The following is a 57,671-nucleotide window of genomic DNA, read 5'->3' as shown; positions in this document are numbered from 1 at the left end:
ACGTGGTCATGGACGAGGTGCACTACCTCTCCGACCGCTTCCGCGGGGCCGTGTGGGAAGAAGTGATCATTCACCTCCCGGAGTCGGTCACGCTCGTGTCGCTGTCGGCGACCGTGTCGAACGCCGAGGAGTTCGGCGACTGGCTCGACACCGTGCGCGGCGACACCGAGGTGATCGTCTCCGAGCACCGGCCCGTGCCGCTGTTCCAGCACGTGCTCGCCGGGCGGCGGATGTACGACCTGTTCGAGGAGGGGGAGGGCCACAAGAAGGCCGTCAATCCCGACCTCTCGCGGCTGGCCCGGATGGAGGCCAGCCGGCCGTCGTACCAGGACCGCAAACGCGGCCGCGCGATGCGTGAAGCCGACCGCGAGCGGGAGCGCCGGCAGCGCTCCCGCATCTGGACACCGAGCCGGCCCGAGGTCATCGAACGGCTGGACTCCGAGGGCCTGCTGCCCGCCATCACCTTCATCTTCAGCCGTGCCGCCTGCGAGGCCGCCGTCCAGCAGTGCCTGCACGCGGGCCTGCGGCTCAACGACGACGAGGCGCGGGAGAGAGTGCGCGCCCTGGTCGCGGAGCGCACGGCCTCCATCCCGACGGAGGATCTGCACGTCCTCGGCTACTACGAGTGGCTGGAGGGCCTGGAGCGTGGCATCGCGGCCCACCACGCGGGCATGCTGCCGACGTTCAAGGAGGTCGTCGAGGACCTGTTCGTACGCGGCCTGGTCAAGGCGGTGTTCGCGACCGAGACGCTGGCACTGGGCATCAACATGCCCGCGCGGTCCGTGGTGCTGGAGAAGCTCGTCAAGTGGAACGGCGAGCAGCATGCCGACATCACGCCCGGCGAGTACACCCAGCTGACCGGCCGTGCCGGCCGGCGCGGCATCGACGTCGAGGGCCACGCTGTCGTGCTGTGGCAGCGTGCCATGAGCCCCGAACACCTCGCGGGACTGGCCGGCACGCGCACGTATCCGCTGCGCTCCAGCTTCAAGCCGTCGTACAACATGGCGGTCAACCTGGTGGAGCAGTTCGGGCGGCATCGTTCGCGGGAGCTGCTGGAGACGTCCTTCGCGCAGTTCCAGGCCGACAAGTCGGTGGTCGGGATCTCGCGGCAGGTGCAGCGCAACGAGGAGGGGCTGGAGGGCTACAAGGACTCCATGACCTGTCACCTCGGCGACTTCGAGGAGTACGCGCAGCTGCGCCGCGAACTCAAGGACCGGGAGACCGAGCTGGCCCGGCAGGGTGTCAGCCAGCGGCGTGCCGAGGCCGCCGTCGCGCTGGAGAAGCTCAAGCCGGGGGATGTCATCCACGTCCCGACCGGCAAGTACGCGGGCCTGGCGCTGGTGCTGGACCCGGGGCTGCCGGCCGGACGGTCGAACGGCCATCGGGGGTTCGAGCAGCACGACGGACCGCGTCCGCTGGTGCTGACCTCCGAGCGGCAGGTCAAGCGGCTCGCGTCGATGGACTTCCCGGTGCCCGTCGAGGCGTTGGAGCGGATGCGGATCCCGAAGTCCTTCAACCCGCGCTCCCCGCAGTCCCGTCGGGACCTCGCCTCCGCGCTGCGCACCAAGGCCGGGCACATTCCGCCGGAGCGGGCCCGCAGGAAGCGGTCCCAGGCCGCCGACGACCGGGAGATCGCCCGGCTGCGCACGGCCCTCCGCGCGCACCCCTGCCATGGCTGCAACGACCGGGAAGACCATGCGCGTTGGGCCGAGCGCTACCACCGGCTGCTGCGGGACACCTCGCAGCTGGAGCGGCGTATCGAGGGGCGTACGAACACCATCGCGCGGACGTTCGACCGGATCGTCGCGCTGCTGACCGAGCTGGACTACCTGCGCGCCGACGAGGTCACCGAGCACGGCAAGCGGCTGGCCCGGCTGTACGGCGAGCTGGATCTGCTGGCGAGTGAGTGCCTGCGGGCCGGTGTGTGGGAGGGGCTGGCCCCTGCCGAACTGGCCGCCTGCGTCTCGGCGTTGGTGTACGAGTCCCGGGTCTCCGACGACGCCATGGCGCCCAAGGTGCCCTCGGGCAGGGCGAAGGCCGCGCTCGGCGAGATGGTCCGCATCTGGGGGCGTCTGGACGCGCTGGAGGAGGACTTCCGGATCACCCAGACGGAGGGCGTGGGCCAGCGCGAGCCGGACCTCGGCTTCGCCTGGGCCGCGTACATGTGGGCTTCCGGGAAGGGCCTCGACGAAGTCCTGCGCGAGGTGGAGATGCCGGCGGGTGACTTCGTGCGGTGGTGCAAGCAGGTGATCGATGTGCTGGGGCAGATCTCGGCCGCCGCGCATGCCGAGGGGTCTACGGTCGCGAAGAACGCGCGTAAGGCGGTTGACGAGCTGCTGCGGGGGGTTGTCGCTTACTCGTCGGTGGGGTGAGTTGCCTTCTCCTTGCGCTTTGCGCCTTGCGTGGTGGGGTGGTCGGGGCCGTGTCGGGGGGTGTCCGTCCTCGGAACGGCGCGGAATCGGTTGCCCATCGAGGTGCTCGTGTTGACGCGCCAACCGCTGCGGGCGGACACCCCCGACACGGCCCCTTGCCGCCGTACGCGGGTGCGGGCGGGTGGGGGCTGGTGTCAGTCAGCGGTTCAGGTACGGTCGCCAGCCGCCGTACGACGTGATGTCCTCGGCGTCCGTGAGGGCGTCCGGTTCGCACAGGAAGCCGGGGAGCCGGCTGCCGTCCGCCAGTTCCACGCTGCCCAGTGTCATCGGGCGGGGGAGGGCGGTCAGGAGTCTGCCCAGGGCTTCCGCGGGGAGGCGCCATACCTCTGTCTCGATCGCTGCTCCCCCTGTGCCTACGTGGACGAGGCCCGGCTTCGGCGGTTGTGTGGCCAGCGCGTGCAGGCGGTACGCGGGTGCGGTCGTGGTCGTACGGTCCAGGCGGGCGCCCAGGGCGAGGAGTTGCGGGTTGAGAGGCTGGCCGGAGAGGTGGGCGCCCAGCACCGCCAGACGCGTCTCCGGCTGGAGCAGGGCGGCGATCCGGGCCAGGCGTTCGTCCGTGAACGCCGGGCCGATCAGCATCACGCCGAAGGGGAGGCCGTTGACCTCTCCGGCCGGGGCGGCGACCGCCGCCAGGTCGAAGAGGTTGGTGGAGTTGGTGAAGCGGCCCAGGCGGGCGTTGGCGCCCAGCGGGTCGGCGGCCACCTCGGCGAGGGTGGGGTGGCCGGGGGCGGTGGGGAGGAGGAGGGCGTCCGCGTCGGCGAGTTCCGTGCGGGCGCGGGTGCGCAGGGCCGCCAGGCGGTCGGTGTCGGCGAAGAGCTGGTGGGCCGGGATGTCGCGGGCGCGGGTGATGATGCCGGCGACCGTGGGGTCGAGGGAGGTGTCTTGCTCGGCCATCGCCTTGTCGACAAAGGTGCCGACTGCTGTGTAGCGCTCGGCTACGAACGCGCCCTGGTAGAGCATCGCGGCGGCCTCGGTGAAGGGGCCGAGGTCGATCTCTTGCACCGACGCGCCCGCCTGGATGAGTTGGGTCACCGTGGCCTCGTACGCCTGTGCCCAGCCCTCGTCCAGTTCGCCGAGCTGGTGGCGTGGTGGGACGGCGATCCGCCATGGGCCCGGCGTGCGCTGGGGGAGTGGTGGGAGGTCGCGGCCGGCCGGGGAGGCCATGTGGGCGAGGGCCTGCTCGGCCTCCGGGAGGGTGCGGGCGAAGACCGTCACGCAGTCGAGGGAGGCGCAGGCCGGGACCACGCCCGTGGTCGGGACCAGGCCGCGGGTCGGCTTCAGGCCGACGATCCCGTTGAAGGCGGCCGGGACGCGGCCCGAGCCCGCGGTGTCCGTGCCGAGGGAGAGGTCGACGATGCCCAGGGCCACCGCCACGGCCGAGCCGGAGCTGGAGCCGCCGCTGATCCTCGTCGGGTCGTGGGCGCCTCGGACGGCTCCGTACGGGGAGCGGGTGCCGACCAGGCCCGTCGCGAACTGGTCCAGGTTCGTGGTGCCCAGCACGATCGCGCCCGCCGCGCGTAGGCGGGCGACGACCGGGGCGTCGGCCTCGGGGTGGTAGGCGTACGACGGGCAGCCGGCGGTGGTGGGCAGGCCGGCCACGTCGATGTTGCCCTTGGCGGCGAGCAGGCGTCCGGCGAGGGGGAGTGGTTCGCCGGAGGCGACCCGTTCGTCGATCGTGCGGGCCTCCGCCTCGACCTCCGGCTGTGGGCGCAGGTCGATCCAGATCTCGGGGCGGTCGACCGCTTCGATGCGGGCGTAGGCGGCGCGGACGCGGGAGAGGGTGGTGGACATTTCTGGTTCCTCTTTCACTGTGTGGCAGGGGCCAGGACCAGAAGTGCCGTCCCCGCCTCCACCTGGTCCCCGGGCCTGGCCAGGATCTCCGCGACCACGCCGTCCATCGGCGCGTGCACCCTGGACTCCATCTTCATCGCCTCCAGGGCGAGCAGCGGCTGCCCGGCCGTCACCTCGTCACCCGGCTGGACGTTCAACTGCCAGACCGAGGCGGCGAATTCGGCCTCGATCAGGCGGCCGCCCGGCGGGACGGTCACCTCCGCCGGCGGAGCGGCCGGAGCGGCCGCCGCCTCCGCCCTGGTGAACTCGCCCGCCGCCTCCCACGCGTCCCGCTCCGCCGAGAACGCCGTCTGCTGGCGGGACCTGAACTCCTCGATCGACTCGGCGTTCCTCGCCAGGAAGGCCTGGTACTCGGCCAGCGAGAAGGTGCCCTCCTCGATGCGCGGTACGAAACGGCCGGACGTGATGTCGGCGCGCAGGTCGATCAGTTCGCCCGCGTCGACCGGGTACCACTTGATCCGGTCGAAGAAGCGCAGGAGCCAGGGGGAGCCGGGCTCGAAGGCACCGCGTTGCTGCCAGCCCGACCAGACCTGGGTCGTCCGGCCCACGAACTGGTAGCCGCCGGGGCCCTCCATGCCGTAGATGCACAGGTACGCGCCGCCGATGCCGACCGAGTTCTCGGCCGTCCAGGTGCGGGCCGGGTTGTACTTGGTGGTCACCAGGCGGTGGCGGGGGTCGAGGGGGGTGGCGACCGGGGCGCCCAGGTAGACGTCGCCGAGGCCGAGGACGAGGTACTCCGCGTCGAAGACCGTGTCGTACACGTCCGCCACCGACTCCAGGCCGTTGACGCGGCGGATGAACTCGATGTTCCACGGGCACCAGGGCGCGTCGTCGCGGACGCCCGCCATGTAGCGGGCGATCGCCTCGCGGGTCGCCGGGTCGTCCCAGGAGAGGGGGAGGTGGACCGTGCGGGAGGGGACCACCAGTTCGTCGCTCGGGGGGAGGCTGGTGGTGATCTCCCGTACGGCGGTGAGGAGTTCGTGCTGGGGCAGGCGGTGCGGGTCCGTCTGGATCTGGAGGGAGCGGATGCCCGGCGTCAGGTCGGTGATGCCCTCCGGGCCCTGCTCGGCCACCGCCTCCATCAGGGCGTGGACGCGCATGCGCTGGGCGAGGTCCAGCTCCATCGGGCCGAACTCGACCAGGAGGTTGTCGTCGCCGCTGCGGCGGTAGGTCACCTCGCCGTCCCGGGCGAGGATGCCGCCGTCCACGATGGTGGCGCGGGGGGCGCCCGCCACGTCGACCGGCGTGAACCGCACGGTGTCGCCCGGGCGCAGCTGGCCCAGCTTCCAGCGTTCGGTGCTGATCACCGTCGCCGGGCACACGAACCCACCGAGGGAGGGGCCGTCCGGGCCGAGCAGCACCGGCATGTCGCCCGTGTAGTCGACGGCTCCCACGGAGTACGGGGTGTCGTGGATGTTGGAAGGGTGCAGGCCCGCCTCGCCGCCGTCGGTGCGCGCCCAGCGCGGCTTGGGGCCGACCAGACGGACGCCCGTGCGCGCCGAGTTGAAGTGCACCTTCCACTCGGCGGCGTAGAAGTCGTGGATGTCGTCCTCGGTGAAGAACTCCGGCGCGGCGTGCGGGCCTTCGACGGCCTGGATGTGCCAGGCGGCGGTGAGGTCCGGGCGGTCCTCGAGCGGTACCGGCCCGCCCTCGGCGACCGTCCCGCCGTGCAGGACGTCGCCCGTGCGCAGCGCCCGGCCGCCGTGGCCGCCGAACCGGCCCAGGGTGAACGTGCTCGCGCTGCCCAGGAAGGCGGGCACGTCGAGGCCACCGGCGAACAGGACGTACGTCCGCAGGCCGTGCTCCAAGGGGGTGCCGATCTCCAGCACGGCCCCTGCGGGCACCGTCACCGGCTCCCACCGCGCGACCGGCGTGCCGTCGACGGTGACCGGGGCCGGAGCGCCCGTCACACACACGGTGGTGGGGTGGGTGAAGCGCAGCGTCGGGCCCTGGAGGGTGCATTCGAGACCGGCGGCGCTTTCCGCATTGCCGAGTGCCTGGTTGCCGAGCCGGAAGGACAGGTCGTCCATCGGTCCGCACGGGGGTACGCCCACCTGCCAGTAGCCGGTGCGGCCCGGCCAGTCCTGCACGGTGGTGAGGGTGCCGCCGGCGACGACCTCGATGCGCGGAGTCGGATCGCTCACGGAGGTGAGCGTCGCGGTGGAGTGCGTGGCCGCGGTGAATTCCCGGTTCGCGAGTGCCGCCCGCACCAGGCCCAGGTTCGTCTCGATGCCGTCGACGCGGGTGCGGGCCAGCGCCTCGTCCAGCCGGCGCAGGGCGTGTGCCCGGTCCGGGCCGTACGCGATGACCTTCGCGAGCATCGGGTCGTACGACGTCGTGACCTCGGTGCCGGTCTCCACCCAGCCGTCGACGCGCACGCCCGGCGGGAACTCGACCCGTGTCAACAGGCCCGCACTGGGCCGGTGGTCGCGTGAGGGGTCCTCGGCGTAGACGCGGGCCTCGACGGCGTGGCCGCGCGGGGTGCCCGGGTCGCGGACGACGTCCTGCTCGCCGCGCGCCAGCCGCAGCATCCAGGCGACCAGGTCGACGCCGTAGATCTCCTCGGTGACCGGGTGCTCCACCTGGAGACGGGTGTTGACCTCCAGGAAGTACGCCTCCTCGCGGGCGGCGTCGTAGACGAACTCGACGGTTCCGGCGGAGCGGTAGCCGACGGAGGCGCACAAGTCGCGCGCGGCTGAGGCGAGTTGCTCACGGATGGGGGCGGGCAGGCCCGGTGCCGGGGCCTCCTCCAGCACCTTCTGGTTGCGGCGCTGGAGGGAGCAGTCGCGGTCGCCGAAGGTGACCACCCTGCCCTCGCCGTCGCCGAAGACCTGCACCTCGACATGGCGGGCGCGCTCCACCAGGCGTTCCAGGAAGACGCCGGCCGAGGAGAAGGAGGCGGCGGCGACGCGCTGCACGCGCTCCCAGGCGTCGGCGAGTTCGTCGGTGGAATGACAGGCCGACATGCCGATCCCGCCGCCACCGCCGGTCGCCTTGAGCATGACCGGGTAGCCGATCCCGGCGGCCTGCGCCTGTGCTTCGTCCAGGGACGCCAGCAGGCCCGTCCCCGGGGCCAGCGGCACCCCGGCCGCCTGGGCCGCCGCCCGGGCCGTGTGCTTCGCCCCGAACAGCTCCAGCTGCTCCGGTGTCGGGCCCACGAACACGATCCCGGCGTCCTCGCAGCGGCGTGCGAAGGACGCGTCCTCGGACAGGAAGCCGTAACCGGGGTGGATCGCGCCCGCGCCGGCGTCCTTGGCCGCCTTCAGCACCAGGTCGGCGTCGAGGTACGACTCCTTGGCGGGTGCCGGGCCGAGCCGCACCGCCTCGTCGGCGAGCCGGACGTGCGGGGCGGAGCGGTCCGGGTCGGAGTACACCGCGACCGTGCGCAGGCCGAGTTCGCGTGCGGTGCGGATGATCCGGACGGCTATCTCGCCCCGGTTGGCGACGAGGAGGGTGTCGAAGGTCATGCGGTGCCCGCCTCGGTGATCGTCATCTCCACCGCCGTCGGCTCGAAGCCGTTGCACGGGTTGTTGATCTGGGGGCAGTTGGAGACGAGCACGAGGACGTCGCGCTCGGCCCGCAGGCTCAGCTCGAGGCCGGGGGAGGACAGGCCGTCGACGATGCCGAGGGTGCCGTCCTTCTCGACCGGCACGTTCATGTACCAGTTGATGTTGGAGACCAGGTCCCGCTTGCCGAGGCCGTGGCGCGCGCCCTCGGCGAGGAAGTTGTCCACGCAGGCGTGCTGCGACCAGGTGTGATGGCCGTACCGGAGCGTGTTCGATTCCTTGGAGCAGGCGCCGCCGACCGTGTCGTGCCGGCCCACGTCGTCGGCGACGACGGTCATCAGCGGGGTGTGCTCGTTGGACAGCAGCACGCTGCCCGTGGTCAGGAAGATGTTGCCCTGCGCGTGGATCGTGTCAGGGGCGCTGTAGCGGACCGACGTGTCGTGGGCGTCGTAGACGAGGAAGTCGACGGCCTGGTTGCCGTGCAGGTCGGTGACGGTGAGGGTCTCGCCGGTCCGTATGACGGCGGACCACGCGGCGCGCGCGGGAACGACGGTCGTGCTCATGCGATCCCCCTGGCGGCAAGGAACTCGGCGGTGTTCAGGAAGGCGCGGCGGCCCTCGGGCGTGGCCTCCCACAGCGGGTCGCCCGGACGGGTGGCCTCGGCGCGCCAGGCGAGCACCTCCAGCGGGGTGCTGACGTACTCGGCGCGGGGATCGGCCGGGTGGGGCACGTTGGCGACCAGGACCGTCACGTCCTGCTCGGCGCGCAGCGTCACGCTGCCGCCGGGGCCGGCCGAGCCGATGAAGTCCAGGGCGCCGTCCTCGCGGACCTCCACGCCCTGGAAGAAGGAGAGCGACGGCGGCAGGTCGCGGGGTTCCAGGCCGTTCTTGGCGGCCGCCAGCTTGAACAGCTCACGCCCTGCCGGGGACGGGCTCTGCGGGGTGCCGTCGCCGTACCGCTGGCCGTTGCGGACGAGGGTGGAGGTGCCGCACAGGGCGTCGTGGCGGCCGGAGGTGTCCGAGACCACGGAGGCGAGGACCCGGCCCTGGTCGGAGAGGAGCAGTTGGCCCTCGCCGAGGTAGGCGTTCCACTGGACCTTCACCGTGTCGGCGACGTTGAGCCGTTCCCAGGGCCGGTCGGCGGCGAACAGCAGCAGGTGCGCGCAGGCGTCGCCGTGCGGGTCGGTCAGGCGCAGTTCGGTGCCGCGGGCCAGCACCCGGTGTGTGTAGTTGCCGCCCGCCACCGTCTCGGCCCACACCAGATGACCCGCCTCGCAGGGCGGGTTCGGCCAGGTGCCGGCCGGTACGACGGGCATGGCCTCGGTGCGCGTGCCCTCCTGGGCGCGGGCATGGGCGCGGGCTCCGTACGTGGTCGCTGTCGCCATCGCGGGTCCTCCGGCTCCGTATGTCGTTCGTCCTGCTGATGCCTAATTTCTGTCGCTTGACAGAAATTAGAGGCGGGGCGGGTCACCGGCGTTGCCGCCTCGTTGCCGCTCGGTTACCGGGCCCTCACGAAGATCACCGCGGATGGGCGTGTGCGAGGATCGAACGCATGGGGACAGCAGGTGCAGACCGGAGCCGACGGGTCGGCAGGCCGCGGGCGGCGCAGCGGCCGGACAGCGGCCTCGAACCGCGCGAGGAGCTGCTCGCCGCCGCCGCGGAGCTGTTCACCACGCTCGGCTACGCGGCCACCTCCACCCGTGCCGTCGCCGAGCGGGCGGGCATGCGGCAGGCGTCCATGTACCACTACGTCTCGGGCAAGGAGGGGCTGCTCGCCGAGCTCCTGGAGTCCACGGTCACGCCCTCGCTGGCGTACGCCCGGGAACTGCTGGCCGACGACGCCACCCCGGCCGAGGGCCGGCTGTGGGAGCTGTGCCGCGCGGACGTGGAGGTGCTGTGCGGCGGGCCGCACAACCTCGGCGTCCTCTACCTGCTGCCCGAGGTGCGCACCGAGGGGTTCGCCGGCTTCCATGCCGTGCGCGCCGAACTCAAGGATGCCTACCGGCAGTTGCTCGCGGCCACCGCGGCGGGCGGTGCGCTCGCCAAAGGTGAGCTCGATCTTCGTACGGACTTGGTGTTCGGGTTGATCGAGGGAGTCATCCTCGTCCATCGCTCCGACCCCGAGCGCCCGGTGTCGGCGTTCGCGGAGGCCACGGCGGACGCCGCGCTGCGCATCGCGGGGGTCTGAGCTCCTCGCGCGTTCCCGCCGGGGGCACTTCACTCGTCACGGTGGGTGTTTTCGTATGTCCGTACGCCGTGACGCACCGTGTGCGAATGAATCCTCAGCGTGTAAATGGAGCTGAGCGTACTCCTGTCTTCGACCCCGTTTCAGGTGCTTGCCGAATATGACATGGCGATGATCCGGTCGGACTAAGCTCGCCCGCAGCGCGCCGAGTTGAGGTGTATTCGTGCGCTTGTTCCCAAATATCCCGAAGATCCCGACAGATCCATGACAAACCCCCCTGCAAGCTCCCCCGACTCCCAGCCGATTCGTTTCAGAGGGCCCACATGGTGAGTGTTCAATCTCCTCCAGGTCGCCGTGAACTTCCTTACGCGCGCGTGCTGTTGCTGCCCGCCATATTGATGGCCGCGGTGACCGGGGCCGCCGTCGCCGTGGTGACGGAACCGGCCCGGTTGGCCGTCGGCTTGTGCGGAGCCGTGGCCACGCTGCTGGTGATCGTGACGGCGGCCGATGCGACCCGGCGCCGCCGCGCGCTGCAGGACCTGCGTACGGACCATGCCCGTCACACCGCGTATCTGGAGCGGCGGATCGCCGCCCACGACGAGGAGATGACACGCCTCGCCAAGGAGATCGCGCCGGCCGCGCTGGACCGACTGCGCAGTGGACATACACCCCTGGAGGTGATTCGCGACCTCGGCCTGATCAACCCCGCGTGGAGCGACCTCCCCGAAGCGCAAGTGTCGTTGATCAAGACCGTGCTCAAGATCGTCGACCAGGAAGAAGTCCTGCGTGACTCCACGCAGCGCTCCTTCGTCAACATCGCCCGCCGCGTCCAGGCGATCGTCCACCAGCAGGCCAGTGAACTCCGCGAGATGGAGGAGGACCACGGCCGCAACCCCGAGGTCTTCGACGACCTGCTGCGCATCGACCACGGCACCGCGCTGATCGGCCGGCTCGCCGACTCCATCTCCGTCCTCGGCGGCGGCCGGCCCGGCCGTCAGTGGCCCGAACCGGTCGCGCTCTACAGCGTGCTGCGCGGCGCCATGTCCCGGATCCTCGAGTACGGGCGCATCGACCTGTCGTCCATCGCCAAGGTCAACGTCAAGGGCACCGCCGTCGAGCCCGTCATCCACGCCGCGGCCGAACTCCTCGACAACGCCACCCGCTACTCCCCGCCGCAGACCAAGGTCCACGTCACCGCCACCGAGGTGCAGACCGGCGTCGCCATCGAGATCGAGGACGCGGGCGTCAGCCTCAGCGAGGAGACCCGCGCCAAGGCCGAGGGCATGCTGGAACGCGCCAAGGCGGGCCTCGACCTCGAAGACCTGGGGGAGTCCCCGCGCCTGGGCCTCGCCGTCGTCGGCCGGCTCTGCAAGACGTACGACATGCAGGTGTCGCTGCGCGCCTCCGCGTACGGCGGTGTCCGCGCGATCCTCGTCGTGCCGAGCGACATGCTCACCTCCGAACCCGGCGTCGGACTCGCCCACGGCATCGGCGCCACCGCCGTGCCCCAGGTCGACCTCGGCGCCCTCCCGGGCCCCAAGCGCACGGTCAAGAAGCGCCGCCCCACCAGCCCCAAGTTCACGGCCGCGCTCTCCATGGAGGACGACGTCCCCGAGGTCACCGAGTGGACCGCGGGCGGCCTGCCGCAGCGCCGCAGCCGGGTCAAGACCTCGCTCACCCAGCGGTACGCCGAACAGGCCGCCATCGAACAGGCGGAACGGGAGGGCAGGCCGACCATCTGGTCGACCGCCAGGCGCGAGCCCGAGCCGGAGCCGGAGGAGAAGGCACCCGGACCCCCGCCGGGCCTGTGGGTCCAGGCGTTCTTCGACGGACTCAAGCGCCCCGACCCCACCGCATTCACCCAGCCGACCAACGAACCGGCCCGCGTCGAGGCCGACGACGAGGGGAACCCCCAGTGATCCAGCAGCGAGGCAATTTCGACTGGATGCTCACGGACCTCGCCAAAGGCGTACCGGGCATCCAGATGATCGTGGTGCTGTCCGCCGACGGCCTGCGCATCGCCCGCCACGGCGGTGACCCGGACACCGCCGACCGCGTCGCCGCGGCCTGCGCCGGCCTGCAGAGCCTGGCGACCGCCGTCGCCCAGGAGATCCCGGGCAGCGACGGCGAGATGAAGATGGTGCTCATCGAGATCAACGGCGGCTACTTCTACCTGATGGCCGCCGGTGCCAACGCCTACCTCGCGGTGCTCTCCGACGTGCGCGCCGAACCCGGCTTCATGAGCGCCCGCATGAGCGACCTCGTCATCCGGATCGGCGCGCACCTCACCAGCCCGCCCAGGCGCAACGGCCAGACCGTATGACTCCTCCGCAACGCCAGCGGCGATTCCCCACGCCAGAACCGGTTCCGCAGCCCCCCCAGGAGGAACAGCAACCCCCCCAGGGGCCGAAGAAGAACCCCGAGCGGCTGTACGTGATCACCGGGCCCGACGGCGTCGAGCGCGTCGAGCTCGACCTGGTCACGTTAATCGTGGCGCGCGCCGACCCCCCGCCCTCCGCCACGCCCGAGCAGGCGGCGCTGCTCCGGTTGTGCACCGCCCCCCTGTCCGTGGCCGAACTCTCGGCCTATCTCAGCCTGCCGTTCAGCGTGGTGACCGTCCTGCTCACCGAGCTGGTGGCGGCCGAACTGGTGACGGTCCGCGCCCCGATCATCCGCCAGGCGCTGGCCGACCGTTCCCTCCTCGAAGCGGTGATGCATGGACTTCAAAAGCTCTGACACCATCACGGGTCCACGAACCGAGGACCACCTCCCGCACACCGCCGAGGCCGCGGTGAAGATCGTCATCGTCGGCGGCTTCGGGGTCGGCAAGACGACCATGGTCGGCTCGGTCAGCGAGATCAAACCGCTGACCACCGAGGAGACCATGACGCAGGCCGGCGTCGGAGTCGACGACAACTACGGCTCCGACACCAAGACGGCCACCACCGTGGCCATGGACTTCGGCCGCATCAGCATCACCGACCAGCTCGTGCTGTACCTCTTCGGCACCCCCGGCCAGGAACGCTTCTGGTTCCTGTGGAACGGCCTGTTCGAGGGCGCGCTCGGCGCGGTCGTGCTGATCGACACCCGCCGGCTCGAGGTCAGCTTCGACGTCATGGGCCGCCTGGAGGAGCGCGGCGTGCCGTTCGTGGTCGCCGTCAACTCCTTCCCGGACGCGCCCCGTTACCCCGTCGAGGAACTGCGCACGGCACTCGACCTGAGCGCGGACATCCCCATCATCGAGTGCGACGCGCGCCGCCGCGCCTCCAGCCGGGACACCCTGATGACCCTGATGCGCTTCCTGCACTCCCTCGCCACGACGGGCTCGCTACGACGATGACCGCGCACCCGCCGCGACCGGCCGGCCCCGGCCGGATACGGCTCCCACGCCGGACACGGCTTCCCAGCCGGCCAGCCCCGGCCCCGCAGACAGACACGGACACCGGATCCACTTCGGAGCAACCACTGTGACGCCTGAATCCCACTCCCTTACCGGTACGGACCCCTCCCTCGGCCCGCCGCCCGGCTGCCCCGCCCACGGCCGCGGCCCCGGCGGACTGCACCGGCTCTACGGCCCCGAGGCGGAGGACCTCGGGTCCCTGTACGAGCAACTCCGGGAGGAGCACGGCCCGGTGGCACCCGTGCTGCTGCACGACGACGTACCGATGTGGGTGGTGCTCGGCCACACCGAGAACCTGCACATGCTGCGCACCCCCTCGCAGTTCTGCCGGGACAGCCGCATCTGGACGCCGCTCCAGGAGGGCATGGTCAAGCCCGACCACCCGCTCATGCCGCACATCGCCTGGCAGCCCATCGCCTCGCACGCCGAGGGCGACGAGCACCTCAGGCTGCGCGGCGCGGTCAACGGCGCCATCTCGACCATCGACCACCGGGGCATCCGCCGGCACATCAACCGCCACACCCAGCGGCTCGTCAACCGCTTCTGCGAACAGGGCACTGCCGACCTCATCAGCGAGTTCGCCGAGCACCTGCCGATGGCCGTGATGTGCGAGATCCTCGGCATGCCCGACGAGTACAGCGAGCGGCTCGTGCAGGCGGCCCGCGACGCGCTCAAGGGCACCGAGACCGCGATCGCCAGCCATGGCTACGTCATGGACGCGCTGAGCCGGCTCACCGCCCGGCGCCGCGCCCAGCCCGAGGAGGACTTCACCAGCCACCTCATCACCCACCCGGCCCGTCTGACCGACGACGAGGTCAGGGAGCACCTGCGTCTCGTCCTCTTCGCCGCCTACGAGTCCACGGTCAACCTCATCGGCAACGTGCTGCGCATGGTGCTCACCGACCCGCGCTTCCGCGCCCAGCTCAGCGGCGGCCAGATGACGGTTCCCGAGGCGGTGGAGCAGTCCCTGTGGGACGAGCCGCCGATCAGCACGGTCCTCGCGTACTTCGCCAAGCAGGACACGGAGCTGGGCGGCCGGCGCATCCGCAAGGGCGACGGCATGCTGTTCGGCATCGCGCCGGGCAACATCGATCCACGCGTACGCCCGGACCTGTCCGCCAACATGATGGGCAACCGCTCCCACCTCGCCTTCGGCGGCGGACCGCACGAGTGCCCCGGCCAGGACATCGGCCGCGCCATCGCCGACACCGGCGTCGACGCGCTGCTGATGCGACTGCCGGACGTCGAACTCGACTGCGACGAGGAACAGTTGAGCTGGGCCGAGTCGATCGCCTCGCGCCACCTGGTGGAACTGCCGGTGCGGTTCGCCCCGAGGCCGCAGCAGGACGTGAAGGAGAAGCCCGGTCACGCCGCGGTTCCCTCCCAGCGGTCCAACTGGCAGGTCGGCACTCACCCGCCGGAGCCGGCTCCGGCGGCCGTGGCCCAGCCTCAGCCCCAGCCGGTCGCGGCCCCGCCGCAGCCGCCCGCGCCGACGCCGGAGCCGGTCCGGCCGATGGGCGCCTGGCGGCGCCTGGTGCGCTGGTGGCGCGGTTACTGACCGGCCCACTCGTCGTACGAGGACCAGGCCCGAAGAGTCCTCGCGCTGCGGAACAGGTGCGCCACCCCCGTGACCGGATCGGTGAACTCCAGGCTCCGCGCCAGAAGTTGGAGCGGACGCCGGAAGTCACCGGCCGGCACGGGGCCGGTCACCACCGGGTAGAGCGGGTCGCCGAGGATGGGCACGCCGAGGGCGTTCATGTGGACCCTCAGCTGGTGGGTCTGCCCGGTGGTGGGAGTGAGCCGGTACCTGCCGAGGCCGGGCCCGCCGTGCTCGGCCAGTTCGACGCGGCTGACCGCGTTCGGCTCGCCCTCGACCTCGTAGGCGGCCAGCACCCCGCGTTCCTTCACGATCCGGCTGCGCACGGTCCGGGGCAGGACGAGCCCGGGATCGTACGGGGCGACCGCCTCGTACTCCTTGCGCACCAGGCGGTCGCCGAACAGCGACTGGTACGCGCCGCGCTCCTCGGGCCGCACGGTGAACAGCACCAGCCCGGCGGTGAGCCGGTCGAGCCGGTGGGCGGCACCGAGCGTGGGGATGTCCAGCTCCCGGCGCAGCCGGGCGAGCGCGGTCTCGGTGACATGGCTGCCGCGCGGGATGGTGGCCAGGAAGTGCGGCTTGTCGGCGACGACGATGTGCTCGTCGCGGTGCACCACCTCGATCGGGAACGGCACCGGCACCTCGGCCGGCAGGTCCCGGTGGAACCACACGAACATCCCCGGCACGAAGGCCGCGTCCGGCGCCACCGCCCGCCCGTCCGCCCCGACGACCCGCCCGGCGTCGAACAGCCCGTCGACCACGCCGGCGCCCGCTCCGGACAGCCGTTCCGTCAGGTGGGCGCGCACGGTGGCCCACGGCCCCTCGACGGGCAGCCGCACCCGCACCGGATCCACCCCCTCGCGTTGCGGCAGGGGAGAGGGCGGGATCCGGCGGCTGCGTGTCATCACGGGCAAGCGTAAGCGTGTACGCAGCGACCGAGCGGGCTGTCAGGCCGCGACCGCCTCGGGCACCTCCGCCACCGCCGCACGAGCCTTGTACGCCCGGTAGACCACGCCGATCACCACGGTCACGGTGAGGAACAGCACCGTGAACCACTGGAAGTACCAGTGCCCGCCCGCCGGGTCGTACACCGCTGCCCGCGGCCAGGCGAGGTTGACGGTCATGAACAGGCCGTACAGCAGGGCCAGCGCGTTGACGGGAACGCCCCAGCGGCCGAGCGAGAAGAGGCGGGCGCTCGTCTCGTCGGTGGCCTCGGTGGCCTCGGTGGCCTCAGCGCCGAACTCGCCGCGCAGGCGGCGGACCAGGAGCGGGCCGGTGACCATCGCGTACGCCAGGTACAGCATCACGATGCAGGTGGTGCCGATGGCCAGGAAGGCGTCCGGGGAGGCGAAGTTGAGCAGCAGCAGGGCCGCCGCCAGGACGCCGACCACCAGGGCCGGGGCGCTCGGCATGCCCGTGCGCGGGTTGACCTTGGCGAGGCGGCCGGAGAAGGGGAGCTGGCCGTCGCGGGCCATGGAGAACAGCATCCGGCAGGCGGCCGTCTGGATGGCCAGGGTGGCCACGGCGATCGCCACCACCACGTCGGCCAGCAGGACGCGGCCCACGCCGTCGCCCAGGCTGCTGGTGAGGACGTAGCTCAGGCCGTCGACGGCCAGACGCCCGTCGGTGAGGCTGGGGGCGGCGAGCAGGCCGCCGAGGACGATCAGCGTGGCGAGCAGGCCGGCCGCGCCGAGCGCGACGAGGATGGTGCGGGGCGCGGTGCGCCGCGGATGGTGCGTCTCCTCGCTCATCTCGCCCGCGCTGTCGAAGCCGATCATCACGTAGGCCGCCGCGAACGAGCCCACCAGCAGGGCCCCGAGCAGGCCGGACTGGGCGGCGCCCTCGGTGTGGAAGGTGATGCCGGGGGTGCGCTCGGAGTGGGTCAGCAGCAGGACGACGATCAGGACCGCGCCGATGATCTCGGCGGTGACGCCGACGCGGTTGATCACGGACATCACGCGGTTGTCGAGGATGTTCACCAGTGTGGTCAGCGACAGCAGGATCACGCCGAGGACGGCCGCGTTGGCCGCGCCGTCCGCCGAGGTGATCGCCGAGTCGGTGCCGATCAGCTGGAAGCCGGACCAGATCGCCGGCAGCACCAGCTGCAGCGCCAGTGCCGCGGCCGCGACCACGACGATCTGCCCGATCACCATGATCCAGCCGGCGAACCAGCCGAAGGTGAGGTTCGACAGACGCGACGACCACTGGTAGATGGCGCCGGAGATCGGATAGCGGGCGGCCAGTTCGGCGAAGCAGGCGGCCACCATGAGCTGCCCGACCAGTACCGCCGGCCAGGTCCAGAAGAAGACGGGGCCGCCGAACGCGTACCCGAAGGCGAAGAACTGGAAGACGGTCGTCAGGACGGAGATGAAGGAGAACCCGGCTGCGAAGGACGCGTACCGGCCCAGGCTGCGGTGCAGTTCCTGGCGGTAGCCGAACTCGGTGAGGGAGCGGTCGTCGGGGGAGTGCGGGGGATCGGGGCGTACCTCGGAGGGGGTGGTGGTCGTCACGGCGGCACCTGCCTTCAGCGCAGGGAGCGGAATTCCTGTCGGGTGACAGAAATTAGGTAGCACCTGTTTCGCCCGCATGACGCCGCCGTATCTGTAGCGGGCCCAAGTGCTCACGCTCCTGCCGCGCGTCCGCCATCGCGACGTATCGCGTCTGTGCAGGAGTCGCGGTACTTCAGCGCAGTGGTCCGTGGGGCAACGCGAAGGCGGCCCGTGCTCCAGCACGGGCCGCCCTTGAGGTCGACGGGTCAGGCGGCGGGCGCCGTCCCCTCCTGCTCCGCCTCGATGCGCGCGTTCCAGTCCCGCTTGGAGGCCTGCCAGCCGTCCTCGTCGTGGCCGAGCCGCCAGTAGCCGGAGATCGACAGGTCCTCGCGGGCGACCGCGCGCTCCACCCGCAGGAGATGGCGCAGCTGCTTCACGAAGTGCGCCTCGCCGTGCACGAACGCGTGCACGCGGCCTTCCGGGAACTCAAGGGCCCGTACCGCCTCGGTCAGCGCGTCGCCGATGCGGCCCTCGCCACGGTGCAGCCAGACGACCTCCACATCGGAGTCGATCTTCTGCTCTTCCTCCGGACCGGAGACCTCGATGAAGGCGTGGGCGCGGGCGCCGGCGGGCAGCGCTTCCAGGGAGCGGGCGATCGCGGGCAGGGCGCTCTCGTCGCCGACGAGCAGATGCCAGTCGGCGGCCGGGTCGGGGGCGTAGGCGCCGCCGGGGCCCATGAACCACACGGTTTCACCCGGTTGGGCGCGCAGCGCCCACGGTCCGGCCAGGCCCTCGTCGCCGTGGATCACGAAGTCCAGTGTCAGCTCGCGGTGTTGGGGATCCCAGGCGCGGACCGTGTACGTCCGGGTCACGGGCCACTGCTCGCGCGGGAACTCCTCGCGAATCCGCTGCAAGTCGAAGGGCTCGGGGTAGGTCGCGCCATCCGCCGGGAACAGCAGTTTCACGTAGTGGTCCGTGCAGGTGTCCGGGGCGAAGTGGGCCAGCCCCTCGCCGCCGAGCACGACGCGCTGCATGTGCGGGGTCAGCCGTTCGGTCCGGACGACCTGTGCGAAGTGGGGCTTCCGCGGCTGTCGTCCCGGTCGTTCTGCCATGACGGCCTCCCAGTTCCCTTTGCTTAGGCTTACCTAAGTTAGCACTTCCCCCCAGTGAACACCCCCCACATGAGAGGTTGGTAAGCAAACACCTCTTCAAGAAAACCCCCGGGGCACCGCCTACGCGACAAGCGTCGCGAGCAGCCGCTGCAATGATCCACCCAGCCCCCAGCGGGCCGCCAGCTCCTTCAGCGCCACGGCGTCGCGCGGCACCCGCGGCAGTGCCGTGTCGACCTCCGGCAGCGGAACGTCGTCCGCGACCTTGACGACCTTCGGTGCCACCGCCAGATACGGCCGTGACTCGTCCAGACGCCTGCGCTGCGTCGGGGTGAGCTTCGCCCTGGGGTCGTCGATCGCGGCGATGATCCCGGCCAGGTCGCCGAACTCGGCGAGCAGTTTGGCCGCGGTCTTCTCGCCGATGCCGGGCACCCCCGGCAGGCCGTCGCTCGGGTCGCCGCGCAGCAGCGCAAGATCTGCGTACCCTCTGCCGTCGACCCCATACTTCTCCCGCAGCCACGCCTCGTCCGTCAGCTGCAGCGTGCCGACGCCCTTGAGCGGGTACAGCACGCGCACCCCGCGCCCGTCGTCCACCAGCTGGTACAGGTCGCGGTCGCCGGTGACGATGTCGACGGGGCCCTCGGCCCGGGCGGTGAACGTGCCGATCACGTCGTCCGCCTCGTACTCGGCCACGCCCACGCGCGCGATGCCCAGCGCGTCGAGGACGGCCTCGATGACCGGCACCTGCGGTGAGAGCGTGTCCGGCACCTCCTCCTCGTCGGGGCCCGCCGCGTGCTCCTCGGCGACGCGGTGGGCCTTGTAGGAGGGGATCAGCTCGACCCGCCAGTGGGGACGCCAGTCGGCGTCCATGCAGGCCACCAGGTGATCGGGGCGGTGGTCCTTGACCAGGCGGTCGATGAACTCCAGAAGTCCGCGCACGGCGTTCACCGGCGTGCCGTCCGGGGCCTTCACGGAGTCCGGCACGCCGAAGTAGGCGCGGAAGTAGAGCGAGGCGGTGTCGAGGAGCATCAGTCGTCCGGTCACGCCACGCATCATGCCGTACGCCACGGACAGAGACGTGTCGGCGACGCAGCGCTTACCGCGCGTAAACGTCCTGTGAACTGGACCACCTGTGCGTTTGACCCGTACCGGCCAGGGCAGGTGCGGCTTCCGGAGCGATGCCGGTTGCGCATTCAACTGTCAGTGGCCCTTCGCCTCCGCGTTCCTGGCCGTCGAGACAAGAGGTACGCGTGTCATCCAGACTTGAGGCCGAAGCGCTCTACAAGGTGTTCGGCAGACGACCGGACGAGGCAGTCGAACGGCTCCGGCAGGGCGCCGACCGGGAGGAACTGCGTGCCGACGGCACCACGGCGGCGGTGATCGACGCCTCCTTCACGGTGGAGCCCGGCCAGATCTTCGTCGTGATGGGCCTGTCCGGATCCGGCAAGTCCACGCTGCTGCGCATGCTCAACGGCCTCCTGGAGCCGACCGCGGGACGTGTCCGCTTCGACGACCAGGACCTCACCGCGCTCACCGACCGCGATCTGCGCGCGGTCCGCGCGAAGAAGATCAGCATGGTCTTCCAGCACTTCGCGCTCTTCCCGCACCGCAGCGTCCTGGAGAACGCGGCCTACGGCCTGTCAGTCCAGGGCGTGCCCCGCCGCGAGCGGGAGGCGCGTGCCGCCGAGGCCCTGGCCATGTGCGGCCTGGACGGCTGGGAGAAGTCCTGGCCCGACGAACTGTCCGGCGGCATGCAGCAGCGCGTGGGCCTGGCCCGCGCCCTCGCCACCAACGCCGACCTGCTGCTCATGGACGAGTCCTTCAGCGCGCTCGACCCGCTGATCCGCCGGGACATGCAGGACCAACTGCTCCAGCTCCAGCAGACCCTGAAGAAGACGATCGTCTTCATCACCCACGACCTCAACGAGGCCATGCGCCTCGGCGACCGCATCGCCGTCATGCGCGACGGCCGCATCGTCCAGAACGGCACGGCCGAGGACATCCTCATCCGCCCGGCGAACGACTACGTGGCCTCCTTCATCCAGGACGTCGACCGCTCCCGCGTCCTGACCGCGTCCGCCGTGATGGACACGGACGTGCGGGGCGACGAGGGCCGGTGTTCGTGCGAGACCGCGACGCCCGACACGCCGTTCGCCGAACTGTGCGCGATCAGCGCCCGTGTGACACACCCCGTGACGGTCCTCGACGCGGAAGGCGCACCCGTCGGCGTCGTACCCAGACAGCGGCTCGTCGGGTTCCTCGGCGACGAGCAGGGCGCCCCGGTGGCCTGCGACTCCCCCCGGGACAAGGGCGGGGACAAGGTGGTGTCCCGTGCCTAGGATTCCGCTCGGCGACTGGGTCAACGACGCCGTCGACTGGCTGCTCGGCCACATGGCCTGGCTCTTCGACTTCCTCAAGACCGTCTTCACCGGTACCTACGACGGCATCAACGCCGTCCTCCAGGCGCCCGAACCCCTGATCCTCGCGGCCATCTTCGCCGTGCTCGCGTTCTGGCTGCGCGGCACGCTGGCTGGTGTGCTCACCTTCGCGGGATTCGCCTTCATCGACTCCCTCGAACTGTGGGACAACGCGATGGTGACCCTGTCGCTCGTCCTCGTCGCCACGCTCATCGCGCTGGTGATATCCGTGCCGGTGGGCATCTGGGCGGCACGCTCCGACCGGGTCAGCGGACTGGTCCGGCCGGTGCTGGACTTCATGCAGACGCTGCCCGCGATGATCTACCTCATCCCGGCGATCCTGTTCTTCGGCACCGGCGCATCCGCGGGCATCGTCGCGACCCTGATCTTCGCGCTCGCTCCCGGGGTGCGCATGACGGAGCTGGGCATCCGCCAGGTCGACAAGGAACTGGTCGAGGCCGCCCAGGCGTTCGGCACCACCCCGCGCGACACACTGCTGCGCGTCCAGCTGCCGCTCGCGCTGCCCACCGTCATGGCCGGCGTGAACCAGGTCATCATGCTGGGCCTGTCCATGGCCGCGATCGCCGGCATGGTCGGCACCGGCGGCCTCGGCGGCGACGTCAACCAGGCCATCGGCCAGCTCAACATCGGCCTCGGCTCCGAGGCCGGCGTCGCCATCGTGATCCTCGCGATCTACCTCGACCGCATGACCGGCGCCCTGGGCGTCCACGTCTCCCCGCTGGGCCGCCGCGCCGCCGCCAGGGCACGCGCCGCGCAGGGCGTGAAGGTCTGGTCGTACCGGCCGCGCCCGCAGATCGCCGTGGTCGGCATCGTCGTCCTCGCCCTCGTGGCGGGCGGCATGGGCGTCTTCGGCAACAGCACGGGCGGCTCCACGGCCGTCGCCGACGGCAAGGACGTCGGCCAGGGCAAGAAGATCACCATCGGCTACATCCCGTGGGACGAGGGCGTCGCCTCCACCTACCTGTGGAAGGAGATCCTGGAGGAGCGCGGCTTCCAGGTCGACACCAAGCAGTTCGACGCCGGCCCGCTCTACACCTCCCTCGCCCAGGGCAGCGTCGACTTCCAGACCGACGCCTGGCTGCCGACCACCCACGAGCAGTACTGGAAGAAGTACGGCGGCGAGCTCGAGGACCTCGGTGCCTGGTACGGCCAGACCTCCCTGGAGCTGAGCGTGCCCTCCTACATGAAGGGCATCGACTCGCTGGCGGACCTCAAGGGCAAGGCCGCAACCTTCGGCGGGAAGATCACCGGCATCGAGTCCAGCGCCGGCATGATGAGCCTGCTCAAGAGCAAGGTCCTCAAGGAGTACGGCCTGGACAAGGAGTACCAGGTCGTCGACAGCTCCACGCCGGCGATGTTGGCCGAGCTCAAGCGGGCCTACAGCAAGAAGGACCCGATCGTCGTCACGCTCTGGTCGCCGCACTGGGCGTACAGCGACTACGACCTGAAGAAGCTCAAGGACCCCAAGGGCGCCTGGGGCAAGGGCGACGGCGTGCACACGGTCGCCCGCAAGGGCTTCGCGGACGACAACCCGGTCGTCGGTGAGTGGCTGAAGAACTTCACGATGGACGAGAAGCAGCTCACCGGCCTCGAAGCCGAGATCAACAAGGCGGGTGAAGGCAAGCAGCAGGACGCCGTCCGCGCCTGGCTGAAGAAGAACCCCGGCCTCGTCGACAAGCTGGCCCCGCTCGCGAGCGGCTCCGGCGCCACCCCCGCCGAGGCCAAGAACCCGATCGACGTGGCCTGGTTCCCCTGGGACGAGGACATCGCCGTCACCTACCTGTGGAAGAACGTCCTGGAGCGGCGCGGCTACCGGCTGAACCTCAAGCAGATGGACGTCGGCCCGGTCTACACGGGCCTCGCCTCCGGTGACCTCGACCTCAACTTCGACGCCTGGCTGCCGTACGCGCAGAAGAACTACTGGGACAAAAGCAAGGACAGACTCGCGGACCTGGGCACCTGGTACGAGCCGACCTCGCTGGAGATCGCGGTGCCCTCCTACGTCAAGGGCGTCACGTCCTACGAGGACCTCAAGGGCAAGGCCGGTCTCTTCGACGGGAAGATCATCGGCATCGAGCCGGGCACCGGCGAGATGAACCTGCTCAAGACCAAGGTCCTGCCCGGCTACGGCCTGGACAAGGAGTACGAGGTCGTCGACGGCTCCACGCCGGCGATGCTGGCCGAACTCAAGCGCGCCTACGCCAAGAAGGAGCCCGTCGCGGTCGTCCTGTGGTCGCCGCACTGGGCGTACAGCCAGTACGACCTCACCAAGCTGAAGGACGACAAGAAGTTCTTCGGCGAGGGCAACACGATCCGCACCATCTCCAACGAGAAGTTCCCCGGGGAGTACCCCCAGCTCACGAAGTGGATCAAGAACTTCAAGATGAGCGAGGACGAGCTCGGCAGCCTGGAGGCCGAGATCAACGAGCGCGGCCAGGGCCACGAGGAGGAAGCGGTCGCCGCGTGGCTCAAGGAGCACCCGGACATGGTCGGCCGGATGACCCCGCGGTAGCCGCCGCACCGAAGCCGCCCGAGGGGCGGGCCTCCCCACGCGTCCTGACAGCGTGTGGTGAGGCCCGCCCCTCGGGTCATGTCCGGACCCCCTCCGCGAGCGGGATCCGGCCAATCACACAAAGTCACCGACCTCTGGCCCCGGCCACCGTCCGGCCTGCTGGTCGGCCCCTTCGTCCCGCGGGGGACGACTACGTCCGGCGACCGTGGGGAGCCGATCACCTGGCGCGATCTGTGAGGTCCGGTGACAGGTGGTGTGTCCGCGATGTGACGGGCGCATGAAACGGTTTGGCGAACATGCGTAGGGTGCAGAGAAGTCATCAGGAGCAGTGAGTCCGAACCGTGGCGCGAGGGAAGCGGACCGACGAGCCGAGGAGGGAGCCGAGCGATGGGCGACCACAAAGAACAGCCCCTTCGGGTGGGCGCGGCCGTACGGCGTCGGCGCCGGGCGCTGGAGCTCACCCTCGCCGTCGTGGCCGAGCGCAGCGGGCTGTCGGTCCCGTTCCTGAGCCAGGTCGAGAACGAACGCGCGCGCCCCAGCCGCAGCTCCCTCGAAAAGGTCGCCGACGCCCTGCGCACCACCGCGGTCGAACTCCTCGCCGCCGCCGACCCGGCGTGCAGCGTCGACGTCGTGCGCCTGGAGGGAACCGAGGCTCCGCCGCTCGAACCCCGGATGCGCTCCCTGGTGCGCGGTCACCACCAGATGCACGCCTCGGAGTTCACCGGCGACCACGACGCGGGCCGTGAATTCCAGTACCGCAACGACCAGTTGATGTACGTCGCCGACGGCGGCGTCGAGATCGAGGCCGAGGGCCGCGCCTACCGCCTCGGCCGCGGCGACACCCTGTACCTGACCGGTGGCGTCCGGCACCGCTGGCGGGCGACCGTGGCCGAGACCCGCGTGGTCGTCGTCGCCGTGGCCGAGCACATCGAGGCGGTCCAGGACCGGCCGCGCCGGTGAGGGTCGTCTCGCTCGTCCCGTCCCTCACGGAGGCCGTGGCCGAGACCGGCACCCTGGTCGGCGCCACCGACTGGTGCACGCACCCGGCCGGCCTCGACGTGGTGCGCGTCGGCGGTACCAAGAACCCGAAGGTCGACCGGATCGTCGCCCTCGCCCCCGACCTGGTGATCGCCAACGAGGAGGAGAACCGCGTCCCCGACCTGGCCGCCCTGCGAGAGGCGGGCGTCGAGGTGCTGGTGACCGAGGTGCGGGACGTGCCGCAGGCCCTGCGGGAACTCCGGCGCGTGCTGTGCGCCTGCGGGGCGAGGACCAGCCCTCGCTGGCTCGACGAGGCCGAGGAAGCCTGGTCGGCGCCACCGCCGCCCGAGCACCGCAGGACAGCGGTCGTCCCGATCTGGCGGCGGCCGTGGATGGTCCTGGGCCGGGACACCTTCGCAGGCGACGTCCTTTCCCGCCTGGGCGTCGACCACCTGTACGCGGGACACGCGGAGCGCTATCCGCGCATCCCCGTCGAGGAGCTGCGGGCCGCCGCCCCGGACGTCGTCGTCCTGCCCGACGAGCCCTACCGCTTCACCGCCGACGACGGCCCGGAGGCCTTCCCCGGCCTGCCCTGCGCGCTGGTCAGCGGACGGCACCTGACGTGGTACGGGCCGTCGCTGGCCGAGGCGCCGCGGGTGCTGGGCGAGGCGCTGCGAGCAGCGAGCCGCTGAGCAGGCCGCGCGCTGTGTGCACGGCGGCGATGGCCCAGGCGGCGACGAGGACGCCGTACAGGACGACGGCGAGCCAGTCGTAGGCGAGCAGCCCGGTGTGCCGGGCCAGCGTCTCCGCGCCGGTGACGCAGGTGCCCACCGGGAAGGTGAACGCCCACCAGGTCATCGCGAAGCCCATGCCCTGCCGCCGGGCGCGCAGGACGTGCACGGCGGCCAGTGCGCACCACAGCAGGGCGAAGCCCAGGACGGGAACGCCGTACAGGACCGCGAAGACGCCGAAGCCCGCGCCGTACGGAGCCGGTACGACTCCCGGCGCCACGTCCGCGAAGTGGCCGGCGGCGGTCGTGGACTGGCCGAGCGGGCCGAGCACCAGGAACAGGGTCGGGGTGAGAACGAGGGGCAGCGGCGCGCCGGCGATCAGCCGGGCGAAGACCATCGGCAGCACGGCCAGGGTCGCGAGCAGGCTCAGCACGAACATCGCGCAGCAGGCGAACAGCAGGGTCTCCCGCGGCTGACCGGGCGGCAGGTGCGGCACCAGGAGCGGCCCGAGCGCGGCCGACACCATGGGCGCGACGACGGGCAGCAGCCACACGGGCGTCGCCTGACCGGGCTCCACGCGATGGCGTACGGCCAGCAGGTACGGCACGGCGACGGCCGCCGCCAGCCCCACGACCGTACCGGCGGTGAACAGCACGGCGTCGACGGCCACCGCCGCCTCGGTGCCGATCCAGTCCCGGCCGAGGGTGAGGGTGCCGCCGCCGACGGCGAGCAGGGCCATGGCGAGGCAGCCGTAGAAGGGGGCCGTGGCCGGGTCCAGGAGGTGGGCGCGGGCCTGGTCGCGGTGGTGCCTCCAGTGCAGGGCCCGGGCGCCGAGCAGGGCCAGGAGCAGTGTCAGGGAGAGGGCCCAGACGGCGGTGCAGACGGTGCGCAGGCCGGGGACCTGGAAGGGCAGGCCGGCTCCGGCGGTGGCGACGATGGCGGTGCCCATGACGCAGGCGTACCAGTTCGGTCCGAGGTGGCGGACGGCGAGGGCGCGCGGCGGGTGTGCGGTGGCACGGGGGAGGGGCCGGGCTGCGGTGACCATGTGTCCACCGTCTCGCCGGGGACGGGCCGCTACCAGGGAGTATGTCCCTATGAGGACATAAGCTGTCTTTATGAGCGACGATGCGGAACAGGAGAACTCCCGGTACGAGGTGGGCGGCTCGCTGTCGCACCGGGTGCCGGAACTCGGGGCGCTGGAGCTGCTGCTGGCGGTGGCCCGGCTCGGAAGTCTCGGCCAGGCGGCGCGCGAGCTGGGCATCACGCAGCCGGCGGCCAGCAGCCGGCTCCGCTCGATGGAACGCCAGCTGGGAGTGGCGCTGGTGGACCGTTCGCCGCGCGGCTCCCGGCTCACCGACACCGGGGCGCTCGTCACGGACTGGGCCCGGCGGATCGTGGAGGCGGCCGAGGCGTTCGACGCGGGGGCGCAGGCGCTGCGGGACCGGCGGGACTCGCGGCTGCGAGTGGCGGCGAGCATGACCATCGCCGAGTACCTGCTGCCGGGCTGGCTGCTCGCCCTGCGCGCCCAGCGGCCGGACACCGCGGTGTCACTGCTCGCGGGCAACTCGGCGGCGGTGGCGGAGCGGTTGCTGTCGGGCGAAGCGGACCTGGGGTTCGTCGAGGGGCTCAGCGTCCCGACCGGCCTGGACTCCGTGGTCATCGCCCACGACCGCCTGATCGTGGTGACGGCGCCGGGGCATCCGTGGGCCCGCCGTCGCCGTCCACTGGAGGCGTCGGAGCTCGCGGTGACGCCGCTGATCCTGCGCGAGAAGGGCTCCGGCACGCGGCAGGTCCTCGACAGGGCACTGGGCGGCCTGGCGCGTCCGCTGATCGAGCTGTCCTCCACCACGGCCGTGAAGGCGGCGGCGGTGAGCGGGGCGGGGCCGGCGGTGCTGAGCGAGTTGGCCGTGCGGGAGGAGCTGGCGATGCGGCGGCTGGTGAGCGTGCCGGTGGCGGACGTGTCCCTGGCCCGTGACCTGCGGGCGGTGTGGCCCACGGGGCACCGGCCGGTGGGACCGGCCAGGGAGCTGCTGTCGCTCACGCGCGGGTAGGAGGGCGCCGCTGCGGGCCTGCGCTACGAGGAGGCCGCCTCGACCAGCGCCCGCATGACCCGTACGTCCTCGCCCATCTCCGGATGCCACTGCACACCCACCACCCAGCAGGACCCCGGAAGTTCGACCGCCTCCACCGTCCCGTCCGCCGCGTGCGCCGAGACGATCAGGCCCGTGCCGAGACGGTCGACCGACTGGTGGTGGAAGGTGGGCACCGACGTCTCCTCCGGGGCGATGTCGCCGTACACCGTGCCGGGGACCGGCTTCACGGAGTGCCGGCCGAAGACCCCGGGCTGCACCGCGTGCCCGTCGATGTGCTGGACGAGGGTGCCGCCGAGGGCGACGTTCAGCAGCTGCATGCCCCGGCAGATGCCCAGCAGCGGGATCCGCGCGGCCAGGGCCGCCTCGATCAGGGCGAGTTCCCAGGCGTCCCGGGCGCGGGCGGGCGGCCCGGTGCGGGGGTCGGCCCGTGCGCCGTAACGGACCGGCTCGACGTCCGGGCCGCCCGCGATCACCAGGCCGTCGAGACGGGCGACGGCCGCTGCGGCGTGCTCCGGGGCGTCCGGCGGGAGCATCGCGGCCAGCCCGCCCGCGTGCTGCACCAGCCGGGGGTACCCGGCGGGCAGCAGCGCCGCCTCCAGCTCCCACACGCCCCAGCGCGCCCCGGCCTCCAGGTATGTACTGACACCGATCAGCGGCCTGCCCGGCATGCGCTCCTCCGACCCCTCAATGGATTTGAGTCAAACCTTTTCACCACGGCAGATCTCCTGCTCAGGCCAGGAACCCCCGCAGCAGCGCCGCCGTGCCCGCGCAGTGCTCCCGCATCATCTCCCGGGCCCCGTCCGCGTCCCCGTCGAGGACCGCCTCGACCAGCGCGGCGTGCTGGCGCTGGGAGTGCTCCAGGTTGCGCACCAGCAGCGGGATGCAGCCGAGGAGGTCGTTCACCGAGGCACGTACCGCCGCGTACCGCGCGGTCAGCGTCGGCGAGCCGCACAGCTCGGCGAGTGTGAGGTGGAGCAGCGTGTCCAGGCGCCGGTACTCGGACAGCGGCGCGTCCTGCGTGGCGGCCAGCGCCTCCCGCAGCCGCTCCGCCTGCTCCGCCGACAGCCCGTGCGTCGCGCACAGCCCGGCCGCACCCACCTCCAGAACCTCCCGGAAGCGGAGTACGTCCTCGATGTCGACCTCGGCGATCCGCCGCCGCAGCTCGTCCTCGCCACGGGCGTCCGCACGCGGCAGCACGAACGTTCCGCCGTACCGCCCGCGCCGCGACTCCACCAGCCCCTGGTCCTGGAGCACCTTCAGCACCTCGCGCAGGGTGACCCGGCTGATCCCGAGCCGTTCCGCCAGCTCCCGCTCCGCGGGCAGCCGCTCCCCGCCCGGCACCAGACCGAGCCGTACGACCTGGAGGATCTGCTCCAGTGCCTCCTCGAAGCCGTTGCCCGCCCGCACCGGGCGCAGCACCGGTGTCAGCCGGTCCTCCGGGCCGCCGCCGTCAGCGTCCACCGCCATGTGGCCGTGCCCCCTTCCCAAGCAATGGTTCTCCGCAATACCTTATGGCTTCCGGCTGACCGACGAAGCCGAAGGAGGCTTTCCCGTGGCAGACCGCACACCCCCGCTGAGCGTCGAGGAGCTGCACACCCTCGTCGCCGGCGGTGAGATCGACACTGTCGTCCTGGCCTTCCCCGACATGCAAGGGCGGCTCCAGGGCAAGCGGTTCGCCGCCCGTTTCTTCCTCGACGAGGTCCTGCACCACGGCACCGAGGGCTGCAACTACCTGCTCGCCGTCGACATCGACATGAACACCGTCGACGGGTTCGCCATGTCCTCCTGGGACCGCGGCTACGGCGACTTCGCCATGCACCCCGACCTGTCCACGCTCCGCCGCGTCCCCTGGAACGCCGGTACGGCGATGCTGGTCGCCGACCTCGCCTGGACCGACGGCTCCCCGGTCGTCGCCGCTCCCCGCCAGATCCTGCGCCGCCAGCTGGAACGCCTGGCCGAGCACGGCTTCACCGCCCAGGTGGGCACGGAGCTGGAGTTCATCGTCTTCAAGGACACCTACGAGCAGGCGTGGGACGCCAACTACCGCGGGCTCACCCCGGCCAACCAGTACAACATCGACTACTCGGTGCTCGGCACCGGCCGCATCGAGCCCCTGCTGCGCCGCATCCGCAACGAGATGGGCGCCGCCGGACTCACCGTCGAGTCCGCCAAGGGCGAGTGCAACCCCGGCCAGCACGAGATCGCCTTCCGCTACGACGACGCCCTGGTCACCTGCGACCAGCACGCCGTCTACAAGACCGGCGCCAAGGAAATCGCCTCCCAGGAGGGCGTCTCGATCACCTTCATGGCCAAGTACAACGAGCGCGAGGGCAACTCCTGCCACATCCACCTCTCGCTCGCGGACGCGGCCGGAAACAACGCCATGGCGGGTTCCCCGCAGGACCAGGGCGGCATGTCGGAGGTCATGCGCCACTTCCTCGCCGGACAGCTGGCCGCACTGCGCGACTTCTCCCTCCTCTACGCCCCCAACATCAACTCCTACAAGCGGTTCCAGCCGGGCTCCTTCGCCCCGACGGCCGTCGCCTGGGGCTACGACAACCGCACCTGCTCACTGCGCGTGGTCGGCCACGGCCGCTCCATGCGCTTCGAGAACCGGCTGCCCGGCGGCGACGTCAACCCGTACCTCGCGGTGGCCGGGCTCGTCGCGGCCGGACTCCACGGCATCGAGCAGAAGCTGGAGCTGCCCGAGGCGTGCTCGGGCAACGCCTATTCCGCCGGGTTCGAGCAGGTGCCGACCACCCTGCGCGAAGCCGCCGAGCTCTGGGAGAACAGCCCGATCGCCAAGGCCGCCTTCGGCGACGAGGTCGTCGCCCACTACCGCAACATGGCCCGCGTCGAACTGGACGCCTTCGACGCCGCGGTGACCGACTGGGAGCTGCGCCGCTCCTTCGAACGCTTGTGAGAGGTTCTGCCGTGTCCTACGAGCACGAGCTCCAGGTACTCAACCCGGCCACCGAGGAGGTCGTCGCCACCGTCCCGGCCGCCACCGCCGCCGACGTGGACGCCGCCGTCGTACGCGCCACCGCGGCACAGGCCCGGTGGGCCGCCCTCGCCCCCGGGGACCGCGCCCGGTTGCTGCGCCGGTTCGCCGTCGCCGTCGACGAGCACCGAGAGGAGCTGGCCCGGCTGGAGGTCCGGGAGGCCGGCCACACCGTCGGCAACGCCCGCTGGGAGGCGGGCAACGTCCGCGACCTGCTCGACTACGCGGCCGGGGGAGTGGAACGGCTGACCGGACGCCAGATCCCGGTCCCCGGCGGCCTCGACGTCACGATCCTCGAACCCCTGGGTGTCGTCGGCGTCATCGCCCCCTGGAACTTCCCGATGCCGATCGCGGCCTGGGGCACCGCCCCGGCGCTCGCCGCCGGCAACGCCGTGATCCTCAAGCCCGCCGAGACCACCCCGCTGACCGCCCTGCGCCTGGCCGAACTCGCCCTGGAAGCCGGTCTGCCCGAAGGACTGTTCCAGGTGCTGCCCGGTCACGGCCCCGTCGCGGGCAACGCGCTCGTCGAGCATCCGGGCGTGGCGAAGATCGTCTTCACCGGGTCGACGGCCGTGGGCAAGCAGGTGCTCGCCAAGGGCTCGGCCCTGCTCAAGCGCGTCACCCTCGAACTCGGCGGCAAGAGCCCCAACATCGTCTTCGCCGACGCCGACCTCGAAGCCGCCGCCACAGCGGCTCCCATGTCCTTCCTCGACAACTCCGGCCAGGACTGCTGCGCCCGCACCCGGATTCTCGTCCAGCGCGGCGCGTACGACCGCTTCCTGGACCTGCTGGCCCCGGGCATCGAGTCGGTCCGCGTCGGCGACCCGGCCGACGAGCAGACCCAGATGGGCCCGCTGATCTCCAAGTCCCAGCTGGACCGCGTCCGTTCGTACGTCGACGCCGACGCGCCCGGCATCCGCGGCAAGGCCCCCGAAGGCCCCGGATTCTGGTTCCCGCCCACCGTCCTGACCGGCGTCGACCCCCACGCGCGCGTGGCCGTCGAGGAGGTCTTCGGCCCCGTCGCGGTCGTCCTGCCCTTCGAGGACGAGGCGGAGGCCGTGGCCCTGGCCAACGCCACCGACTACGGCCTGGCCGGTTCCATCTGGACCCGGGACGTCGGCCGCGCCCTGCGCGTCTCGCAGGCCGTCCGCGCCGGCAACCTGTCCGTCAACTCGCACTCCAGCGTCCGCTACTGGACACCCTTCGGCGGCTTCAAGCAGTCCGGCATCGGCCGCGAGCTCGGCCCGGACGCCCTCACCGCCTTCACCGAAACCAAGAACGTCTTCATCAGCACGGAGGGCCCCGCACAGTGACCGCATCGACTGACGACATCGTCTGCCGCCGCCTCGTCGGCCGTACCGCCGTCATCACCGGAGCCGGCAGCGGCATCGGTCTCGCCACCGCGCGCCGGCTCGCCTCCGAGGGCGCCCACGTCGTCCTCGGTGACGTCGACGAGACCCGCGGGAAGGCGGCCGCAGAGGAGGTCGGCGGCACCTTCGTGAAGGTCGACGTCACCGACCCCGAGCAGGTCGAGGCGCTGTTCAAGACGGCGTACGACACCTACGGCAGCGTCGACATCGCCTTCAACAACGCCGGCATCTCCCCGCCCGACGACGACTCCATCCTGGAGACCGGCCTGGAGGCATGGAAGCGCGTCCAGGAGGTCAACCTGACCTCCGTCTACCTGTGCTGCAAGGCCGCCATCCCGTACATGCGGCGCCAGGGCAAGGGCTCCATCATCAACACGGCGTCCTTCGTGGCCCGGATGGGAGCGGCGACCTCGCAGATCTCGTACACGGCCTCCAAGGGCGGTGTTCTCGCCATGTCCCGGGAACTGGGCGTGCAGTTCGCGCGGGAGGGCATCCGGGTCAACGCCCTGTGCCCGGGACCGGTCAACACCCCCCTGCTCCAGGAGCTGTTCGCCAAGGACCCCGAGCGGGCCGCCCGCCGTCTCGTGCACATCCCGGTCGGCCGGTTCGCCGAGGCCGAGGAGATCGCCGCCGCCGTCGCCTTCCTGGCCAGCGACGACTCCTCCTTCGTGAACGCCTCCGACTTCCTGGTGGACGGCGGAATCTCGGGGGCATACGTCACGCCCCTGTAGCCCGCGTCCTACAGTGCCGGAATGAGCATGACGCCCCCGCCCGGCTGGTACCCCGACCCGTCGGCGCCCCATCTGGAGCGCTGGTGGGACGGGGCCGCCTGGACCGGACACCTGCGCGCACCCGAGGCCCCCGGGCCCCCGCAGCCGGCCGACCGGGCGTCAGGACGGGCCAGGGCCGTCGCCCTCACCACCGCGGCCGTCGTCCTCGGCGCCGCGATCGTCACGGGAGTGGCGGTACTCGGCGAGGACGACGACACCGGCGGACCGGCGGCGGAGGCCCTGCCGACGGCCGTCACGTCCACGGCCCCCGCCGGCACCCCCACGCCGACCCCCTCGGAGCCGACCGGCGCCGCCCCGGACGTCGTGGTCGACGAACTCAACGGCATCACCCTGCCGTTGCCTGACGGCTGGACCCCGCCGAAGAACGTCGCGGAAGACGACGTCGTCATGACCACCGACGACGGGACGTACGACTGCCCGGCCGGCGTCGGCACCTGTCGGCACGGCCTCGTCCTCACCTCCACGGTCACCGAGAACGACGAGAAGTCCCCCAGGACCCTCGCCGAGCAGGACATTCCCGAGGCCGCCGACGCCGCGTACGACCGCGACTCCCTCGACCGGCGCCTCTACGGCGGCATCGAGTCGCACCGGACCGTCGAGTCCGGGCCGGTCGCGGTGGCGGGCCGGGCCGGGTACTTCGTGCGCTGGCGGGTCAAGACCGCCCAGGGACCCGGCGGTTACGTGCAGTCGCTGGCCTTCCGGTCCAGCGTCGGCAGCGAGGCGCCGGTGATCGTGCGGTTCGTGTTCGACGCGGGTCCGGACGGGCCGCCGCTCGCCGACATGGACCGGATCACCAAGGGGATCCGGTCGATCGGCGACGCGGACACGGGCGGCGGCGTGGGCAGCAGCATCGGTCCGGAGGACTGACCCGGAGGACCGAGAGGGGGAGGGCCCTCGAGAGGGCCTAGAGGAACGTGTGGCCTTCCCCGCGGTACGTCGGGACCGTCGCCGTCACCGCGTCCCCCTCGATCAGATGCAGCACGTCGAAACGCTCGCACAGCTCACCGGCCTTGGCGTGCCGGAACCACACCTTGTCGCCGAGCAGGAGATCGTCGGCCGGGGAGCCGAGCAGCGGCGTCTGGACCTCGCCGGGCCCCTCCTGCGGGTCGTACTTCAGTCCTTCCGGCAGGTACGGCACCGGCAGCCGGTCGGGCCCGGCCGCGCCGGAGGCGGGATAGCCGCCGCCCAGGACGGTCACGACCCCGACCCCCGGCCGCCGTACGACGGGCTGGGCGAACAGCGCCGCCGGACGACCGCTGAAGGACCTGTAGTTGTCGAACAGCCGCGGCACGTACAGCCCCGAACCGGCGCCGATCTCGGTGACCGCTTCCTCCGCGGCGGTGTGCTGCACACTGCCCGTGCCGCCGCCGTTGACGAACTCCAGGTCCGGCACGACGGCCCGCACCGCGCGCACCACCTCACCGCGCCGCTCGGCGAGTTCCCGGCGGGCGGTGGCCTGCATCAGCCGGACGGCCCGCGAGCGGAACGGCCGTCCCGCGACCGCGTCCCCGACACCCGCGATGTGCCCCTCGTACGCCATGATCCCGGCGACCTTGAACCCCGGCCGCCGGGCCACGGCACGGGCCATGTCGGCGACCTGGGCGGCAGAGTGCAGCGGGGAGCGCAGGGCACCGACCCGCACCCGGCCCCCGAACAGCTTCAGCGAGGTGTCCAACTCCAGGCAGACCCGGACGACTTCGCGTCCACCGCCGCGCGCCTCGTCGATGAACCCGAGCTGTGCCGGGTCGTCGACCATGACGGTCACGGCGGCGGCCAGCTTGGGATCGGCGGCCAGTTCGGCGAAGCCGGCGCGGTCGGCGGAGGGATACGCGAGCAGGATGTCGTCGAACCCGGACCGCGCGAGCCACAGGGACTCGGCGAGGGTGAAGGACATGATTCCCGCGAAGCCGTCCCTGGCCAGGACGCGTTCCAGCAGGGCCCGGCAGCGTACGGACTTGCTGGCGACCCGGACCGGCTTGCCGCCGGCGCGGCGGACGAGATCGTCCGCGTTGGCGTCGAAGGCGTCCAGGTCCACGATCGCCACAGGGGCGTCGAGATGGGCGGTGGCCCGGTCGTAGCGGGTCCGGTCAGCGGCGCGCGCAGTCATGAACGCAGCCTGCCAGACAGGATTACCGCGGGGTAGGGGGACGTTCCGGGCAGATGCCCCGGGCTCGTGGACTGGTTCCCGTTCGCCCAGGAACAACCCGTAGAGTGACGCGCACGCACGGAGGACGTCCCGGCCCCGGTCGCAGGCCCGCGCCGGGATGCCGGTTTCCCCGTGTGGGTATGCGTGCCCGGACGGCCGAGCCCGCCCCGGGCGGGCCACGACGACAAACGGCCCGCGTACGAGGAGACGGCCCGGGCACGAGGAAACGGGGGGTGGCCCGCATGAGCACAGAGGCACGTCACCCCGCCGTCCCCCCACTCCCGCCCGAACCACCCGCAACGGGGGACCCCGGCACCGATCGACCGACGACGCCCCCCACGGGAGCGGCACGCACCAATGTTCCCGCCGCGGCGGACCGTGGCCCATGGGACGGCTTCCTCAGCGCGCGCCGCCCGGCTGGTACGGCGGGGAGTGACGGGTCCGGCGTGCGGGGCTCGGCCGTTGCCGGGAGCGGTGACGGTTCCGGTGCGGTGACGCCGCCCCGGCGGGGCACTGAGGCGGACGGGACCCGAGCGACCTCCGAGGACCAGGACATCCGGCTGCGCTTCCCGAATCTGCGTACCCCGGCCCCCCGTGACGCCGCCCTCACGTCCCCGCCCCCGCCGCCGGCTTCCGCACGCTTCCCCGACACCCCGCCGTCAGCCGGCCGGGACACGCAGGGGGACACCGACGTGACGGGTACGCCGCCCCACGGCGAACCCACCCAAGCCCCCCGCCGACCGCACCGAGGCCCTACGCCGACCCGGCCTGACGCCGTGCCGTCAGTGTCGGCTCCCCGCGCCTCTGGGCCCACCGTGCCGGGCACGGTACCGCCCAGGCCGAGCGCCGGCCCTCCGGCACACGGCCCCGCGCCGACCCGGCCTGACACCGGCCCGTCCGTACCGAGCTCGGGGTCGGCTTCCGCGAGCGCCGGGACATCTGGCACCGGCTCCGTGCCGCCCAGGCCGAGCGCCGGCCCTCCGGCACACGGCCCCGCGCCGACCCGGCCTGACACCGGCCCGTCCGTACCGAGCTCGGGGTCGGCTTCCGCGAGCGCCGGGACATCTGGCACCGGCTCCGTGCCGCCCAGGCCGAGCGCCGGGCCCTTCGAGCAGCGCTTCGTGCCGTCTCGCCCCGGCTCCGGTACCTCCGCGGCGCGCAGGCCGGGGACCGCGGGTCCCGCGACTGGCTCCGTGCCGGTTCCCCCCGGCACCGCAGCCCCGGCGTCCGGCTCCGTGCCGCCACGTCCCCCTCATCGCCCCCCGATACCGCCCCGCCCTTCCGGAGCGCCCGTCGAGACCGCGTCGGAGAGGACCTTCCGGATGCGCCCGATTCCCGCGGAGCTGCCCCCCGAGGTGGACACCCACCGGGCCGGGACGCCCGCCGAGCCCGCGCGCCGCCCCGACTTTCCCCCGCGACCCGCGCACGAGGCACCGACCCCGGGCCGTACCAGCCCCCCGCGCACGTCCTCGGCGTCCGCCGGCCGGTCAAACGGCCCGGGTGCGTCTTCGCCGGGCACGGCCCCCGGAAGTGACAGGCGTCCCGCGTCACCGGCCACCGGCCCACGCACGTCTCCTCCGGGCACCGTTCCCGGCAGCCGCTCCAGCTCCCGTACCCCTTCGGCCCCCGTCCCCGGAAGCAGCTCCCGTACGCCTTCGGGTCCCACCGAACCCGAGACCCGCTCCGGGCAGTCCGGGGCGCCCACCGTCCCCGGCGGCCGTTCCCGCGTTCCCGCCCCGCCCACCAGCCCTCCGAGCGTTCCCCGGATTCCTTCGGCGCCCAGTACTCCGCCCTCCGGTACGCCCGTCTTCTCCCCGGACCCCTCCCTCTCCTGGAGCGCTCCCATGGCGCCCGGCGGGACGCCCGGGTCGGGGCGGCCCGTGATCTCGTTCGCGGAGCCGGAGGGGTACGACGACAAGGTGCGGCCGCGGTCCCTCGGGATGCTCGGGATGCGGGGGCGGCCCCGGATAGCCATGGTGGCCGCCTGTGTCGTGCTCGGACTGGGCCTCATCGGCGGCGCGGTGACCGGGAGTTGGCTCATCGGCGAGCCGGGGGAGGCCGGGACGGGCGACACGTTCGCCACGGCCCGCGGTCTGTGGCACAGCATCCCGGTCGACCAGCTGTTCCCGCCCACCGTCGAGGGCCAGGGCGCCGGGCCCGGCGGAGCCGACCGCACCTGGACGCGTATCGCCGTCGCCCCCGACAGCGGCTGCAAGGACGCCTTCGACCCGCTGCTGCGCAAGGCCCTCACACCCGTCGGCTGCGGACGCCTCCTGCGCGCCACCTACACCGACGCCACCGAGAGCTACGTCACCACCGTCGGCCTCCTCTTCACCAAGGCCGACCCCGCCGCCATGACCGCCCTCAGCAAACGGTTCAAGGACGAGGGTCTCGGCAGCCGCACCGACCTCATGCCCCGGCCGTACGCCGCCAAGGACACCGTCGCCGCCGACTTCGGCCCCGCGCAACGCGCCTCCTGGACCGTCTCCGTCCTCACCGACGCCCCCGTCGTCGTCTACGCCGTCTCCGGCTGGGCGGACGGCCGTAAGGTCGACGCTCCGCTGCCCGCCGCCGAGGCCATGAAGTCCGGCGCCACCACCGCCCCCGCCCAGGCCGGCCTCGGCAACGAGGCCCAAGGCCTCGCCGACCGCGTCGAACGCGGGCTGCGCAAGACCGTCAGCTCGCCCTCGGAGAAGCCCTCATGAGCCGCACGCGACCCGTGAGCCGTACGACCCGCCGGGCCGGCCTGCTGAGCGTCCTGCTCGCCGCTTCGGTCGCCCTCGTCCCGCCCACCGTCGCGCACGCCGACGGCATACGCGCCAAGCAGTGGGCCCTGGACGCGATGCACACCCAGCAGGCGTGGCGCACCACCAAGGGCGCGGGCGTCACCGTCGCCGTCCTGGACACCGGCGTCGAGGCCGACCACCCCGACCTCGACGGCAACGTCCTCACCGGCAAGGACATGATCGGCTTCGGCGCGAAGGAGGGCGACCGCCCCTGGGCCCGCCACGGCACCGCGATGGCCGGCATCATCGCGGGCCACGGACACGGCGTCGGCAACGCCGACGGTGTCATGGGCATCGCCCCCGAGGCCAAGATCCTCCCCGTCCGGGTGATCCTCGAGGACAAGGACCCGGCCCGCGCCAAGGCCCGCAGCACCCGCGGCAACGCCCTCGCCGAAGGCATCCGCTGGGCCGCCGACCACGGCGCCGACGTCATCAACCTCTCCCTGGGCGACGACTCCGCCTCCGCCCACCCCGAACCCGCAGAGGACGAGGCCGTCCAGTACGCGCTGAAGAAGGGCGCCGTCGTCGTCGCCTCGGCCGGCAACGGCGGCGAGAAGGGCGACCACATCTCCTACCCGGCCGCCTATCCGGGTGTGATCGCCGTGACCGCCGTCGACCGCTTCGGCACCCGTGCCTCCTTCTCCACCCGCCGCTGGTACGCCACGGTCAGCGCCCCCGGCGTGGACGTCGTCATCGCCGACCCGGACCACGAGTACTACGAGGGCTGGGGCACGAGCGCCGCCTCCGCCTTCGTCTCCGGCGCGGTCGCGCTCATCAGGGCCGCCCACCCGGACCTGACCCCGGCACAGGTCAAGAAACTCCTGGAGGACACTGCCCGCAACGCCCCGGCCGACGGCCGTGACGACTCCCGAGGCTTCGGCTTCGTCGACCCCGCGGCCGCCCTCACCGAAGCCGGCCGCCTCAAGCCGGAGGGCCTCCAGGCCGCCGCCTACGGCGACAAGTACTTCGGCTCCGGCCCGGACGCGGCCGAGACCGGCAACGACACCGCCGACTGGGCGGCCCCCCTCGCGGGCGGCCTCGGCGGAGTGATCCTGGTCGCGGCGGTGGTGCTGTGGCGCGGCAGCCGCGAGCGGCAGGAAGACTTCTGACGCTCTTCTGACGGCACAGGCCACAAGGCGTACGGCGGCCTCCGGGCGCCTACTTGGAGACAGCCGTCGACACGGATGCCAATGCCGGTGTCGAAGCGCCGTTCCCTTCGAACACCGACACCGCCGCCTTCGCCGCCGCCTCCGTCAGCGAAATCCCCTTCGCCTGTGTCGAGTTGCCCTTCGACAGCACCGCCACCAAGTAGTCGCGGCCCTCCACCGTCACCCGCCCGATGCTGTTGATGTCCCACAGCCCGGTCGTGCTGCGCGCCAGCCAGCCGTTCTTCAGGGCCCACCGGGAACCGTCGGCCGCGGCCGACACCCCCCAGTGCTGGTCGACGGCTATCTGCCCCATCAGCCCCTGGACGTACGCCCGCGAGGCCTCGCTCAGCTCCGAGTCGTCGCCGAACACCTGCTGGAGCAGTGCCAGTTGGTCGGCGGCCGTGGTCTGGGTCAGCCCCCACAGCATGTCGTCGCCACCCGCGGTGTCCGGGAGGCCCAGCCGCTCGTTCGCGGCGTCGAGACCGTCCGCCTTCCCGATGAGGCGCCACAGGGCCGACGCGGCGGTGTTGTCACTGTTCTCGATCATCGCGGTGGCGTACGACTTCTCCTGCGCGGTGAGATGCCGGTCCGCGTCCTGCGCCTGGAGGAGCAGCGTCGCCAGGATGTCGACCTTGACGATGCTCGCGGTGTCGAAGGCGTCGTCGCCGTGCGTGGCGCTCTCGCCGGAGTCCAGGTCGAGCACGGCCGCGGACATGTCGGCACCGTCCTCCACGCTCACCGCCTTCAGAGCGTCGGCCAGCAGTTCGTCGTGCTCGACGGTCGGCTCCGCCACAGGTTCCACCGATGTCTCCCCTTTCGCCGAATCCGGAGCTGGAGCCGGAGCCGCGGCCGACGACGAGGCCGACGGCGTCGCCGCCGACGATACGGCGCCCGCACCGGAGTGCGCCTGCGCCTGCACGAACACGGTCCCGGCCGCCGTACCGCCGAGGACGGCCACGGAGGCGAGCGCGGTGTACATCAGGGGGCGGCGCCGGGACGGACCGGAGCGAAGGCTGCGGGCGGCTCTGGAGGACTCCATGCCGCGATGCTGGGGGTACCGGCTGTGCGGGCCGTTAGACGGACGTTAGATGTGTGTCAGGGATATCCGAGAAACCCGTGAAAGTCGTCACGGGCAGGTTTCCGGGCCCGCACAAGCCCAGCAGCATCCCCCCTATAGGGTCGGTGACCGTGGCGAACAAGAACATTCCCGACTCCGGCTTCTCCGACGACGACGGCACGGCCGACCCCCGGCTGAGCGCGGCGCTCGCCGCCTGGGCCGAGGACCGCACCGCCGCGGGCCCCGTCCTGGAGGCCCTCAAGGGCGCCCGGCTCCTCGTCCCGGTGGTGGCCGTGCTCGGCGAGGTCGAGGAGGACGAGAACGGGCTGCGGCGCGAGAAGACCAGCGACATGGCCGTACCGACCCTGAAGGCCGGTCACCGCACCGCCCTGCCGGCCTTCACCTCCACCGAGTCGCTGGCCCGCTGGGACCCGGCGGCCCGCCCCGTCGCCGTACCGCTGCACCAGGCGCTCCAGGCCGCCGCGCACGAGAAGGCGGACACGGTCCTGCTGGACATGGCGGGACCGGTGCCGTTCGAGCTGACGGGGGCCGCGCTGCTGGCGCTGGCGGAGGGGCGTACGACCACGGATCCGCTCGCCGACCCGGCCGTCGTGGCGGCCGTACGGGACGCGGTGGCCGCCGAGCCCGCCGTACTGCGCGCCCACCTCGGGCCGGGGCAGGCCGACGGCACCCTCGCCCTGGTCCTGGACTCCTCCGCACCGCCCGCCGAGGCCGCCCGGGCCCTCGCGCAGCGGCTCGCCGCCGACGACACACTGAGGGCCCGCCTGGTGCGCGGCCTCGACCTGGCACTGCTGCCGGCCGGAGCGACGCCGCCGGGCGAGCCCCTGTACGTACGTCCGTGAATCAGCCGTAGATCGGGCCGGTGTACTTCTCACCGGGACCGTGGCCCGGCTCGTCCGGGACGAGCGACGCCTCGCGGAACGCCAGCTGCAGCGACTTCAGGCCGTCGCGCAGCGGGGCGGCGTGGAACGAGCTGATCTCGGTCGCGCTCGCGTCCAGCAGACCGGCGAGGGCGTGCACCAGCTTGCGGGCCTCGTCCAGGTCCTTGTACTTGTCGCCCTCCTCCGTCAGACCGAGCTTCACGGCGGCGGCGCTCATCAGGTTGACGGCGACCGTCACGATCACCTCGACGGCGGGGACCTCGGCGATGTCGCGGGTCATCTCGTCGAAGTCGGGGCCCGCGGCGGACCCGGCGGACTCAGCAGGGGTGTCACTCATGCCCACACGATAGGCCCCGGTGTACGACGGTTCGCACCACCCCCGGGTTGCTGCTAACCTTGTGTGACGACCGGCCGGACACATGTGTGTAAGTGTGACTGGCCACAAGTGGAGGCTCCGATCTCCCACCTGACCGTCCCCCCGGGGCGGCGGGTCACCCCGGTCAGGCGGCCACCATCGTTCCGTACGGACGATGGAGTCGCCCGAATGTGCGCCCCGCGGCATCACCGCGGCGGTGCTCCGGTAGTGCTTGGAGCCCCGCCTGTGATCGTCCGGGGCATTTTTTTGTGCTTCGGCGCGGTTAGGTCTGTCTGACAGAGACAAACGCGGCCGTCCGCCAGATGGCCGTGTGGTGCTAACCGAGGAGGATCCATCAGCGCCGAGCCCCGCATCAACGACCGGATTCGCGTTCCAGAGGTGCGACTTGTCGGTCCCAGTGGCGAGCAGGTGGGCATTGTCCCGCTGGCCAAGGCACTGGAGCTTGCGCAGGAGTACGACCTGGACCTGGTCGAGGTGGCGGCAACCGCCCGTCCGCCTGTGTGCAAGCTCATGGACTACGGGAAGTTCAAGTACGAGTCGGCCATGAAGGCCCGTGAGGCGCGCAAGAACCAGGCGCACACGGTCATCAAGGAGATGAAGCTCCGGCCGAAGATCGACCCGCACGACTATGACACCAAGAAGGGTCACGTCGTTCGGTTCCTCAAGCAGGGCGACAAGGTCAAGATCACGATCATGTTCCGTGGTCGCGAGCAGTCCCGGCCGGAACTCGGCTACCGACTGCTGCAGCGTCTCGCGGAGGATGTGGCCGACCTCGGGTTCGTCGAGTCGAACCCGAAGCAGGACGGCCGAAACATGATCATGGTTCTCGGTCCGCACAAGAAGAAGACCGAGGCGATGGCCGAGGCCCGCCAGGCGCAGGAAGCCCGCAAGGCAGAAGCGAAGGCCAACCCCGGCAAGTCGCAGAACGCCGCGGAGTCCGAGGGTGCCGAGGACGAAGTGAGTGCCGAGGGCGAAGTCGAGGCTCAGGCCGAGGCTCCCGCCGAGGCGTGATCCCGGGGGACGCGAGTCCCCAGGACGTAACCGATACAACAGCGACGCTCCACCGTGCCCGGTTTTCGTGACCGGGCACCGGAGTGCCACCGACGAGGAGAACGGCGCCATGCCGAAGAACAAGACGCACAGCGGTGCCAAGAAGCGCTTTCGGGTCACCGGCTCGGGCAAGGTGCTGCGCCAGCGCGCCGGCCGCCGCCACTACCTGGAGCACAAGCCCTCGACGCTGACCCGCCGCCTGGCCGGCACCGTCGAGCTGGCGCCGGGCGATGCCGCCAAGGCCAAGAAGCTTCTCGGGATCTAGTGCGCGCCCTGCGTGGGCAGGGCCTAGCCGATAACCGGGACCAAGCCGTTCTCGGGTCACCCTCGTGACCCAGCTACAAGGAGTTAACAAGTGGCACGCGTCAAGCGGGCAGTCAACGCCCACAAGAAGCGCCGGGCGATCCTCGAGCAGGCATCCGGCTACCGCGGTCAGCGTTCGCGCCTCTACCGCAAGGCCAAGGAGCAGGTCACCCACTCGCTGGTCTACAACTACAACGACCGCAAGAAGCGCAAGGGTGACTTCCGCCAGCTGTGGATCCAGCGCATCAACGCCGCTGCCCGCGCCAACGGCATCACGTACAACCGGTTCATCCAGGGTCTGAAGGCGGCGAACGTCGAGGTCGACCGCAAGATCCTGGCCGAGCTGGCCGTGAACGACGCCGGTGCGTTCGCCGCGCTGGTCGAGGTGGCCCAGAAGGCGCTGCCCAGCGACGTCAACGCGCCCAAGGCGGCGTGACGCCACGCGTCGCCGCGCCGGCTGTGGCCGACGTGACTGAACGGACCCGTGGGCAGGTGCCCGCGGGTCCGTCGTTGTGCTGACCGGTAACCGAAGGTGAGTCGCATGGCCCCCGTCACCCCCGAGCTGATCTCCCCCCGCTCCCCCCGCGTCGCCGCCGCCCGGCGGCTCGCGAAGCGGAACTTCCGGGGCAAGGAGCGGCTGTTCCTCGCGGAGGGGCCGCAGGCGGTACGGGAGGCGGCGGCCCACGCGTCCACGCTGGTCGAACTCTTCGCCACGCCGGACGCGGCGGAGCGGTACGCCGACATCATCGGCGAGGCCCGTGACGCGGGGGCCCGGGTGCACCTCGCCGACGAGCAGGTCATCGCGGACATCTCCACCACCGTCACCCCGCAGGGTCTGGTCGGGACCTGCCGGTTCCTCGACACGCCCTTCGAGGACATCCTCGCCGCCCGGCCCAAACTCGTCGCGGTGCTCGCGCACGTACGCGATCCCGGGAACGCCGGCACCGTCCTGCGGTGCGCCGACGCCGCCGGTGCCGAAGCCGTCGTCCTGACGGACGCCTCCGTCGATCTGTACAACCCCAAGGCCGTACGGGCCTCCGTGGGCTCCCTCTTCCACCTCCCCGTCGCCGTCGGCGTGCCCGTCGAGCGGGCCGTGGCCGGGCTGAAGGACGCCGGAGTGCGCATCCTCGCCGCGGACGGGGCCGGTACCGACGACCTGGACGACGAGCTCGACAAGGGGACCATGGGCGGGCCGACCGCCTGGGTGTTCGGGAACGAGGCCTGGGGGCTTCCCGAGGAGACCCGCGCGCTCGCGGACGCCGTGGTCCGCGTCCCGATCCACGGGAAGGCCGAGAGCCTGAACCTCGCCACCGCGGCCGCCGTATGTCTCTATGCGTCAGCCCGTGCACAGCGCGCCTCCGCAGGGTGCCGCTCCGTCACCGAGAGCTAGTAGGGTGACCTGCTCGGGGGCCCTGCGCCGTCTGAGAGGTGGGGTACGGGGATGAGCGTCGGCACGAGCAGCGCACCGGGAGCACGGGACGTACGGCGTCCGCCCGCGTCCCGTCCCGGCGATCTGACCGACCTCGGCATCGATCCCGACCAGCTGCCCGACGGACTGGTCGTCGCGGACGAGCACGGGCGCGTGATCTGCTTCAACGCCGCCGCGGCCCGGATCACCGCCCTGCCCGCCGAGGACGCCCTCGGACAGCGGCTGGAGAAGGCCCTGCCGTTAGAAGACCTGGAGGGCCGTCGCTGGTGGCAGCTGACCGATCCCTACGGCGGTCTCGCCATCCGGGTCGGACAGCCCGAGCGCAACCTGCTGCTGCACGGGGGACGCGAGGTGCTGGTCTCCGCCACCTACGTGCGGACGCGGCCCACCGGACCGGTCCGCCGGGTCGTCGTCTGTCTCCGTGACACCGAGGCCCGCCGCCGCACCGAGCGCAGCCACGCCGAACTGATCGCCACCGTCGCCCACGAGCTGCGCTCCCCGCTCACCTCGGTCAAGGGCTTCACGGCCACCCTCCTCGCCAAGTGGGAACGCTTCACCGACGACCAGAAACGGCTGATGCTGGAGACCGTCGACGCCGACGCCGACCGGGTCACCCGCCTCATCGCCGAACTGCTCGACATCTCGCGGATCGACTCCGGGCGCCTGGAACTCAGGCGCCAGCCCGTCGACATCGGCGCCGCCGTCGGACGGCACATCCAGGCGTACGTCGCCGCGGGCCTGGCCGCCGACCGGTTCCTGCTGCGCCTCGAACAGCCGCTGCCCGACCTGTGGGCCGACCCCGACAAGATCGACCAGGTGCTCAGCAACCTGCTCGAAAATGCGGTGCGGCACGGCGAGGGAACCGTCACGATTGACATCACGGCCACGGCGTCCCCCCGAGAGGGGGAAGGCCATGAGAACGCAGCCACGTCGGTCACGGTGAGCGACGAGGGGTCCGGCATCCCGGAGGAGTCCATGAACCGCGTCTTCACCCGTTTCTGGCGGGGCAGCAAGCGCGGCGGCACGGGTCTCGGGCTCTACATCGTCAAGGGCATCGTCGAGGCCCACGGCGGCACCATCACGGTCGGCCGCGCCCCCGGAGGCGGCGCCGAGTTCCGATTTACGTTGCCCGTGAGCGCTCCGGCCTACCTGACCTGAGCAGCCCGCGGGCGCATTCGAACATCCCCACCCCGTTAGACTCGGCCTTTGGCACCTTTGTGTCCCGAAGCCGACGACGATTCGTCCATGGATCGGTGACGGGGACTCCAGCCAGCCAATCGGAAGCACGGGAAGAGATGTCGGCACCGAATAAGTCGTACGACCCTGTCGAGGTCGAGGCGTTGAAACCGGAAGAGATCGAGCGCATGCGGGACGAGGCGCTCGCCGCCTTCACCGCCGCCGATTCCCTCGACGCGCTCCAGGAGGCCAAGGTCGCGCACACCGGCGGCACCTCGCCGCTGGCCCTCGCCAACCGCGAGATCGGCGCACTGCCCCCGCACGCGAAGGCCGAGGCCGGCAAGCGCGTGGGCCAGGCCCGCGGCGCCGTGAACAAGGCCCTCGCCGCCCGCCAGGTGGAGCTGGAGGCCGAACGCGACCAGCGGGTGCTGGTGGAGGAGGCGGTGGACGTCACACTGCCGTACGACCGCGTACCGGCCGGCGCCCGCCACCCGCTCACCACGCTCTCCGAGCGCATCGAGGACGTCTTCGTGGCCATGGGCTACGAGGTCGCCGAGGGCCCGCAGGTCGAGGCCGAGTGGTTCAACTTCGACGCGCTCAACATCGGCCCGGACCACCCGGCCCGCGGCGAGGCCGACACGTTCTTCGTGCAGGGCCAGGGCGGCGGCACCGAGTCCGGCGTCGTGCTGCGCACCCACACCTCGCCCGTGCAGATCCGCTCCCTGTTGGGGCGCGAGCTGCCGGTGTACGTGATCTGCCCCGGCCGCGTGTACCGCACCGACGAGCTGGACGCCACGCACACGCCCGTCTTCCACCAGGTCGAGCTCCTCGCCATCGACGAGGGCCTGACCATGGCCGACCTCAAGGGCACCCTGGACCACATGGTCCAGTCGCTGTTCGGCGAGGGCATGAAGACCCGGCTGCGGCCCAACTTCTTCCCCTTCACCGAGCCGTCCGCCGAGATGGACATGGTGTGCTACGTCTGTCGCGGCGAGTCCGTCGGCAACCCCGACCGGCCCTGCCGCACCTGCTCCAGCGAGGGCTGGATCGAGCTCGGCGGCTGCGGCATGGTCAACCCCAAGGTGCTGACCGCCTGCGGCGTCGACCCGGAGAAGTACAGCGGCTTCGCCTTCGGGTTCGGCATCGAGCGGATGCTGATGTTCCGCCACAACGTCGAGGACATGCGAGACATGGTCGAGGGTGACGTCCGGTTCACCCGGCCGTTCGGGATGGAGATCTGATGCGGGTCCCGCTTTCTTGGCTGCGGGAGTACGTCGACCTGCCGGCGACTCAGACCGGTCGTGACGTCCAGGCCAAGCTCATTTCGGCCGGCCTCGAGGTCGAGACGGTCGAGCAGCTCGGCCACGACCTCAAAGGCCCGCTCGTCGTCGGCCAGGTGCTGACCATCGAGGAGCTGGAGGGCTTCAAGAAGCCGATCCGCTTCTGCACGGTCGACGTCGGCCAGGCCAACGGCACCGGCGAGCCGCAGGAGATCGTCTGCGGCGCCCGCAACTTCGTCGTCGGCGACAAGGTCGTCGTGGTGCTCCCCGGCGCCACCCTGCCGGGCGGCTTCTCGATCTCCGCCCGCAAGACGTACGGCAGGACGTCCCACGGGATGATCTGCTCCGGCGACGAGCTGGGCATGGGCGACGACGGCAGCCACGGCATCATCGTGCTGCCCCCGGAGACCGAGGTCGGCAAGGACGCCATCGAGCTCCTCGAACTGGTCGACGAGGTCCTGGACATCGCCGTCACCGCCAACCGCGGCGACTGCCTGTCCATCCGCGGCGTCGCCCGCGAGGCCGCCATCGCCTACGGCCTGCCGCTGAGCGACCCGGCCCTGCTCGACGTCCCCGGCCCGAACGCCTTCGGCTACCCGGTGAAGGTCCTGGACCCCGTCGGCTGCGACCGCTTCACCGCCCGCACCGTCACCGGCCTCAGCCCCGAGGCGCGCTCCCCGCTCTGGCTCCAGCGGCGCCTGCAGAAGGTCGGCATGCGCCCGATCTCGCTCGCCGTCGACGTCACGAACTACGTGATGATGGAGCTCGGCCAGCCGCTGCACGCCTACGACCGCTCGCTCGTCCAGGGCACCATCGGCGTCCGCCGGGCCGAGGAGGGCGAGAAGATCGTCACCCTCGACGGCGTCACCCGCACGCTGCACGCCGAGGACCTGGTGATCACCGACGAGCGCGGCCCGATCGGCCTCGCCGGGGTCATGGGCGGCGCCAACACGGAGATCGCCGACCACACCGAGGCCGAGGGCACGACCGACATCGTGATCGAGGCCGCGCACTTCAACGCGGTCTCCATCGCCCGTACGGCCCGCCGCCACAAGCTGTCCTCCGAGGCGTCCAAGCGCTTCGAGCGCGGCGTCGACCCGCAGGCGGCCTCCGCCGCCGCCCAGCGCACCGTCGACCTGCTGGTGCTGCTCGCGGGCGGCACCGCCGAGGCCGGCGTCACCGAGGTCACCGCGCCGTCCGCGCCGCACACCATCGCCGTCGCGGCCGACCACCCGGACAAGGTCGCGGGCGTCGAGTACGGCCGCGAGACCGTCGTACGCCGCCTCCAGCAGGTCGGCTGCGACGTGTACGGGCAGGACGAGCTGATCGTCACCGTGCCGTCCTGGCGGCCCGACCTGGCCGAGGTCAACGACCTGGCCGAAGAGGTCATCCGCCTGGAGGGCTACGAGAACCTGCCCTCCACGCTGCCCAAGCCGCCGTCCGGCCGCGGCCTGACCCACCGGCAGCGACTGCACCGCCGCGTCGGCCGGGCCCTGGCCGGCGCCGGATACGTCGAGGCGCCGAACTACCCGTTCGTCAGCGAGCAGGTCTTCGACCAGCTCGGCCTCGCGGCCGACGACCCGGCCCGCCGGGTCGTCAGGCTGGCCAACCCGCTCAACGACGAGGAGCCGGCGCTTCGTACGTCGCTGCTGCCGGGCCTGCTCGCCGCCCTGCGGCGCAACGACGGCCGGGGCTCGCACGACCTCGCGCTGTTCGAGACCGGCCTGGTCTTCCTCCCGCGTGAGGAGCAGCGGGCGGCCGTCTCGCCGCCCGTCGACCGGCGTCCGACCGACGAGGAGATCGCCGAACTCGACGCCGCGCTTCCCGAGCAGCCTCGCCATGTCGCGGTCGTCCTCGCAGGCGCCCGCGAGCAGGCCGGCTGGTGGGGCAAGGGCCGGCCGGCCGACTGGGCCGACGCGGTCGAGGCGGCGCGGGCGGTGGCGCGCGAGGCCGGTGCCGAACTGGTCGTCCGCGGCGGGCAGTACGGACCGTGGCACCCGGGTCGGTGCGCCGAGCTGGTGATCGTCGCCGACGGTGCCGAGCGGGTTGTCGGTCACGCGGGTGAGCTGCACCCGCGCGTACTGAAGGCGCTGGGCCTGCCCGCGCGCAGCTCCGCGATGGAGCTGGACCTGGACGCCCTGGAGCGGGTCGGTGACGGCGCCCCGCAGGCGCCGAGCATCTCCACGTTCCCGGTCGCCACGCAGGATGTCGCGCTGGTGGTCGACACCTTCGTACCGCAGGCCGATGTGGAGGCCGCGCTGCGTGAGGGGGCGGGTGAACTGCTGGAGGCGATCCGGTTGTTCGACGTGTACGAGAACGCCGAACAGCTCGGTGACGGGCGGAAGTCGCTGGCGTACGCGCTGCGGTTCCGGGCGGCCGACCGGACGCTGACGGTGGACGAGGCGTCGGCGGCTCGGGACGCCGCGGTCGCCCTCGCGGGCGAGCGTACGGGGGCTGTCCTCAGAGGTTAGTCGTCGTGGTGGCTGCTGTTGTCGACCGGCCCACACCCCCAATTCGGTCACCTCACTCGATTGAGTGACTTCTCCTGGTGATCTGGCCCTTTCGGGGCATGCGGTCGACAGAATCGGACCGGCCTTTCGGGGTCGGTCCGATTGCGCTGCAGGCCTATTTGGGGGGCCATCGGCATGATCCGTATCAAGGCTGGGGCACCCCGCAGGGCGGGGCGGGCCCGGACGGACTCACGGGGGCCCGGTCGCCGGGGTCTTCCCGCATGGCTGCGGACCGGCACCCGTCGGCCGTTGCGGCGAGTCCTCTCGCTCGGGCTGCCCACGGCCTGGGGCACCGCCGCGGTCTCGTACAAGCTGGCCTGTCCGCTGGCCCAGCAGGACGGCTTCTGCGCGCGGGCCGTCACCAGCGCCGTCTTCTTCGCCGTGGGCGCGGGACTGATTCTCCACGTGCGCCACTCGCTGCTGCGCGAACTGCGGCAGGCCCGTGAGGTCGCGAGCGCCGCCCAGAGCGTGCTGCTGCGGCCGCTTCCCCCGCGCATCGACGGGCTGGACGTCGCCGCCGCCCAGTTGTCCGCCGACCGGGGCGCCGCCATCGGCGGCGATCTGTACGAGGTCGCCGCCACCGAACACGGCGTACGGGTCGTGATGGGCGACGTCCGGGGACACGGGCTCGCGGGGATCGCCACGGCCGCCGCCGTCCTCGGCTGCTTCCGTGAGGCTGCCCACGACGAGGCCCGACTCGACGGTGTGCTGCGCCGACTGGAGCGCGCACTGGCCCGGCACCTGCGCGAGCGCGCCCGCGCCGAGCACCCCTCGGTCGGCCCGGAGCCCGACAACCCGGTCGCCGAGGAGTTCGTGACCGTACTGCTGCTGGAGATCGGCCGGGACGGGGAGGTGCACGCCCTCAACTGCGGTCACCCGTGGCCCTATCTGCTCAGCGGCACGAGGGTCGAGCCGCTGGCTCGCGCCGACCCGCTGCCTCCCCTCGGCCCGTTCCCGCTGCCACCCGAACTGTCGCCCGTGGCGTGCGGACGGCTGTTGCCGGGCGAGGCGGTCGTCCTCCACACGGACGGAGCGGAGGACGCCAGGGACGCGGACGGCCGGTTCTTCTCCCTGGCGGACGCGCTGTCCGAGGCCGTCCACGACCGTCCCGTGGTGGTCCCGCAGGTCGTCCTGGGGTCGGTCTTCACCGCTCTCCTGCACCACACACGAGGCGCACCGACGGACGACGTGGCCCTACTGGTGCTTCGCAACGGCCGATCAGGCCGACGTCCCTCAGCGGTGCGAGCAGCCACGGCGCATCCGCAGCGGACCACGCACTGACCGCGACCACGCCCGGCCACCAGGCGCGCTCGCCTGCGCGGCGCACCGACGGGGCCGTCCGCCCCGCCACGGAGTGTCGGGCAGGCAGCTGGGCGGACGGCGCGGAGTCGGGCCGCCGCACTGTACGAGGGGGAGCCGGCGGCCCGGCCGGCCTCTTGCGAGGCATTTCAGTCAACCGGCTGGAAACTCTCCGCGACAGTGTGCACACAGCGCGGATTCGAGTACTCCGTTCACACCCCGTGCGAACGAGGACCCACTACTCTGTCGGCACCGAGGCACCCGGGGGGCATTCCATGCAGCCCAACACTCTGCTCGACGCGATCCTGGACGAGGCGGGCATCTCGCATGCGGGACTCGCCGCCCACGTGAACCAGGTGGGCCGGGCGCGCGGTCTGGCGCTGAGATACGAACACACCGCCGTGGCGCGGTGGCTGAAGGGACAGCGGCCCCGCGGTCAGGTGCCCGACCTGATCTGCGAGGTGCTCGCCGCCCGGCTGCAGCGACCCGTCACCCTCGACGACATAGGCCTCGGCGTACCCGGTGAGCCGTCCGCCCCGCACGGCACCTCGCTGTCCGGGTTCGTGGAGCGGGCCACCGCCCTGTGGCGCTCCGACGAGCAGCAGCGACCGCACATCCTGGGCGCTCCCGCGGTCACCGGCACGCCCGCCGTCATGCCGGTGTGGGAGTGGGAGAACCCGCCCGAGGACGTCGACGTCTCGCGCGGTGGCCGGCACCGGGTCACGGCGGCCGATCTCGAGATGCTGCGGGCGGCCCGTACGCACTACGAGCAGATGTACCGCAAGGCCGGCGGGGTCGCGACCCGGGCCCGGATCGTGGGCTTCCTGAACGCCGAGGCGGCCCCGCTGCTGCGCGGCAGCTACACCGACGAGACGGGCCGCCAACTGCACCGGGCGACCGGCGGGTTGGTGGCGGTCGCCGGGATCTGCGCGTACGACTCCGACGCGCACGGTCTCGCCCAGCGCTACTTCCACCAGGCGCTCAGGCTCGCGAAGGCCAGTGGGGACCGGGGACTTGGCGCGTACGTGATCGCCCTTCTGGTCAACCAGGCGCTGTTCATGCGGGAGTACCGGCAGGCCGTCGCCTTCGCGGAGGCCGCGCTGCGTGCCGCCGGCCGGCACATCACCCCGGCGCTCGCCTCCGACCTGTACGCGATGCAGGCGAAGGCGTACGCACACCTCGGCGACGGCACGAGTGCGCTGTCCTGCATCCGGCGGGCCGAGCAGGCCGCCGAACGGATCCGGCGCGGTTACGAGCCGGACGAGACGGGCTATGTCCAGCCGGGACTCGTCAACGTCCAGGTGGCGGAGGCGCTTCTGAGCCTGGGCGAGGTGGCGGCGGCGCGGGAGCACGCCATGGCCGCCGTCGACAACCCCGCCCACGACCGGGGCCGGGTGCACCGGCTCGCCATGCTCAGCACGATCGAACTGCGCCAGGGCAACGCCGACAAGGCGGTGGCCATCGCCGTGCAGATGGCCGAGCAGGCCCGCGGAATGGAGTCCCAGCGCCTGCGCGACAGACTCCGGGCGGTGCGCCTGCACCTGTCGCGCAGCGGCTGCGCGGGCACCGCCGAGGCCGCCGCGCTCATCGACGGGGCACTGCGCGTACCGCTGTAGGACCGGCACGCGACCGCCGACACTCATCGTTCCTGCTGCGATATTGCCACTTACTCGACGGAAGGTGGCAGAACCGTGCAGTGGACGAAACAGAACGAACGAACTGTGTATGGAAATCGCTGGTTCACCGTCAACCTGGCAGATGTGGAGCTGCCGGACGGCCGGCACCTGGACCACTTCCTCATACGACTGCGGCCCGTCGCGGTGGCCACCGTGGTGAACGAGGCCAATGAGGTCCTCCTCCTGTGGCGGCACCGCTTCATCACCGACAGCTGGGGGTGGGAACTCGCGGCGGGCGTCGTCGAGGACGGCGAGGACATCGCGGCGGCGGCCGCCAGGGAACTCGAGGAGGAGACCGGCTGGCGGCCGGGACCCCTGCGCCACCTGATGAGCGTGGAGCCGTCCAACGGGCTCACCGACGCCCGGCACCACATCTACTGGGCCGACGAGGGTGAGTACCTCGGACACCCCGTGGACGACTTCGAGTCGGACCGCCGGGAGTGGGTCCCCCTCAAGCTCGTCCCCGACATGGTCGCCCGCGGCGAGGTCCCGGCCGCCAACATGGCGGCCGCGTTACTGCTGTTGCATCATCTCCGGCTCGGGCTGGACGCCATGCCCTGATACGCCCCCCACCGCGTCCTGGAGCCGTGCTAGCGCCCCAGGGCCTGCCAGATCGTCACGACGAGCGCGCCCATGGCGGTGAGTACCGCGACCGCGGGCAGCGGCCAGCGGGCGTGCTCCAGGGCGGTGATCCGGGCGGTCAGGTCGTCGAGTCCCTTGTCGGTCTCCTCGGTGCGATGACTGAGCAGGGCCAGCCCTCCCTCGACGCGTGCGTACGCCACGTCGAGTCGGCGCCGTAACTCTGCGAGTTCCCCATGGACCACGGGATGCTCGGGGTCGGCGGTCACGAGTCCGCTCCTCTCTGTAGTCTTCACATCCCTTGCATGCGCATGAAGAGTCAACTCGCCTGGTGGGCGCGTGGGGAGAGTGTGCGAGGGGCATATGCGAGCCCGGGGCGCACACGGTGTGTGAATGCGACGGGCCCGGCACTCCGAAGAGCGCCGGGCCCGTGGTCGTCGCACTGTGTCATCAGCACCCTGTAACGGGCACTGTGCAATCAGCCGTAGGTGTAGAAGCCCGATCCCGACTTCCGGCCGAGCCGGCCCGCGTCGACCATGCGCTGCAGCAGCGGGGGAGCGGCGTACAGCGGCTCCTTGTACTCCTCGTACATGGAGAACGCCACCGAGGCCACCGTGTCCAGACCGATCAGGTCGGACAGCTTCAACGGGCCCATCGGGTGGGCGCAGCCCATTTCCATGCCGTTGTCGATGTCCTCGCGGCTGGCGATGCCCGACTCGAACATCCGGATCGCGGAGAGGAGATACGGGATCAGCAGCGCGTTGACCACGAAGCCGGAGCGGTCCTGGGCGCGGATGGCGTGCTTGCCGAGCACCTTCTCGGCGAAGACCTGGGCCCGGCTGAGCGTGCCCTCCGAGGTGGTGAGCGCGGGGATCAGCTCGACGAGCTGCTGCACCGGGGCCGGGTTGAAGAAGTGGATGCCGATGACGTGGTCGGGCCGCGAGGTGGCGACCGCCAGCCGCACCAGGGGGATCGAGGAGGTGTTGGAGGCCAGGATCGCGTCGGGCCGGGTGACGACCTGGTCGAGGACCTGGAAGATCTCGGTCTTCACCTGCTCGTTCTCCACGACGGCCTCGATGACCAGGTCGCGTTCCGCGAACTCGCCGAGGTCGGTGGTGAAGCTGAGGCGCGCCAGTGTGGCGTCCCGCTCCTCCTCGGAGATCTTGCCGCGCTCGGCGGCCTTCGCCAGGGAGTTGAACAGCCGGGTCCGGCCGATCTCCAGGGCCTCGCCGGTGGTCTCGGCGACCTTCACGTCCAGGCCGGCGCGGGCGCACACCTCGGCGATGCCCGCTCCCATCTGGCCGCAGCCGACCACTCCGACGCGCTCGATGTCGGTCACATCGTCCCTTTCGCTGGTCTACGGGCAGCGCAGACGCGTGGGTCCGGTACGCCTGCTCCGTTCGTGCACGTTACCGCCAAGTATCGATGATCGATCGCCGGGGTGGGGCATCCGTCGGGCATCCTGGGGCGCAATGACGGTCCGTGCCGCGCGGATCCGCCGTGTTCGGGGGTGTGCGAATGGGACGAGTGTCACGGCGGGCGTTCGCGCTGGCCGCGCTGGCGACGCTGACGTCGGCCTCGGGCGGTGCGTCGGCCGAGCCGGGCGGCCGGGCGGCCCGGCCGCGGCGGGTCGCGGAGATGCGGGGCGTGTGGCTGGCGACCGTGATGAACCGGGACTGGCCCTCCCGGCCGGGCCTGAGCGCGGCGGACCAGCGGGCCGAACTGACCGGCCACCTCGACAGGGCCGCCCGGACCGGCCTCACCGCGGTGATCTTCCAGGTACGTCCCACCGCCGACGCCCTGTGGCCCTCGCCGTACGAGCCCTGGTCGCAGTACCTCACCGGCACCCAGGGCGGGCACCCCGGCTGGGACCCGCTGGGCACGGCCGTCCGTGAGGCGCACGCGCGCGGCCTGGAACTGCACGCCTGGTTCAACCCGTACCGGATCGCGGCCCACGGCGATCCCGGCCGACTCGTCAGGACCCATCCCGCCCGCCGGCATCCGGACTGGGTGGTGCCGTACGGCGGAAAGCTCTACTACAACCCGGGTCTGCCCGAGGTCCGCGCCTTCGTCCAGGACGCGATGCTCGACGCGGTGAAGAAGTACCCGGTCGACGCCGTGCACTTCGACGACTACTTCTACCCGTATCCCGTGGCGGGCCAGAGCTTCGACGACGACGCGGCCTACGACAGGCACGGCGGCGGCTTCCCGAACCGGGCCGCCTGGCGGCGGAACAACATCGACCTGCTGGTGCGCGAGATGTCCGCCCGGATCAAGGCGATCCGGGCCGCAACGCGCTTCGGCATCAGCCCCTTCGGGGTGTGGCGCAACGTCACCACCGACCCGCTGGGCTCCGACACCCAGGCGCTGCAGACGTACGACGACGTGTACGCGGACACCCGCAAGTGGGTCCGGGAGAACTGGATCGACTACATCGCCCCGCAGCTGTACTGGCACATCGGCTTCGCCGCCGCCGACTACGCCAAGCTGCTGCCCTGGTGGGCGGAGGTGGCCCGGGGCACCGGGACGCGGTTGTACGCCGGTGAGGCGTTGTACAAGGCCGGCGCCCCGGCGCAGCCCGAGGCCTGGCAGGACCCCGCCGAACTCTCCCGGCACCTCACGCTCGCCCAGGACCATCCCGAGGTGGGCGGCCATGTCTTCTTCGCCGCCAAGGAGGTGGCGGCGGATCCGATCGGGGCCATGGCACGGGTGATCGCCGACCACTACGGGCGGCCGGCGAGGACCCCGAAGGACAGGCCCTAGTACTAGTGGTTGGTTTCCCGGTGCCGGATCTCGGTGTCGGGGCCGGGTGAGCACACGCCCTCGTGCCCGTCCTGGAAGCGGACGCGGTACGGGGGGTTGCCCTCCTGCCCCATCACCTCGACGATCTCGCCGACCTTGTCGTTCTGTCCGACCACCCTGCCGTGCTGGACAAGCTGGTCGCCCACGGTTGCACGCATCTGTCAGGCCTCCTCACCATGTGCGGGAGCAGCGGTCCGTGGCCTCGAGTTTACGGCGCAGGGCCCGGTCGGGACCGGTGCGTGCAAGCCGCTCAGCCTCGCGCCCGCTGCGTGACGGCGATGCACACGAGCACCGCCGCGGCCGTCAGCGGTGCGGCCACCGTCAACTGCTCGCCCAGCAGCAGCACCGACCACACCAGTGTGAGCAGCGGCTGGGCCAACTGCAACTGGCTGGCCTTCGGGATGCCGATGGCGGCCATGCCCCGGTACCAGACGACAAGGCCGAAGAACTGCGACCCCGCCGCCACCCACAGCAGCCCGGCCACGCTGTGCGCGGTGAGCCGGAGGGGTTCGTACGACAGCGCCAGCGCGGCGGCGGGCACGGCGAGCGGCAGGCACAGCACCAGCGCCCAGCCGATGACCTGCCAGCCCGGCATGACCCGGGCCAGCCGGCCACCCTCGGTGTAGCCGGCCGCGCACACCAGCAGCGCCCCGAAGAGGTACACGTCGGCGGTGCCGAGGGCGCCGCCGCTCTGCTGCACGGTGAAGGCGGCCACCGCGGCGGCTCCCGCGAGCGCCGCGGCCCAGAAGGTGCGGGAGGGACGGGTGCCCATGCGCAGGGCGGAGAACAGGGCGGTGGTCAGAGGGAGCAGGCCGACCACGACGGCGGCGTGCGCGGTCGTGGACGTCTCCAGTGCGAGCGTGCTCAGCAGCGGGAAGCCGACGACGACGCCGGCGGCGACCACGGCGAGCCCCGGCCAGTGGCGCCGGGTGGGCACCGGTACGCGCAGCCCGAGCAGACAGCCGCCCGCGATCAGCGCCGCGAGGACGCTGCGCACGGCGACCAGGGACCAGGGGCCGAAGCCCTCCAGGCCCCAGGCGGTGGCGGGGAAGGTGAGGGAGAAGGCGACGACGCCGAGGGTGGCCTGGAGGGTGCCGGCGGCGGTCGTACCGCTGGTCCCGGTCGCACCCGTCGGCCCGTTCGAGGCCGTGACCGCTATCTGGTTAGAAGCGGTAGCGCTACTCTGTGCTCTCATGCAAGAGCGTAGCAGTGTGGCAGACCTGACGGACCGGCTGCGTCGGGAGCTCGACCGCTACTCGCCGGGCGGAAAGCTCCCGTCGAGCCGTGCCCTCGTCGAACGGTTCCGGGTCAGCCCGGTGACCGTCTCGCGCGCCCTCGCCCAGCTGGCCGCCGAGGGGCTCGTGGTCACCAGGCCCGGCGCCGGCGCCTTCCGGGCCCGGCCGCGCACGCAGGCCGCTGCCGTGGGGGACACCTCCTGGCAGGAGGTCGCCCTCAGTGCGGACGGCGCCGCCGACCTCGTCCCGCGCTCGGTGGACGCGTCCGGCGTCCTGGTCACGCTGGCCGCTCCGGCGCCGGGCGTGATCGAGTTCAACGGCGGCTACCTGCACCCCTCCCTGCAGCCGGAGCGGGCGATGGCCGCCGCGCTGTCCCGTGCGGGCCGGCGCCCCGGCGCGTGGGGGAGGCCGCCCGTCGAAGGGCTGCCGGAGCTGCGGGAGTGGTTCGCGCGGAGCATCGGCGGTCCCGGCGGGAGCGTCACGGCCGCGCAGGTGCTGGTGACCTCGGGCGGCCAGTCCGCGCTGACGACCGCGCTGCGCGCGCTCGTCCCGCCCGGCGCGCCCGTCCTCGTCGAGTCGCCCACCTACCCGGGCATGCTGGCGATCGCCCGCGCGGCCGGTCTGCGCCCGGTCCCCGTCCCGGTCGACGCGGACGGCGTACGGCCGCCCCTGCTCGCCGACGCGTTCCGGGCCACCGGCGCCCGGGTCTTCGTCTGCCAGCCGCTGTTCCAGAACCCGACCGGTGCCGTGCTCGCCCCCGAACGGCGTGGCGAGGTGCTGCGCGTCGCGCGCGAGGCGGGCGCGTTCGTCGTCGAGGACGACTTCGTGCGGCGGCTCGTGCACGAGGACGCGGGGCCGCTGCCGCGTCCGCTGGCCGCCGACGACCCCGACGGCGTCGTCGTCCACGTCGGCTCGCTGACCAAGGCGACCTCACCCAGCTTCCGGGTGAGCGCGCTCGCCGCGCACGGGCCGGTGCTGGAGCGGCTGCGCGCCATCCAGGTCGTCGACACCTTCTTCGTGCCCCGGCCCCTGCAGGAGGCGGCCCTCGAACTGGTCGGCTCGCCCGCCTGGCCACGCCATCTGCGCGCGGTCTCCGCCGAGTTGAAGACCCGCCGCGACACGATGACGGCCGCGCTGCGGCTGGGCCTGCCCGACCTCGCCCTCCCGCACATCCCGTCCGGCGGCTACCACCTGTGGCTCCGCCTGCCGGACGGCACGGGGGGAGAGTCCGCCCTGGTGGCGGCCGCCCTGCGCGCGGGCGTCGCGATCACCCCCGGCCGGCCCTACTTCAGCGCCGAACCGCCCGCCGGACACGTGCGGTTGAGCTTCGCGGCGGTGGCGGGGACGGGGGAGATCGCGGAAGGGGTACGGCGACTTCGTACGGCCTGTCAGGAGGTGTTCTAGGGCGGTCCGGCGGATCAGGTCGCAGGACATG

Annotated in this window: 48 protein-coding genes and 1 pseudogene (1 of these 49 only partly in view); 31 read left to right on the top strand and 18 right to left on the bottom strand. The window is 71.9% G+C overall.

All coding sequences use genetic code 11. From position 1 onward, the window contains the following. Positions 1-2,372, top strand: the 3' portion of a protein-coding gene (locus KUM49_RS28095) for an RNA helicase (protein WP_217239750.1). It extends 481 nt beyond the left edge of the window; 2,372 of the gene's 2,853 nt are visible here — the last part of the coding sequence; its start codon lies beyond the left edge, outside the window; its stop codon occupies positions 2,370-2,372. A gap of 198 nt (positions 2,373-2,570) precedes the next feature. Here the strand turns inward: KUM49_RS28095 and atzF are convergent, their stop codons facing one another. From atzF to KUM49_RS28075, 4 genes are read right to left on the bottom strand one after another with little or no spacing between them, the layout of a single operon-like run. Next, on the bottom strand, positions 2,571-4,223 hold the full coding sequence (gene atzF, locus KUM49_RS28090) for an allophanate hydrolase (RefSeq protein ID WP_217239749.1): 1,653 nt from the start codon (positions 4,221-4,223) through the stop codon (positions 2,571-2,573). 14 nt (positions 4,224-4,237) lie between these two features. Beyond that, a complete protein-coding gene (locus KUM49_RS28085) occupies positions 4,238-7,750 on the bottom strand; it encodes a 5-oxoprolinase/urea amidolyase family protein (protein WP_217239748.1) in 3,513 nt (1,170 codons plus the stop codon). Then, positions 7,747-8,352 carry an urea amidolyase associated protein UAAP2 gene (locus KUM49_RS28080; RefSeq protein WP_217239747.1) on the bottom strand — a complete coding sequence of 202 codons (606 nt, stop codon included), beginning with the start codon at positions 8,350-8,352 and terminating at the stop codon, positions 7,747-7,749. Before KUM49_RS28080 ends, KUM49_RS28085 begins: the two co-directional genes overlap by 4 nt. Further along, positions 8,349-9,173 (bottom strand): urea amidolyase associated protein UAAP1, encoded by an 825-nt coding sequence (locus KUM49_RS28075; RefSeq protein ID WP_217239746.1) that lies wholly within the window; start codon positions 9,171-9,173, stop codon positions 8,349-8,351. The genes KUM49_RS28080 and KUM49_RS28075 overlap by 4 nt, the downstream gene beginning before the upstream one ends. Positions 9,174-9,340: 167 nt before the next feature. Between KUM49_RS28075 and KUM49_RS28070 the strand changes: the two genes are divergently transcribed. From KUM49_RS28070 to KUM49_RS28045, 6 genes are all read left to right on the top strand, one after another. Next, a complete protein-coding gene (locus KUM49_RS28070) occupies positions 9,341-9,976 on the top strand; it encodes a TetR/AcrR family transcriptional regulator (RefSeq protein WP_217239745.1) in 636 nt (211 codons plus the stop codon). A gap of 320 nt (positions 9,977-10,296) precedes the next feature. Further along, a complete protein-coding gene (locus KUM49_RS28065) occupies positions 10,297-11,892 on the top strand; it encodes an ATP-binding protein (protein WP_217239744.1) in 1,596 nt (531 codons plus the stop codon). Next, positions 11,889-12,296: a roadblock/LC7 domain-containing protein gene (locus KUM49_RS28060; protein WP_217239743.1), complete on the top strand. Its 408-nt coding sequence runs from the start codon at positions 11,889-11,891 to the stop codon at positions 12,294-12,296. The genes KUM49_RS28065 and KUM49_RS28060 overlap by 4 nt, the downstream gene beginning before the upstream one ends. Continuing rightward, a complete protein-coding gene (locus tag KUM49_RS28055; protein ID WP_217239742.1) occupies positions 12,293-12,709 on the top strand; it encodes a DUF742 domain-containing protein in 417 nt (138 codons plus the stop codon). The genes KUM49_RS28060 and KUM49_RS28055 overlap by 4 nt, the downstream gene beginning before the upstream one ends. Next, the gene (locus KUM49_RS28050; protein WP_217239741.1) at positions 12,690-13,313 is read left to right on the top strand and encodes an ATP/GTP-binding protein; all 624 of its coding nucleotides are present in this window, start codon (positions 12,690-12,692) and stop codon (positions 13,311-13,313) included. The genes KUM49_RS28055 and KUM49_RS28050 overlap by 20 nt, the downstream gene beginning before the upstream one ends. 127 nt (positions 13,314-13,440) lie before the next feature. After that, entirely contained in the window at positions 13,441-14,931 is a 1,491-nt protein-coding gene (locus KUM49_RS28045; RefSeq protein WP_217239740.1) for a cytochrome P450, read from the top strand. On the opposite strand, the gene KUM49_RS28040 is transcribed toward KUM49_RS28045, so the two are convergent. The 4 genes from KUM49_RS28040 to KUM49_RS28025 form a co-directional block, all read right to left on the bottom strand. Beyond that, on the bottom strand, positions 14,925-15,875 hold the full coding sequence (locus tag KUM49_RS28040) for an RluA family pseudouridine synthase (RefSeq protein WP_217239739.1): 951 nt from the start codon (positions 15,873-15,875) through the stop codon (positions 14,925-14,927). The two genes, KUM49_RS28045 and KUM49_RS28040, sit on opposite strands and share 7 nt — an antisense overlap. Positions 15,876-15,917: 42 nt before the next feature. Next, entirely contained in the window at positions 15,918-17,480 is a 1,563-nt protein-coding gene (locus KUM49_RS28035) for an amino acid permease (RefSeq protein WP_217239738.1), read from the bottom strand. A 245-nt stretch (positions 17,481-17,725) separates the two neighbouring features. Then, on the bottom strand, positions 17,726-18,571 hold the full coding sequence (locus KUM49_RS28030) for a siderophore-interacting protein (RefSeq protein ID WP_217239737.1): 846 nt from the start codon (positions 18,569-18,571) through the stop codon (positions 17,726-17,728). Positions 18,572-18,691: 120 nt separating this feature from the next. Next, entirely contained in the window at positions 18,692-19,621 is a 930-nt protein-coding gene (locus tag KUM49_RS28025; protein WP_254401900.1) for a 5'-3' exonuclease, read from the bottom strand. Between the two features lie 197 nt (positions 19,622-19,818). Between KUM49_RS28025 and KUM49_RS28020 the strand changes: the two genes are divergently transcribed. From KUM49_RS28020 to KUM49_RS28005, 4 genes are all read left to right on the top strand, one after another. Next, positions 19,819-20,907 carry a glycine betaine/L-proline ABC transporter ATP-binding protein gene (locus KUM49_RS28020; protein WP_217239735.1) on the top strand — a complete coding sequence of 363 codons (1,089 nt, stop codon included), beginning with the start codon at positions 19,819-19,821 and terminating at the stop codon, positions 20,905-20,907. Continuing rightward, positions 20,900-23,518 carry an ABC transporter permease/substrate binding protein gene (locus KUM49_RS28015; RefSeq protein WP_217239734.1) on the top strand — a complete coding sequence of 873 codons (2,619 nt, stop codon included), beginning with the start codon at positions 20,900-20,902 and terminating at the stop codon, positions 23,516-23,518. The genes KUM49_RS28020 and KUM49_RS28015 overlap by 8 nt, the downstream gene beginning before the upstream one ends. Positions 23,519-23,905: 387 nt before the next feature. Then, complete coding sequence (locus tag KUM49_RS28010; protein WP_217239733.1) at positions 23,906-24,478, top strand: helix-turn-helix domain-containing protein; 573 nt, start codon at positions 23,906-23,908, stop codon at positions 24,476-24,478. Then, the gene (locus tag KUM49_RS28005; RefSeq protein ID WP_217239732.1) at positions 24,475-25,188 is read left to right on the top strand and encodes a helical backbone metal receptor; all 714 of its coding nucleotides are present in this window, start codon (positions 24,475-24,477) and stop codon (positions 25,186-25,188) included. Before KUM49_RS28010 ends, KUM49_RS28005 begins: the two co-directional genes overlap by 4 nt. Here KUM49_RS28005 and KUM49_RS28000 read toward each other — a convergent pair. After that, the gene (locus KUM49_RS28000; RefSeq protein WP_217239731.1) at positions 25,100-26,272 is read right to left on the bottom strand and encodes a TDT family transporter; all 1,173 of its coding nucleotides are present in this window, start codon (positions 26,270-26,272) and stop codon (positions 25,100-25,102) included. The two genes, KUM49_RS28005 and KUM49_RS28000, sit on opposite strands and share 89 nt — an antisense overlap. Before the next feature lie 70 nt (positions 26,273-26,342). On the opposite strand from KUM49_RS28000, the gene KUM49_RS27995 reads away from it, so the two are divergent. Then, a complete protein-coding gene (locus tag KUM49_RS27995) occupies positions 26,343-27,278 on the top strand; it encodes a LysR family transcriptional regulator (protein WP_217239730.1) in 936 nt (311 codons plus the stop codon). Positions 27,279-27,301: 23 nt separating this feature from the next. On the opposite strand, the gene KUM49_RS27990 is transcribed toward KUM49_RS27995, so the two are convergent. Together KUM49_RS27990 and KUM49_RS27985 are read right to left on the bottom strand one after the other, a co-directional pair. Next, positions 27,302-27,988 carry a gamma-glutamyl-gamma-aminobutyrate hydrolase family protein gene (locus KUM49_RS27990; RefSeq protein ID WP_217239729.1) on the bottom strand — a complete coding sequence of 229 codons (687 nt, stop codon included), beginning with the start codon at positions 27,986-27,988 and terminating at the stop codon, positions 27,302-27,304. 61 nt (positions 27,989-28,049) lie between these two features. Beyond that, the gene (locus tag KUM49_RS27985) at positions 28,050-28,787 is read right to left on the bottom strand and encodes a FadR/GntR family transcriptional regulator (protein ID WP_217239728.1); all 738 of its coding nucleotides are present in this window, start codon (positions 28,785-28,787) and stop codon (positions 28,050-28,052) included. Positions 28,788-28,872: 85 nt separating this feature from the next. On the opposite strand from KUM49_RS27985, the gene KUM49_RS27980 reads away from it, so the two are divergent. From KUM49_RS27980 to KUM49_RS27965, 4 genes are read left to right on the top strand one after another with little or no spacing between them, the layout of a single operon-like run. Then, positions 28,873-30,243, top strand: coding sequence for a glutamine synthetase family protein (locus tag KUM49_RS27980; RefSeq protein ID WP_217239727.1), 1,371 nt, complete (start codon positions 28,873-28,875; stop codon positions 30,241-30,243). 11 nt (positions 30,244-30,254) lie between these two features. Then, on the top strand, positions 30,255-31,634 hold the full coding sequence (locus tag KUM49_RS27975; RefSeq protein WP_217239726.1) for an aldehyde dehydrogenase: 1,380 nt from the start codon (positions 30,255-30,257) through the stop codon (positions 31,632-31,634). Further along, positions 31,631-32,422, top strand: coding sequence for a 3-oxoacyl-ACP reductase (locus KUM49_RS27970; RefSeq protein WP_217239725.1), 792 nt, complete (start codon positions 31,631-31,633; stop codon positions 32,420-32,422). The genes KUM49_RS27975 and KUM49_RS27970 overlap by 4 nt, the downstream gene beginning before the upstream one ends. Positions 32,423-32,449: 27 nt before the next feature. Beyond that, positions 32,450-33,349, top strand: coding sequence for a DUF2510 domain-containing protein (locus KUM49_RS27965; protein WP_217239780.1), 900 nt, complete (start codon positions 32,450-32,452; stop codon positions 33,347-33,349). 37 nt (positions 33,350-33,386) lie between these two features. On the opposite strand, the gene KUM49_RS27960 is transcribed toward KUM49_RS27965, so the two are convergent. Then, complete coding sequence (locus KUM49_RS27960; RefSeq protein WP_217239724.1) at positions 33,387-34,589, bottom strand: amino acid deaminase/aldolase; 1,203 nt, start codon at positions 34,587-34,589, stop codon at positions 33,387-33,389. A gap of 1,883 nt (positions 34,590-36,472) precedes the next feature. Here KUM49_RS27960 and KUM49_RS27955 point away from each other — a divergent pair. Then, the gene (locus KUM49_RS27955) at positions 36,473-37,333 is read left to right on the top strand and encodes a hypothetical protein (protein ID WP_217239723.1); all 861 of its coding nucleotides are present in this window, start codon (positions 36,473-36,475) and stop codon (positions 37,331-37,333) included. Continuing rightward, positions 37,330-38,523: a type VII secretion-associated serine protease mycosin gene (gene mycP / locus KUM49_RS27950; protein ID WP_217239722.1), complete on the top strand. Its 1,194-nt coding sequence runs from the start codon at positions 37,330-37,332 to the stop codon at positions 38,521-38,523. Before KUM49_RS27955 ends, mycP begins: the two co-directional genes overlap by 4 nt. A 49-nt stretch (positions 38,524-38,572) precedes the next feature. Here mycP and KUM49_RS27945 read toward each other — a convergent pair whose 3' ends face one another. Beyond that, positions 38,573-39,601: a serine hydrolase gene (locus tag KUM49_RS27945; protein ID WP_217239721.1), complete on the bottom strand. Its 1,029-nt coding sequence runs from the start codon at positions 39,599-39,601 to the stop codon at positions 38,573-38,575. A gap of 149 nt (positions 39,602-39,750) precedes the next feature. On the opposite strand from KUM49_RS27945, the gene KUM49_RS27940 reads away from it, so the two are divergent. Then, positions 39,751-40,482 carry an SseB family protein gene (locus KUM49_RS27940; RefSeq protein ID WP_217239720.1) on the top strand — a complete coding sequence of 244 codons (732 nt, stop codon included), beginning with the start codon at positions 39,751-39,753 and terminating at the stop codon, positions 40,480-40,482. A gap of 1 nt (position 40,483) precedes the next feature. Here KUM49_RS27940 and KUM49_RS27935 read toward each other — a convergent pair whose 3' ends face one another. Further along, positions 40,484-40,858 carry a DUF1844 domain-containing protein gene (locus KUM49_RS27935; RefSeq protein ID WP_217239719.1) on the bottom strand — a complete coding sequence of 125 codons (375 nt, stop codon included), beginning with the start codon at positions 40,856-40,858 and terminating at the stop codon, positions 40,484-40,486. A 347-nt stretch (positions 40,859-41,205) separates the two neighbouring features. On the opposite strand from KUM49_RS27935, the pseudogene infC reads away from it, so the two are divergent. From infC to KUM49_RS27885, 10 genes and pseudogenes are all read left to right on the top strand, one after another. Next, a pseudogene (gene infC / locus KUM49_RS27930) lies at positions 41,206-41,908 on the top strand (translation initiation factor IF-3). 109 nt (positions 41,909-42,017) lie between these two features. Further along, positions 42,018-42,212, top strand: a complete 195-nt coding sequence (gene rpmI, locus KUM49_RS27925; RefSeq protein ID WP_217239718.1) for a 50S ribosomal protein L35 — start codon at positions 42,018-42,020, stop codon at positions 42,210-42,212. A 90-nt stretch (positions 42,213-42,302) separates the two neighbouring features. Then, positions 42,303-42,686, top strand: a complete 384-nt coding sequence (gene rplT / locus KUM49_RS27920) for a 50S ribosomal protein L20 (RefSeq protein WP_004002577.1) — start codon at positions 42,303-42,305, stop codon at positions 42,684-42,686. Positions 42,687-42,791: 105 nt separating this feature from the next. Beyond that, positions 42,792-43,640, top strand: coding sequence for an RNA methyltransferase (locus KUM49_RS27915; RefSeq protein ID WP_217239717.1), 849 nt, complete (start codon positions 42,792-42,794; stop codon positions 43,638-43,640). A 51-nt stretch (positions 43,641-43,691) separates the two neighbouring features. Further along, positions 43,692-44,837: an ATP-binding protein gene (locus KUM49_RS27910; RefSeq protein ID WP_217239716.1), complete on the top strand. Its 1,146-nt coding sequence runs from the start codon at positions 43,692-43,694 to the stop codon at positions 44,835-44,837. A 137-nt stretch (positions 44,838-44,974) separates the two neighbouring features. Next, complete coding sequence (gene pheS, locus KUM49_RS27905; protein ID WP_217239715.1) at positions 44,975-46,096, top strand: phenylalanine--tRNA ligase subunit alpha; 1,122 nt, start codon at positions 44,975-44,977, stop codon at positions 46,094-46,096. Then, the gene (gene pheT, locus KUM49_RS27900) at positions 46,096-48,606 is read left to right on the top strand and encodes a phenylalanine--tRNA ligase subunit beta (protein ID WP_217239714.1); all 2,511 of its coding nucleotides are present in this window, start codon (positions 46,096-46,098) and stop codon (positions 48,604-48,606) included. Before pheS ends, pheT begins: the two co-directional genes overlap by 1 nt. Positions 48,607-48,780: 174 nt before the next feature. Continuing rightward, on the top strand, positions 48,781-49,926 hold the full coding sequence (locus KUM49_RS27895; protein ID WP_217239713.1) for a PP2C family protein-serine/threonine phosphatase: 1,146 nt from the start codon (positions 48,781-48,783) through the stop codon (positions 49,924-49,926). A 293-nt stretch (positions 49,927-50,219) separates the two neighbouring features. After that, on the top strand, positions 50,220-51,560 hold the full coding sequence (locus KUM49_RS27890; protein ID WP_217239712.1) for a transcriptional regulator: 1,341 nt from the start codon (positions 50,220-50,222) through the stop codon (positions 51,558-51,560). A 75-nt stretch (positions 51,561-51,635) separates the two neighbouring features. Next, a complete protein-coding gene (locus tag KUM49_RS27885) occupies positions 51,636-52,181 on the top strand; it encodes an NUDIX domain-containing protein (RefSeq protein ID WP_217239711.1) in 546 nt (181 codons plus the stop codon). Positions 52,182-52,210: 29 nt separating this feature from the next. Here KUM49_RS27885 and KUM49_RS27880 read toward each other — a convergent pair whose 3' ends face one another. Beyond that, positions 52,211-52,468, bottom strand: coding sequence for a hypothetical protein (locus KUM49_RS27880; protein WP_217239710.1), 258 nt, complete (start codon positions 52,466-52,468; stop codon positions 52,211-52,213). 209 nt (positions 52,469-52,677) lie between these two features. Then, the gene (locus KUM49_RS27875; protein ID WP_217239709.1) at positions 52,678-53,538 is read right to left on the bottom strand and encodes a 3-hydroxybutyryl-CoA dehydrogenase; all 861 of its coding nucleotides are present in this window, start codon (positions 53,536-53,538) and stop codon (positions 52,678-52,680) included. Between the two features lie 179 nt (positions 53,539-53,717). On the opposite strand from KUM49_RS27875, the gene KUM49_RS27870 reads away from it, so the two are divergent. Then, positions 53,718-54,962: a glycoside hydrolase family 10 protein gene (locus tag KUM49_RS27870; protein ID WP_217239708.1), complete on the top strand. Its 1,245-nt coding sequence runs from the start codon at positions 53,718-53,720 to the stop codon at positions 54,960-54,962. Between the two features lie 2 nt (positions 54,963-54,964). On the opposite strand, the gene KUM49_RS27865 is transcribed toward KUM49_RS27870, so the two are convergent. Both KUM49_RS27865 and KUM49_RS27860 read right to left on the bottom strand, forming a co-directional pair. After that, on the bottom strand, positions 54,965-55,159 hold the full coding sequence (locus KUM49_RS27865; RefSeq protein ID WP_217239707.1) for a DUF1918 domain-containing protein: 195 nt from the start codon (positions 55,157-55,159) through the stop codon (positions 54,965-54,967). A 92-nt stretch (positions 55,160-55,251) separates the two neighbouring features. Further along, on the bottom strand, positions 55,252-56,196 hold the full coding sequence (locus KUM49_RS27860) for a DMT family transporter (RefSeq protein ID WP_217239706.1): 945 nt from the start codon (positions 56,194-56,196) through the stop codon (positions 55,252-55,254). On the opposite strand from KUM49_RS27860, the gene KUM49_RS27855 reads away from it, so the two are divergent. Further along, the gene (locus KUM49_RS27855; protein WP_217239705.1) at positions 56,195-57,640 is read left to right on the top strand and encodes a PLP-dependent aminotransferase family protein; all 1,446 of its coding nucleotides are present in this window, start codon (positions 56,195-56,197) and stop codon (positions 57,638-57,640) included. The genes KUM49_RS27860 and KUM49_RS27855 overlap by 2 nt on opposite strands. Positions 57,641-57,671: the final 31 nt, after the last annotated feature.

This window comes from Streptomyces sp. AC555_RSS877 (assembly GCF_019049245.1).
Lineage (GTDB): Bacteria > Actinomycetota > Actinomycetes > Streptomycetales > Streptomycetaceae > Streptomyces.
The sequence above is the reverse complement of the archived record's forward strand: the minus strand, read 5'-3'. Positions and strand labels throughout refer to the sequence as shown.

Excerpts from the sequence above, each read along its gene's own strand:
- atzF (WP_217239749.1), bottom strand. The coding sequence starts at position 4,223 with ATGTCCACCACCCTCTCCCGCGTCCGCGCCGCCTACGCCCGCATCGAA.
- KUM49_RS28085 (WP_217239748.1), bottom strand. The coding sequence starts at position 7,750 with ATGACCTTCGACACCCTCCTCGTCGCCAACCGGGGCGAGATAGCCGTC.
- KUM49_RS28080 (WP_217239747.1), bottom strand. The coding sequence starts at position 8,352 with ATGAGCACGACCGTCGTTCCCGCGCGCGCCGCGTGGTCCGCCGTCATA.
- KUM49_RS28075 (WP_217239746.1), bottom strand. The coding sequence starts at position 9,173 with ATGGCGACAGCGACCACGTACGGAGCCCGCGCCCATGCCCGCGCCCAG.
- KUM49_RS28070 (WP_217239745.1), top strand. The coding sequence starts at position 9,341 with ATGGGGACAGCAGGTGCAGACCGGAGCCGACGGGTCGGCAGGCCGCGG.
- KUM49_RS28065 (WP_217239744.1), top strand. The coding sequence starts at position 10,297 with ATGGTGAGTGTTCAATCTCCTCCAGGTCGCCGTGAACTTCCTTACGCG.
- KUM49_RS28055 (WP_217239742.1), top strand. The coding sequence starts at position 12,293 with ATGACTCCTCCGCAACGCCAGCGGCGATTCCCCACGCCAGAACCGGTT.
- KUM49_RS28050 (WP_217239741.1), top strand. The coding sequence starts at position 12,690 with ATGGACTTCAAAAGCTCTGACACCATCACGGGTCCACGAACCGAGGAC.
- KUM49_RS28040 (WP_217239739.1), bottom strand. The coding sequence starts at position 15,875 with ATGACACGCAGCCGCCGGATCCCGCCCTCTCCCCTGCCGCAACGCGAG.
- KUM49_RS28030 (WP_217239737.1), bottom strand. The coding sequence starts at position 18,571 with ATGGCAGAACGACCGGGACGACAGCCGCGGAAGCCCCACTTCGCACAG.
- KUM49_RS28025 (WP_254401900.1), bottom strand. The coding sequence starts at position 19,621 with ATGCGTGGCGTGACCGGACGACTGATGCTCCTCGACACCGCCTCGCTC.
- KUM49_RS28010 (WP_217239733.1), top strand. The coding sequence starts at position 23,906 with ATGGGCGACCACAAAGAACAGCCCCTTCGGGTGGGCGCGGCCGTACGG.
- KUM49_RS28000 (WP_217239731.1), bottom strand. The coding sequence starts at position 26,272 with ATGGTCACCGCAGCCCGGCCCCTCCCCCGTGCCACCGCACACCCGCCG.
- KUM49_RS27995 (WP_217239730.1), top strand. The coding sequence starts at position 26,343 with ATGAGCGACGATGCGGAACAGGAGAACTCCCGGTACGAGGTGGGCGGC.
- KUM49_RS27990 (WP_217239729.1), bottom strand. The coding sequence starts at position 27,988 with ATGCCGGGCAGGCCGCTGATCGGTGTCAGTACATACCTGGAGGCCGGG.
- KUM49_RS27985 (WP_217239728.1), bottom strand. The coding sequence starts at position 28,787 with ATGGCGGTGGACGCTGACGGCGGCGGCCCGGAGGACCGGCTGACACCG.
- KUM49_RS27965 (WP_217239780.1), top strand. The coding sequence starts at position 32,450 with ATGACGCCCCCGCCCGGCTGGTACCCCGACCCGTCGGCGCCCCATCTG.
- KUM49_RS27960 (WP_217239724.1), bottom strand. The coding sequence starts at position 34,589 with ATGACTGCGCGCGCCGCTGACCGGACCCGCTACGACCGGGCCACCGCC.
- KUM49_RS27955 (WP_217239723.1), top strand. The coding sequence starts at position 36,473 with ATGGCGCCCGGCGGGACGCCCGGGTCGGGGCGGCCCGTGATCTCGTTC.
- mycP (WP_217239722.1), top strand. The coding sequence starts at position 37,330 with ATGAGCCGCACGCGACCCGTGAGCCGTACGACCCGCCGGGCCGGCCTG.
- KUM49_RS27945 (WP_217239721.1), bottom strand. The coding sequence starts at position 39,601 with ATGGAGTCCTCCAGAGCCGCCCGCAGCCTTCGCTCCGGTCCGTCCCGG.
- KUM49_RS27935 (WP_217239719.1), bottom strand. The coding sequence starts at position 40,858 with ATGAGTGACACCCCTGCTGAGTCCGCCGGGTCCGCCGCGGGCCCCGAC.
- rpmI (WP_217239718.1), top strand. The coding sequence starts at position 42,018 with ATGCCGAAGAACAAGACGCACAGCGGTGCCAAGAAGCGCTTTCGGGTC.
- KUM49_RS27915 (WP_217239717.1), top strand. The coding sequence starts at position 42,792 with ATGGCCCCCGTCACCCCCGAGCTGATCTCCCCCCGCTCCCCCCGCGTC.
- KUM49_RS27910 (WP_217239716.1), top strand. The coding sequence starts at position 43,692 with ATGAGCGTCGGCACGAGCAGCGCACCGGGAGCACGGGACGTACGGCGT.
- pheS (WP_217239715.1), top strand. The coding sequence starts at position 44,975 with ATGTCGGCACCGAATAAGTCGTACGACCCTGTCGAGGTCGAGGCGTTG.
- pheT (WP_217239714.1), top strand. The coding sequence starts at position 46,096 with ATGCGGGTCCCGCTTTCTTGGCTGCGGGAGTACGTCGACCTGCCGGCG.
- KUM49_RS27895 (WP_217239713.1), top strand. The coding sequence starts at position 48,781 with ATGATCCGTATCAAGGCTGGGGCACCCCGCAGGGCGGGGCGGGCCCGG.
- KUM49_RS27890 (WP_217239712.1), top strand. The coding sequence starts at position 50,220 with ATGCAGCCCAACACTCTGCTCGACGCGATCCTGGACGAGGCGGGCATC.
- KUM49_RS27870 (WP_217239708.1), top strand. The coding sequence starts at position 53,718 with ATGGGACGAGTGTCACGGCGGGCGTTCGCGCTGGCCGCGCTGGCGACG.
- KUM49_RS27865 (WP_217239707.1), bottom strand. The coding sequence starts at position 55,159 with ATGCGTGCAACCGTGGGCGACCAGCTTGTCCAGCACGGCAGGGTGGTC.
- KUM49_RS27855 (WP_217239705.1), top strand. The coding sequence starts at position 56,195 with ATGCAAGAGCGTAGCAGTGTGGCAGACCTGACGGACCGGCTGCGTCGG.
- KUM49_RS27860 (WP_217239706.1), bottom strand. The coding sequence starts at position 56,196 with ATGAGAGCACAGAGTAGCGCTACCGCTTCTAACCAGATAGCGGTCACG.